Annotated in this window: 51 protein-coding genes (1 of these 51 cut by a window edge); 11 read left to right on the forward strand and 40 right to left on the reverse strand. The window is 70.2% G+C overall.

The window, feature by feature from the left end; genetic code table 11:
- Both ACFQS1_RS27445 and ACFQS1_RS27450 read right to left on the reverse strand, forming a co-directional pair.
- Positions 1 to 135: the start of an ABC transporter ATP-binding protein gene (locus ACFQS1_RS27445; protein ID WP_378973713.1), read on the reverse strand. 741 nt of this gene lie to the left of the window's left edge; 135 of the gene's 876 nt are visible here — the first part of the coding sequence; its start codon is at positions 133 to 135; its stop codon lies beyond the left edge, outside the window.
- Positions 132 to 317, reverse strand: coding sequence for a PLDc N-terminal domain-containing protein (locus ACFQS1_RS27450; protein ID WP_378973715.1), 186 nt, complete (start codon positions 315 to 317; stop codon positions 132 to 134). The genes ACFQS1_RS27445 and ACFQS1_RS27450 overlap by 4 nt, the downstream gene beginning before the upstream one ends.
- 389 nt (positions 318 to 706) lie before the next feature.
- Between ACFQS1_RS27450 and ACFQS1_RS27455 the strand changes: the two genes are divergently transcribed.
- Positions 707 to 1,363 (forward strand): DUF2202 domain-containing protein, encoded by a 657-nt coding sequence (locus ACFQS1_RS27455; protein ID WP_378973718.1) that lies wholly within the window; start codon positions 707 to 709, stop codon positions 1,361 to 1,363.
- A gap of 46 nt (positions 1,364 to 1,409) precedes the next feature.
- Here the strand turns inward: ACFQS1_RS27455 and ACFQS1_RS27460 are convergent, their stop codons facing one another.
- Positions 1,410 to 2,792 carry a HAMP domain-containing sensor histidine kinase gene (locus ACFQS1_RS27460; RefSeq protein ID WP_378973721.1) on the reverse strand — a complete coding sequence of 461 codons (1,383 nt, stop codon included), beginning with the start codon at positions 2,790 to 2,792 and terminating at the stop codon, positions 1,410 to 1,412.
- Positions 2,782 to 3,468 (reverse strand): response regulator transcription factor, encoded by a 687-nt coding sequence (locus ACFQS1_RS27465; protein WP_378973723.1) that lies wholly within the window; start codon positions 3,466 to 3,468, stop codon positions 2,782 to 2,784. The genes ACFQS1_RS27460 and ACFQS1_RS27465 overlap by 11 nt, the downstream gene beginning before the upstream one ends.
- Before the next feature lie 370 nt (positions 3,469 to 3,838).
- Here ACFQS1_RS27465 and ACFQS1_RS27470 point away from each other — a divergent pair, with 370 nt between their 5' ends.
- The 4 genes from ACFQS1_RS27470 (at position 3,839) to ACFQS1_RS27485 (ending at position 9,983) form a co-directional block, all read left to right on the forward strand.
- On the forward strand, positions 3,839 to 4,762 hold the full coding sequence (locus ACFQS1_RS27470; protein WP_378973725.1) for an ABC transporter ATP-binding protein: 924 nt from the start codon (positions 3,839 to 3,841) through the stop codon (positions 4,760 to 4,762).
- Positions 4,759 to 6,426, forward strand: coding sequence for an ABC transporter permease (locus ACFQS1_RS27475; protein WP_378973728.1), 1,668 nt, complete (start codon positions 4,759 to 4,761; stop codon positions 6,424 to 6,426). The genes ACFQS1_RS27470 and ACFQS1_RS27475 overlap by 4 nt, the downstream gene beginning before the upstream one ends.
- Before the next feature lie 255 nt (positions 6,427 to 6,681).
- Positions 6,682 to 8,538, forward strand: a complete 1,857-nt coding sequence (locus ACFQS1_RS27480; protein ID WP_378973729.1) for a lysophospholipid acyltransferase — start codon at positions 6,682 to 6,684, stop codon at positions 8,536 to 8,538.
- Entirely contained in the window at positions 8,535 to 9,983 is a 1,449-nt protein-coding gene (locus ACFQS1_RS27485; protein WP_378973731.1) for an HAD-IB family hydrolase, read from the forward strand. Before ACFQS1_RS27480 ends, ACFQS1_RS27485 begins: the two co-directional genes overlap by 4 nt.
- 85 nt (positions 9,984 to 10,068) lie before the next feature.
- Here the strand turns inward: ACFQS1_RS27485 and ACFQS1_RS27490 are convergent, their stop codons facing one another.
- The 12 genes from ACFQS1_RS27490 to ACFQS1_RS27545 form a co-directional block, all read right to left on the reverse strand.
- On the reverse strand, positions 10,069 to 11,580 hold the full coding sequence (locus ACFQS1_RS27490; protein ID WP_378973734.1) for an alpha/beta fold hydrolase: 1,512 nt from the start codon (positions 11,578 to 11,580) through the stop codon (positions 10,069 to 10,071).
- A 154-nt stretch (positions 11,581 to 11,734) separates the two neighbouring features.
- Positions 11,735 to 12,292, reverse strand: coding sequence for a carboxymuconolactone decarboxylase family protein (locus ACFQS1_RS27495; protein ID WP_378973736.1), 558 nt, complete (start codon positions 12,290 to 12,292; stop codon positions 11,735 to 11,737).
- A gap of 21 nt (positions 12,293 to 12,313) precedes the next feature.
- Entirely contained in the window at positions 12,314 to 13,510 is a 1,197-nt protein-coding gene (locus ACFQS1_RS27500; RefSeq protein ID WP_378973739.1) for a CaiB/BaiF CoA transferase family protein, read from the reverse strand.
- A 129-nt stretch (positions 13,511 to 13,639) separates the two neighbouring features.
- On the reverse strand, positions 13,640 to 14,107 hold the full coding sequence (locus ACFQS1_RS27505; RefSeq protein WP_378973742.1) for a carboxymuconolactone decarboxylase family protein: 468 nt from the start codon (positions 14,105 to 14,107) through the stop codon (positions 13,640 to 13,642).
- Positions 14,104 to 14,793, reverse strand: coding sequence for a DUF2848 family protein (locus tag ACFQS1_RS27510; protein WP_378973744.1), 690 nt, complete (start codon positions 14,791 to 14,793; stop codon positions 14,104 to 14,106). Before ACFQS1_RS27510 ends, ACFQS1_RS27505 begins: the two co-directional genes overlap by 4 nt.
- 19 nt (positions 14,794 to 14,812) lie before the next feature.
- Positions 14,813 to 17,452 (reverse strand): SDR family oxidoreductase, encoded by a 2,640-nt coding sequence (locus tag ACFQS1_RS27515; protein ID WP_378973747.1) that lies wholly within the window; start codon positions 17,450 to 17,452, stop codon positions 14,813 to 14,815.
- Between the two features lie 2 nt (positions 17,453 to 17,454).
- Positions 17,455 to 19,548, reverse strand: coding sequence for a hydantoinase/oxoprolinase family protein (locus ACFQS1_RS27520; RefSeq protein WP_378973749.1), 2,094 nt, complete (start codon positions 19,546 to 19,548; stop codon positions 17,455 to 17,457).
- Entirely contained in the window at positions 19,545 to 20,630 is a 1,086-nt protein-coding gene (locus ACFQS1_RS27525; RefSeq protein WP_378973751.1) for an SDR family NAD(P)-dependent oxidoreductase, read from the reverse strand. The genes ACFQS1_RS27520 and ACFQS1_RS27525 overlap by 4 nt, the downstream gene beginning before the upstream one ends.
- A 50-nt stretch (positions 20,631 to 20,680) precedes the next feature.
- Positions 20,681 to 20,950, reverse strand: coding sequence for a BMC domain-containing protein (locus ACFQS1_RS27530; protein WP_378973831.1), 270 nt, complete (start codon positions 20,948 to 20,950; stop codon positions 20,681 to 20,683).
- A 58-nt stretch (positions 20,951 to 21,008) separates the two neighbouring features.
- Complete coding sequence (locus ACFQS1_RS27535) at positions 21,009 to 21,518, reverse strand: hypothetical protein (protein ID WP_378973753.1); 510 nt, start codon at positions 21,516 to 21,518, stop codon at positions 21,009 to 21,011.
- 15 nt (positions 21,519 to 21,533) lie between these two features.
- Complete coding sequence (locus ACFQS1_RS27540; protein WP_378973755.1) at positions 21,534 to 22,058, reverse strand: BMC domain-containing protein; 525 nt, start codon at positions 22,056 to 22,058, stop codon at positions 21,534 to 21,536.
- 2 nt (positions 22,059 to 22,060) lie between these two features.
- Positions 22,061 to 22,348 (reverse strand): EutN/CcmL family microcompartment protein, encoded by a 288-nt coding sequence (locus ACFQS1_RS27545; RefSeq protein WP_378973757.1) that lies wholly within the window; start codon positions 22,346 to 22,348, stop codon positions 22,061 to 22,063.
- Between the two features lie 237 nt (positions 22,349 to 22,585).
- Here ACFQS1_RS27545 and ACFQS1_RS27550 point away from each other — a divergent pair, with 237 nt between their 5' ends.
- The 3 genes from ACFQS1_RS27550 to ACFQS1_RS27560 are packed head-to-tail and all read left to right on the forward strand — an operon-like array spanning position 22,586 to position 24,543.
- Entirely contained in the window at positions 22,586 to 22,981 is a 396-nt protein-coding gene (locus ACFQS1_RS27550; RefSeq protein WP_378973759.1) for a cupin domain-containing protein, read from the forward strand.
- 3 nt (positions 22,982 to 22,984) lie between these two features.
- Positions 22,985 to 24,022, forward strand: a complete 1,038-nt coding sequence (locus ACFQS1_RS27555; RefSeq protein WP_378973762.1) for a hypothetical protein — start codon at positions 22,985 to 22,987, stop codon at positions 24,020 to 24,022.
- On the forward strand, positions 24,019 to 24,543 hold the full coding sequence (locus ACFQS1_RS27560) for a UGSC family (seleno)protein (RefSeq protein WP_378973764.1): 525 nt from the start codon (positions 24,019 to 24,021) through the stop codon (positions 24,541 to 24,543). The genes ACFQS1_RS27555 and ACFQS1_RS27560 overlap by 4 nt, the downstream gene beginning before the upstream one ends.
- Positions 24,544 to 24,568: 25 nt before the next feature.
- Here the strand turns inward: ACFQS1_RS27560 and ACFQS1_RS27565 are convergent, their stop codons facing one another.
- Positions 24,569 to 25,504 (reverse strand): TIGR03620 family F420-dependent LLM class oxidoreductase, encoded by a 936-nt coding sequence (locus ACFQS1_RS27565; protein WP_378973766.1) that lies wholly within the window; start codon positions 25,502 to 25,504, stop codon positions 24,569 to 24,571.
- 60 nt (positions 25,505 to 25,564) lie between these two features.
- On the opposite strand from ACFQS1_RS27565, the gene ACFQS1_RS27570 reads away from it, so the two are divergent.
- Positions 25,565 to 26,650 (forward strand): 2,5-dihydroxypyridine 5,6-dioxygenase NicX family protein, encoded by a 1,086-nt coding sequence (locus tag ACFQS1_RS27570; protein WP_465263222.1) that lies wholly within the window; start codon positions 25,565 to 25,567, stop codon positions 26,648 to 26,650.
- A gap of 63 nt (positions 26,651 to 26,713) precedes the next feature.
- On the opposite strand, the gene ACFQS1_RS27575 is transcribed toward ACFQS1_RS27570, so the two are convergent.
- The 23 genes from ACFQS1_RS27575 to ACFQS1_RS27685 form a co-directional block, all read right to left on the reverse strand.
- On the reverse strand, positions 26,714 to 28,108 hold the full coding sequence (locus tag ACFQS1_RS27575) for an MmgE/PrpD family protein (protein WP_378973771.1): 1,395 nt from the start codon (positions 28,106 to 28,108) through the stop codon (positions 26,714 to 26,716).
- A gap of 1 nt (position 28,109) precedes the next feature.
- Positions 28,110 to 29,747 (reverse strand): ABC transporter substrate-binding protein, encoded by a 1,638-nt coding sequence (locus ACFQS1_RS27580; protein WP_378973773.1) that lies wholly within the window; start codon positions 29,745 to 29,747, stop codon positions 28,110 to 28,112.
- Positions 29,748 to 29,936: 189 nt separating this feature from the next.
- The gene (locus ACFQS1_RS27585; protein WP_378973776.1) at positions 29,937 to 30,923 is read right to left on the reverse strand and encodes an oligopeptide/dipeptide ABC transporter ATP-binding protein; all 987 of its coding nucleotides are present in this window, start codon (positions 30,921 to 30,923) and stop codon (positions 29,937 to 29,939) included.
- Positions 30,904 to 31,887 (reverse strand): ABC transporter ATP-binding protein, encoded by a 984-nt coding sequence (locus ACFQS1_RS27590; protein ID WP_378973779.1) that lies wholly within the window; start codon positions 31,885 to 31,887, stop codon positions 30,904 to 30,906. The genes ACFQS1_RS27585 and ACFQS1_RS27590 overlap by 20 nt, the downstream gene beginning before the upstream one ends.
- 10 nt (positions 31,888 to 31,897) lie before the next feature.
- On the reverse strand, positions 31,898 to 32,770 hold the full coding sequence (locus ACFQS1_RS27595; protein ID WP_378973781.1) for an ABC transporter permease: 873 nt from the start codon (positions 32,768 to 32,770) through the stop codon (positions 31,898 to 31,900).
- Positions 32,767 to 33,780, reverse strand: a complete 1,014-nt coding sequence (locus ACFQS1_RS27600; RefSeq protein ID WP_378973783.1) for an ABC transporter permease — start codon at positions 33,778 to 33,780, stop codon at positions 32,767 to 32,769. The genes ACFQS1_RS27595 and ACFQS1_RS27600 overlap by 4 nt, the downstream gene beginning before the upstream one ends.
- 152 nt (positions 33,781 to 33,932) lie before the next feature.
- On the reverse strand, positions 33,933 to 34,862 hold the full coding sequence (locus ACFQS1_RS27605; protein ID WP_378973786.1) for a DMT family transporter: 930 nt from the start codon (positions 34,860 to 34,862) through the stop codon (positions 33,933 to 33,935).
- 3 nt (positions 34,863 to 34,865) lie between these two features.
- Complete coding sequence (locus tag ACFQS1_RS27610; RefSeq protein WP_378973788.1) at positions 34,866 to 35,219, reverse strand: cupin domain-containing protein; 354 nt, start codon at positions 35,217 to 35,219, stop codon at positions 34,866 to 34,868.
- The gene (locus ACFQS1_RS27615) at positions 35,219 to 35,962 is read right to left on the reverse strand and encodes a maleate cis-trans isomerase family protein (RefSeq protein WP_378973790.1); all 744 of its coding nucleotides are present in this window, start codon (positions 35,960 to 35,962) and stop codon (positions 35,219 to 35,221) included. Before ACFQS1_RS27615 ends, ACFQS1_RS27610 begins: the two co-directional genes overlap by 1 nt.
- 4 nt (positions 35,963 to 35,966) lie before the next feature.
- Positions 35,967 to 36,599 (reverse strand): isochorismatase family protein, encoded by a 633-nt coding sequence (locus ACFQS1_RS27620; protein ID WP_378973793.1) that lies wholly within the window; start codon positions 36,597 to 36,599, stop codon positions 35,967 to 35,969.
- Positions 36,599 to 37,213 (reverse strand): BMC domain-containing protein, encoded by a 615-nt coding sequence (locus ACFQS1_RS27625; protein ID WP_378973795.1) that lies wholly within the window; start codon positions 37,211 to 37,213, stop codon positions 36,599 to 36,601. The genes ACFQS1_RS27620 and ACFQS1_RS27625 overlap by 1 nt, the downstream gene beginning before the upstream one ends.
- Entirely contained in the window at positions 37,210 to 38,070 is an 861-nt protein-coding gene (gene eutJ / locus ACFQS1_RS27630; RefSeq protein WP_378973798.1) for an ethanolamine utilization protein EutJ, read from the reverse strand. The genes ACFQS1_RS27625 and eutJ overlap by 4 nt, the downstream gene beginning before the upstream one ends.
- Positions 38,067 to 38,981, reverse strand: coding sequence for a hydroxymethylglutaryl-CoA lyase (locus tag ACFQS1_RS27635; RefSeq protein ID WP_378973800.1), 915 nt, complete (start codon positions 38,979 to 38,981; stop codon positions 38,067 to 38,069). The genes eutJ and ACFQS1_RS27635 overlap by 4 nt, the downstream gene beginning before the upstream one ends.
- 132 nt (positions 38,982 to 39,113) lie before the next feature.
- The gene (locus ACFQS1_RS27640) at positions 39,114 to 39,860 is read right to left on the reverse strand and encodes a maleate cis-trans isomerase family protein (protein WP_378973802.1); all 747 of its coding nucleotides are present in this window, start codon (positions 39,858 to 39,860) and stop codon (positions 39,114 to 39,116) included.
- A gap of 60 nt (positions 39,861 to 39,920) precedes the next feature.
- Positions 39,921 to 40,673 (reverse strand): GntR family transcriptional regulator, encoded by a 753-nt coding sequence (locus tag ACFQS1_RS27645; RefSeq protein ID WP_378973805.1) that lies wholly within the window; start codon positions 40,671 to 40,673, stop codon positions 39,921 to 39,923.
- Between the two features lie 219 nt (positions 40,674 to 40,892).
- Positions 40,893 to 42,197 carry an ammonium transporter gene (locus ACFQS1_RS27650; RefSeq protein WP_378973807.1) on the reverse strand — a complete coding sequence of 435 codons (1,305 nt, stop codon included), beginning with the start codon at positions 42,195 to 42,197 and terminating at the stop codon, positions 40,893 to 40,895.
- A 241-nt stretch (positions 42,198 to 42,438) separates the two neighbouring features.
- A complete protein-coding gene (locus tag ACFQS1_RS27655; protein ID WP_378973810.1) occupies positions 42,439 to 43,752 on the reverse strand; it encodes an Nramp family divalent metal transporter in 1,314 nt (437 codons plus the stop codon).
- A 59-nt stretch (positions 43,753 to 43,811) separates the two neighbouring features.
- Positions 43,812 to 49,271: a type I polyketide synthase gene (locus ACFQS1_RS27660; protein ID WP_378973812.1), complete on the reverse strand. Its 5,460-nt coding sequence runs from the start codon at positions 49,269 to 49,271 to the stop codon at positions 43,812 to 43,814.
- On the reverse strand, positions 49,264 to 51,141 hold the full coding sequence (locus tag ACFQS1_RS27665) for a non-ribosomal peptide synthetase (protein WP_378973815.1): 1,878 nt from the start codon (positions 51,139 to 51,141) through the stop codon (positions 49,264 to 49,266). The genes ACFQS1_RS27660 and ACFQS1_RS27665 overlap by 8 nt, the downstream gene beginning before the upstream one ends.
- A complete protein-coding gene (locus ACFQS1_RS27670) occupies positions 51,138 to 52,202 on the reverse strand; it encodes an HAD-IIIC family phosphatase (protein ID WP_378973817.1) in 1,065 nt (354 codons plus the stop codon). The genes ACFQS1_RS27665 and ACFQS1_RS27670 overlap by 4 nt, the downstream gene beginning before the upstream one ends.
- Positions 52,199 to 53,332, reverse strand: coding sequence for an acyl-CoA dehydrogenase family protein (locus ACFQS1_RS27675; RefSeq protein WP_378973819.1), 1,134 nt, complete (start codon positions 53,330 to 53,332; stop codon positions 52,199 to 52,201). Before ACFQS1_RS27675 ends, ACFQS1_RS27670 begins: the two co-directional genes overlap by 4 nt.
- A 26-nt stretch (positions 53,333 to 53,358) precedes the next feature.
- A complete protein-coding gene (locus tag ACFQS1_RS27680) occupies positions 53,359 to 53,613 on the reverse strand; it encodes an acyl carrier protein (protein ID WP_378973821.1) in 255 nt (84 codons plus the stop codon).
- A 22-nt stretch (positions 53,614 to 53,635) separates the two neighbouring features.
- The gene (locus ACFQS1_RS27685; protein WP_378973824.1) at positions 53,636 to 54,484 is read right to left on the reverse strand and encodes a 3-hydroxyacyl-CoA dehydrogenase family protein; all 849 of its coding nucleotides are present in this window, start codon (positions 54,482 to 54,484) and stop codon (positions 53,636 to 53,638) included.
- Positions 54,485 to 54,755: 271 nt separating this feature from the next.
- On the opposite strand from ACFQS1_RS27685, the gene ACFQS1_RS27690 reads away from it, so the two are divergent.
- Entirely contained in the window at positions 54,756 to 55,394 is a 639-nt protein-coding gene (locus ACFQS1_RS27690) for a LysE family translocator (protein WP_378973826.1), read from the forward strand.
- Positions 55,395 to 55,859: 465 nt separating this feature from the next.
- Positions 55,860 to 56,766: RICIN domain-containing protein (locus ACFQS1_RS27695; RefSeq protein ID WP_378973834.1), on the forward strand; the 907-nt coding region annotated here is incomplete at its 3' end.

Consider the following 56,766-nt stretch of genomic DNA (forward strand, 5'->3'; position numbering starts at 1 on the left):
CAGCAGCGTCGTCTTGCCCGCGCCGTTCGGGCCGACCAGCCCGTACACCGATCCGGCCGGGACGGACAGGTCGACGCCGTCGAGAGCGGCGCGCCCGCCGTAGCGTTTGCCGAGTGCGGACGTCTCGACGATCATCGGTGGTCCCGGCCGGCGATCAGGTAGACGATGCCCCCGAGCGGGATCGAGAGGACGCAGATCAGCGCCCAGGCCCACTTGGGGAGGTAGCGCACCTGGTGGCGCGAGAGGTCGTAGAGGCAGTAGCCGACGAAGGCCACGGCAAGCAGAACGAGCGGTAGGAACGCGGCGGTGTCGCTCATGGCGTGTCCGCTCTCGGTCGCTCCACCGGAGCGGGCCCGCCGGATGCCTTTGCCAGACGTGTCGCCATACCTCGAGCATGACGGGGCACCGGCCGCCGCGAACGGGCCGAACGACCCCGTTCGGCGGGCCGGAGGGGCCCGCTGTGCACCCCGGGCACGCCGCGAAGGGCGGCTCATCATGACCGACCCCCGGACCGTCGCCCAACGTCACCGTGACCGCCCACGCGGCGATCACGGCCGCCCTCCATCCGTGCGGTGCCGTCGCACCTCTCCAGGTCGGGACGGGTAACTCAGGCCGGCGCCGTTCTCCACGCGTTCTCCATACCGATTGCACACCGCTGCCATCCCGCCGAGCCACCGTCAAGGTGTCAAAGAGGAAGGGAGGAGTCATGAAGACCATCACCCGCCGCGTGGCCACCATCGCCACGGCCGGTGCGCTCGGACTGGGTGGGCTGGCGATCGCGGCTCCGGCGCTGGCCGGCAACGGCCCGTTCGGTTTCGGCTCGTCCAGCACCGCGAGCGCCGGTCCGAACGGCATGGGGCCCGGATACGGCATGGGGTACGGCGGCGGCGCCTGCCACCGCCTGTCCGTCACCGCGGAGCAGGGCACGCTCAGCGAGGCGCAGAAACCCGCATTGGCTCTCATGGCGCAGAAGGAGAAACTCTCGCACGACCTGTACCAGGCGTTCGCCGCCCGCTACGACGCGGTCGTCTTCGACCACATCGGCGTCGCGGAGACCCAGCACCTGAGCGTGGTGCGCACGCTGCTGCAGCGCTATGGCGTCACCGACCCGACCGCGGACCGGCCGGCCGGCACGTTCACCGACAAGGCGACGCAGGCCACCTACGACAAGTTGCTGGCGCAGGGCAAGCAGAGCCTGACCGCCGCGCTGGCCGCCGCGCAGCAGGTGGAACGCGACGACATCGCCGCCCTGCGGGCAGCTTCCAGCGGGCTGACCGCTCCGGACGTCGAGCAGGTCTACACCACCTTGATCGCTGCCTCTCAGCGGCACCTGACCGCCTTCACCCATTGGTCGACCCGGTAACAGCACCGCCGGCGGCCACCGGCCGCACGCCGGGAGATCGCGGCCATCACGGCCGCTGAGCGGCGGGCGAGCGGAGGCCGGCGCCGGACCGCGGCACTCGTACGGTCACGGTGACGCCGCCCGTGGGTGGCGAGTCGATGCCCACCGTTCCGCTGTGGGCGGTGATCAGTTCACGCACGACGGCCAGGCCGATGCCGGAGCCGGCGGTCCCCGCGGCGCCGCGCCCGCGCCAGAGCCGGTCGAAAACGTGCGGCAGCTCGTCCGGCGCGATACCCGGGCCGGTGTCGGCCAGCCGCAGCACAGCGTCGTCGCCATCGACGCGCACGGCGATATGCACCCGATCGCCGGGCCGGCAGTAACGGGCCGCGTTGGCAAGCAGATTGCTCACGGCCTGATGCAGCCGGTCCGGATCCCCGAACACCGGCGCCGGGTGGCCGAGCTCAGTGCTCACGGTCAAACCGGCCGTGTCCAGCCGAGGGCGCTGTGCCGCCAGCGCGGCCGAGGCGACCCCGGACAGGTCGGTGTCCACCGGGTGCAGCGACAGTGCGGCCGCCTCGGCCGCGGACAGGTCGGCGAGGTCCTGCACGATCCGGCCGAGCCGCAGGGCCTGGTCGTGCAGAGCCGCCAGCCGCGACGCGTCGGCCGGCTGGAGACCGTCGCGCAGCTCCTCCAATCCGGCCTGCAACCCGGCCAGCGGCGTACGGAGCTCATGGGCGATGTCGGCGGACAAGCGGCGGCGGACCGTCTCGGCCCGAGCGACCTCGTCCGCCATGCTGTCGAACGCGTACGCCACCTCACCCAGCTCGCCGGGCGCGCGCAGACGGGCGCGGGCCGTGCGCTCTCCGGCAGCGAACCTGCGCGCCGCCGTGGCCAGGACCACCAACGGCCGGGCCAGCCGGCCCGAGACGAACGCGCTGACCAGCAACGCGGTCGCCAGCGCCGCGCCCGCCGCCCCGGCGACCCAGGACCAGGCGACGGTCCGGCCGCTCGAAGCGCCCGCCGGGAAGGCCACCCGCACGCTGCCCACCCGCCGGCCACCGGCCGTGACGGCGGTCTCGACGACCGGCCCGGCAGTCCCCATGTGCTGCATGTCGCCCATGGCCGGACCCCGTCCGTGGCCGGGCCAGACCATGGCACCGCCGGCATCGAAGACCACCAGGCGCGCGCCGGCGCTGCCGGCAAGGGTCGACGCGGCGGTGAGGTCGGCGCCGCCCCAGCCACCCGCGAGTGCGTACGCGTCCGCAGCGGCCGACGCCACCCGGCCGGCGACCCGCTGCCGATCCTGCTGAGCGGCGGCGGCGAGCCCCCGGTCGGTGGCTACCAGCGCGGCGACCGTGAGCACGGCCACCGACGACAACGCCACCAGAACGAACGCCGCCAGCAGCCGCCGCCCCAGCGGACCGGTCAGCGAGTGGCGCTCAGCGATCACGCGACCACCCCAGCCGGTAGCCGACGCCGAGCACGGTCTCCACGATCCGGGCCGCGTCGGGTCCGAGTTTGCGGCGCAAGTTCTTCACGTGCGAGTCGACGGTGCGCTCATAGCCCGGGAACTCGTACCCCCGCACCTGATTGATCAATTCATAGCGTGAGTACACCCGTCCGGGCGTCGCGGCCAGCGCGGTCAGCAGGCCCCACTCGGTCGGCGTCAGCTCCAGCGGACTGTCGTCCAGCCATGCCTCGTGGCGCGCCTCGTCCAGCCTCAGCCGCCCGCCGCCGAAGGTCATCGACCGGTCCGCGCCGCCGGTGCGGCCACCGGTCCGGTGCAGCACCGCCTCGACCCGCAGCACCAGCTCCGTCGGCGAGAACGGCTTGGTCACGTAGTCGTCGGCCCCGCGACGCAGCCCTTCGATACGGTCGTCGACGCTGCTGCGCGCGGTCAGCACGACCACGGGCACCTCCCGGCCGTCGTCGTGCGCGGCAGCCAGCACCTCACGGCCGTCGATGTCGGGCAGGCCCAGGTCGAGCACGACCAGTCCCACGCCGCCGCCGGACAGCAGCTCGAGCGCCTCGGCGCCCGAGCCGGTGGTCCGCACCGCATGGCCGGCCCGCTCCAGATAGCGGCGGACCAGCCCTCGCAGCTCTCGGTCGTCCTCGACGACCAACACGGCGCCCGGCACACCTCCAGGCTGCACGGTCGCGGGGGTCGCGAACAGGGCCGTCCGGCCCGCTCGCATGTCGTACACGACGAAGGCGGGCCGGCGAGCACCTCGAGGATGCCTTTTTCACCGAGGGCGCCGATCCGGTCGGCCAAGCCGGAGGCGCGGGACCAAAGTCCCTTTCCGGTGGCTCGTCGGGGGCATAGCGTGCTGGTCATGTGTTCGGCGAGCCTCGTCGTCCCCATGGTGCGCGCGATTCACTCGCACGGACAGCCGGCGCGCGACTTCCTCGATCGCACCATCGACAACGCTCGCGGCGTCGTGACATCTCCGGGCCCACTACCTGACCTGTCTTCACGATCGAACGAAGGATTGACGCATGCCTAGCAGTGAGCTGGCCGTCGAGGTCGAGGGCCTGCAGAAGCGTTTCGGCCAGGTCACCGCGTTGCGCGGGCTCGACCTGCGGGTCCCCGTCGGCCAGGTGACCGGCTTCCTCGGGCCCAACGGCTCCGGCAAGACGACAACGATCCGCATCCTGCTCGGCCTGCTGCGCGCCGACGGCGGCAAGGCGACATTGCTCGGCGGTGACCCGTGGATCGACGCGGTGCGGCTGCATCGCTCGATCGCCTATGTCCCCGGCGACGTCACCTTGTGGCCCAATCTCACCGGCGGCGAGGCAATCGACATTCTCTGCCGGCTCTCCGGTCCGTTGGAGGGCGACCGCAAGAAGCTGATGCTCGAGCGCTTCGACCTCGATCCGAGCAAGAAGGCTCGCACGTACTCCAAGGGCAACCGGCAGAAGGTCGCGCTGGTGGCCGCGCTCGCGTCGCGGGCGCCACTGCTGCTGCTCGACGAGCCCACCAGCGGCCTCGACCCGATCATGGAGGCCGCCTTCACCAAGTCGATCCGGGAGGTCAAGGCCGAGGGCCGTTCCGTGCTGCTGTCCAGCCACATCTTCGCCGAGGTGGAAAGGCTCGCCGACCGCGTCGCGATCATTCGCGAGGGTGTCACGGTGGAGTCGGGTTCGATCGCCGAGTTGCGGCACCTGACGCGTACGCAGGTGACGGTCCTCCTCGACGGCGGGGCGGACGGCCTGACCGCTCTGCCGGGCGTCCACGACGTCGCGACCAGCGACGGTCACGTCACCTTCGCGGTCGACGACGATCAGCTGCCGGCGGTCCTGACGGCGGTGGCGAGGCTGAACCCGCGCTCGCTGGTCGCGAACCCGCCGTCGCTGGAGGAGCTGTTCTTGCGGCATTACCGCGACGAGCTCGCCGCTCTCGGCAACGGGGCCGAGAAATGACTGCCGCCCAGGCGCCGGTGCCGCAGGCCGCATCCGCCGTGGCGCCCGTCGCCGTCGACCGTCCTCCGGCGGATGGCCTGGCCGGGCTGGGCACGATGGTTCGCTTGGTCGTGCGTCGCAACCGCGTACGGCTGACCGTGTGGTTCGTCGTCATCGTCGGGCTGTTCGCCTACGTCGGCGACTACTACAAGGGCCTGTTCACCACGCAGCAGGCGCTCGACGATTTCGCGAAGCTGTCCGACACGCCCGGCATCAAGGCACTCACCGGCCTCGCGGCGGCCCCGGCCACCCTGGGCGGAGCGGTGTGGACCAAGATCTGGATGACCTGCGCCCTCACCCTCGCGTTGGGTGTCGTCTTCCTGGTCACCCGGAACGGCCGGGCCGACGAGGAGCTGGGCCGCAGCGAGCTGCTGCGCTCGCGGATGCTCGGCCTGCACGCGTACTCCGTCGCTTCGTGGTTGGTCACCACGGTGCTGTGCGTCGCGATCGGATTGTTCGTGGCGTTGGCGTCGGTCGGGCTGGGCCTCGACCCGGCCGGCGCCGGGACGACCGGTTCCTGGGTGGTGGGCGCCTCGGTGACCGGCATCGGGCTGTTCGGCGTGGGCGTCGGCGCTCTTGCCGGGCAGGTGGCCTCGACCTCCCGCGGGGCCAACTCCCTCGCCTCGATCATCATCGTCGCCTGCTACGTCCTGAGGCTGGTCGGCGACCTCGGCAACGGGACACTCACCTGGGTGTCGCCCATCGGGTGGGGACAACAGATGGCCCCGTGGGGCGGCAACCGGTGGTGGCCCTTCGCGCTTCTCGTCGCGCTCACCGCGGTCCTGCTCGCCGTCGCATGGGTGGCCGAGGCGCGCCGCGACCATGGCGCGGGACTGCTCCCGCAGCCCGCGGGGAAGGCCGACGCACCGCAACGCTATGCGACGCCGCTCGGCTTGGCAGTTCGCCTCCAACGCGGCCCGATCATCGGCTGGACCCTCGCCGTGGTGCTCAGCGCCCTGCTGCTCGGGTCGGTGGTCAAACAGATGACCGACCTGCTCGCCGACGCCGGCGTCAACGTGTCAACCATCATGCACGGCACCGGCGTCGCCGCGCTGCTCGGGCTGATGGCCGGGCTGATCGCACTGATCGTCGCGGTCTTCGCCATCCAGTCCGCCACCCAGCTGCGGGCGGACGAGGCGAGTGGGATCCTCGAGCCGCAGCTGGCGGGCGCGCTGTCGCGGAGCCGGTGGGCACTCGAACGCCTGCTGATCCCCACGGTCGGCGGCGCGGCGCTGCTTGCTCTGGGTGGCGGGCTGCTCGGCATCGGGTACGGGGCCACGATCGGTGACGCCTCGCAGGGCCCGCGCATCGCCGGGGCGGCTCTGACGTATTGGCCTGCCGTCATGGTGCTCACCGGGCTCGCCGTGCTGATGTTCGGCTATCTGCCCCGCGTCGCGATCCCGGTCACCTGGGGCGTCGTCGCGGCCGTCTGGATCGTCATGCTCATCGGCGACGCGCTCCACCTGCCGGGCTGGGTACTCGAAGTGCTGCCGTTCTCCGCCACACCCATCCTCCCCGCCGAACGGATGACCTGGACACCGCTGATCATCATGACTGCCGCAGCGGCGATCCTCACCTGGGCAGGTCTCGCCCGGTTCACCCGGCGAGACGTCCAGCCAGGATGAAGCGGTGTGCCGCTCGACCGCGAAGAGCCTTGGCGGTCGGGACTTCATGTCCTGTGGACGGCTTGTGCGGCGGAGCGACGGTGAACTGAGGCAACTTGTGGTTCGGCCACCACGGGCCTGGAGGCCCGGTTGTCAGGGCCAACGGCCCTGACCCCACCGTCCCGGAGCGCGCGACGCTGAGTGTACGACCCGCATCCATCGCACACATTTTGCGAGACGGCGATGATTCCGAACTTGATCGACCATATTCAGGGCTTGACCGCGCACGACCACGTGGACCTCCGCCGAGCCCTGCGCCGGGCCGGCCGGGCCGACGAACCGCCGGCCCCGGTGCCGGGAGACGCGCCGGAGGTTGCGACGCTGCTGTCCGACGACGACTTCGCGGCCCAACTCGGCGAGCTGGCCGGATCGCTCGGCCGCGACCCGCGGGCGGTACGCGCCGAGACGGCCGGCTACCTGCGCGAGATGGGCGCGACCCACACGAGGCGCGCGACCAGCGACTGGGCCCGGTTCAGTCGCTGGCTGACCCGGGCGCACGAGCTGATCGTCGATCCGGAGCAGGCGCAGCGGCTGCGGGACCTCGACCGCAAGTATTCGTTGTTGTTCCCGTTCTCGCACCGCTCCTACCTGGACGGCGTCACGGTGCCCGCGGCGATCACCCGGAACCGGATCACGCCGCCGTTCGTGCTCGCCGGGGCGAACCTCGACGTCTTCCCGTTCAACCATCTGCTGCGCCGGTCCGGGTTCGTCTACATCCGGCGCTCGACCGCCGGCAACCCGGTCTACCGGTTCGCGCTGCGGTGGTATGTCGCCGAGATGCTCAAGAACCGCCGCAATCTCTGCTGGTCGATCGAGGGCGGGCGCACGCGTACGGGAAAACTGCGGCCCCCGGCCTACGGCCTGCTCCGGTACGTGATCGACGCGCTCGACACGTCGCCCGGCACGGGCGCGGTGATCGTCCCGGTCTCCATCGTGTACGACCAGCTGCACGAGGTCTCGCTGGTCACCAACGAGGCCCGGGGCGTGGGCAAGCGCCCGGAGAATCTGCGGTGGCTGTGGACCTTCGGACGGTCCCAGCGGGAACGGTTCGGGCGGGCGTACGTGGAGTTCGGCGAGCCACTCCCCGTGCGGGACCGGCTCGCCGAGATCCGGGCCGGCGACGCGCCCGCGGCGAGCGAGGTCGAGCGGATCGCCCTGGAGACGTGTCATCGCATCAACCGGGCCACCCCGGTGACCACCACCGCCGTCGTCTGCCTGGCGCTGCTGGCCGCTGACCGGGCGCTGACCCTCGACGAAGTGCTGGCGACGGTGGCCCCGCTCGCCCGCTACCTCACCCAGCGCGGCCGGCCGGTGGCCGGCGCGGCGAACCTCACCGACCGGGCCACCATTCACCGGGCGCTCGACGACCTGACCCGCTCGGGGGTCCTTACCGGCTACGACGGCGGCCCGGAGACGGTCTGGGCAGTCGCGTCCGGCGAGCATCTGGTGGCCGCGTTCTACCGCAACACGGCCGTACACGTGCTGGTCGACCGGGCGATCGGCGAGCTGGGCCTGGTCGCCGCCATGGAGGGCGGCGAGAACGGGCTGGCCACCGCGAACCGGGAGACCCTGCGGCTGCGCGACCTGCTCAAGTTCGACTTCTTCTTCCCCTCCCGGGGCGAGTTCGCCCGGGAGATGGCCGCCGAGCTGGCGATCGTCGATCCCCGGCAGGCCGGCGGGCTGCACGAGTTCGGCGCGGCGGACGCCGAGCGGTGGCTCCGGGAGAGCGAGTTGCTGGTGGCCCACCTGGTGCTGCGGCCGTTCCTGGACGCCTACCGGGTCGTCGCCGAGCGGCTGGCCGACCGGGCGGACGACGAGCCGTTCGACGAGGCCCGCTTCCTCGACGACTGCCTGCGGCTCGGCCGGCAATGGGCGCTGCAGAAGCACTTGGCCAGCGAGGAATCGGTGTCGCTGGAGCTGTTCCGGCCCGCCCTGCGGCTGGCCGGGCACCGCGGCCTCACCGACATCGGCCCCGGGACGGCCGAGCAGCGCCGGGCCTTCCGCGACGAGCTCCGCGAAACCGTACGCCGGGTGAACGTGATCGCCGGCCTGCACCACCGGGACCGGTCGTGAACGTCACCGCCCGCGAGGTCATCGAGGCGGTCGGCGCCGGCCCGGCCGGGCCGCGGATCGGCGCGTTCTTCGACCTCGACGGCACCCTGGTGCGGGGCTACACCGCCGAGAGCATCTATCGCGATCGGATCAGCCGGGCGGACATCGGCCCGGCGGAGCTCGCCCGCGCCGGCGCCGCCGCCCTGGACGGCATCCGGAACGGCGGCGCCGCGCACGCCGTCGCGGAGACCGGTCTCGCGGCCCTGCGCGGACGTACGGTCGCCTCGGCGACCGAGACCGGCGAGCGGCTGTTCGCGCAGCGGATCGCCGGCACGATGCGCCCCGAGGCCCGCGACCTCGTCCGCGCGCACCGGGAGATGGGCCACACTGTCGTGGTTGCATCCTCGGCGACCCGGTTCCAGATCGAGCCGGTGGCCCGGGACCTGGGTATCACCCACATCCTCTGCACCGAAGTGGAGGACGAGGACGGGGTCATGACCGGGCGCAGCACGACCGGCCTGCTCTGGGGTGAGCCGAAGGCCGCGGCGGTGCGGAAGTTCGCCCGGGCGCATCGCATCGATCTCAAGCGCAGCTACGGCTACGCCAACGGTCCGGAGGATGTCGCCTTCCTCGGCGCGGTCGCCCACCCGTACGCGGTGAATCCGCACCCGGGCCTGCGGCGCGCCGCCGACGATCGGGCCTGGCCGGTGCTCACGCTGCGCGAGCCGCGGTCACCCGGCCTGCGCGCCGTGCTGGGGACCATCGGCGGCCTGGCCGGCGTCAACATCGGGCTGACCACCGGTCTGGCCTACGGCTGGCTCACCGGCGACCACCGACTCGGCGTCAACACCGGCATCGGGTTGTCCGCCGATCTGGCGCTGGCCCACGCGGGTGTGAAGCTCGAGGTGGTCGGCGCGGACAAGCTGGAGAAGGCCCGCCCCGCGGTGTTCATCGCCAACCATCAGAGCACCCTCGACGTGGTGGTGCTCGGCGCCCTGCTGCGCCACGACTTCACCGCCGTGGCCAAGAAGGAAGCACGCCACGACCCGCGGATGCTGGCGGTCAGCGCGGTGCTCGACCCGGTGTTCATCGACCGCTCCGACCTGACGAGGGCCAAGCAGAGCATGGACGGTGTGGTGCGCAGACTGCGCGCGGGCACGTCCATCCTGATCTTCCCCGAGGGCACCCGCATGCCGACGCCGGCGCTGGGCCGATTCAAGAAGGGCGCCTTCCACATCGCCCGGCAGGCTGGTGTGCCGATCGTCCCGATCGTGCTGCGCAACACCGGAGAGCTCGCCTGGCGCCGCTCACTGTTCGTCAACCCCGGCACGGTCGACGTCGCTGTGCTCGACCCGATCCCGGCCGGCGACTGGCCGGCGGACGAGCTCGATCAGCGGATCGCCGAGGTACGCGGGCGGTTCGCCGACACGCTCGCGCACTGGCCGAAACCGGTGTGCGCGGCGTGATCGCCCCGGATGTCGCGACCACCGCGATCAGCGCGACCGCCGACGGGGCGTTCACAGCATCAGCCTCCCGTCGGCCGGCCGGACTTCATCGGCGGTAGGTCTCGGCCAGCACGGTGTCGACCATCAGGTGGTTGAACCGGGCCGGCTCCTCGGCGTCCGGGTTGTGGCCCGAGTCGGCGAACACGTACACCCGCTTGATCGGCGCCCGGAGGGTGGCGATCCACTCGTCGGCGAACCGGCTACGGGCGGTCAGCTCGTGCCGGCCCTGCATGAAGTACACCGGCACGTCCAGCCGTGGCACGGTGACCCGGAAGTCCAGTTCCTGCAGCTGCGGGTAGAGCAGGCCGCCCATGTCGGCGAAGCCGCGGACCTCGTTCCAGGTGTCGAGCAGGCTGTACTCGCCGGGGAAGAAGCCGCCGAGACCGCGGGCCCGCTCGAACTCGGCGCCGTGCTGGTAGGGCTCGATCGCGTCGTAGTGCTCCATCACCTTCGCGTAGCCGAGCACGTCGCGGTACGGCGGCGGTCCCAAGGCCCGCAGTTGGTCCCGCAGCCCGGTGTTGCCGCTGTCGTCGGCGTACGCCCGCAGTTGCTCGTAGAGAACCCGGTCGGTCGCGCGCTGGCTGACCATCTGGCCGGTGCCGGCGTACGCGTAGAACAGCTCGGGATTGCGCTGCACCATCAGCACGCCGAGCGTGCTCCCCCAGGAGTTGCCGGTCAGATAGATCTTCGGCTGTCCGAAGCGCGCGGCCAGGTGGCGGGACAGCTCGATGCCGTCGGCGACGATCCGGTCGAGGGTGAGCGTCCCGGCCGGATCCAGCGCCGGATAGGACTTGCCGACGCCGCGCTGTTCCCACACCGCCACCGTGAAGTGCTCCTCCAACGGCTGGTTGAAGGTGCGCACCCAGCCCACGTCGGAGCTGCCCGGCCCGCCGGACAGGTGCAACAGCACGGGGTTGGAGCGGCTGCGACCGCGCAGGGACACCCACTGGTCGACGCCGCCGAGGCGTACCTTCTCCAGCGCGGCGACGCTGCCCGGCACCGGCCGGCCGTCGGCGTCCAGCACGGGTGCGACCCGGCCGGGCCGGACCAGCTGCACCGCCAGCGCGGCGACGCCGATCGCCAGCAGGACTGCTCCGATGTGGACGATTGCCGGCCGCTTGTCGTGGCGGGTGGCCGTCACGCCGACGATCCAGCCCAGCACCATGGGCGGGAGCGCCACGACCGCGTACATCACGTGGACGGCCAGGAACAGCAGCACACCCAAGGTCACGTCGAGGCGCGGGCGGTCCAGCGTCGGGCCGGGAACTTCAAAAACCGTGAACCGGGCCAACTCGTACGCCGTCAGGTGTGCCACGGGCCCGAGCAGACCGGCCCACCGCGACTGCGACAGGACGCCGGCCAGGACGCCGACGATCAGCGTGCCCGCCATCAGCGCGACGACCTCGGTGCCGGTGGTCGGCCCGCGGGGAAGCAATGCGGCAGCCACCAGCCCGGACAGGGCGGCCACGGCCGACACCGCGATCAGGCGTTCACGAATTCCGCCGCCGGCCAGGGCGCGGCGCGGGGCGAGCGGCCGGGTGTGCTCAACGGTGGTCATAGAACCAGCATCAGCGCCGGCGGAGAAAGCGGATAGGGACCAACGACCGGCCCGGGCAGCCGCCCGGCCCGGCCGTCGCCAAGTGCGCTCCGGATCATGCCGACGATCTGAGCCCGGCCCTCCTCCAGCCATGCCCTGCTGCGTCGCGGCAGGTTCACGCCTCCGCCGCAGGTGCCGGGACCGGGCAGGAGCGCTCGATGAAGCCGGCCACCGCGAGCATTCGCCCCATGCCGGTGAGCACCGCCATCACCATCGTCAGCTCGACCAGTTCCGCCTGGTCGAAGTGGGTGGCCAGCGCCGCCTTGTTCTGTTCGGTCAGCAGGTCGTACGGCTCGACGTTCGCCATCCGCGTCGCCGCCTCGAGCGCCGCCCGCTCGGCCGGGGTGAACCCGTCGTCGCGCAGCGCGAAGACCGCGTCGATCTCCTCCTGGGAGATGCCGTGCTTCTTCGCCGATGCGGTGTCGCCCGCCTGGCAGAACGGGCAGCCGTTGAGCCCGGCGAGCCGCAGCCGGACCAGCTCCTTGAGCCGGACCGGCAGCCGGCCAGCGAAGAACACGTCCCGGTAGAAGTGCCCCCAGTAGAACTCCGCGATCTCCGGCGCGTGCGCGGCGAACCGGTGGAAACCGCTGTCGCCGCCCAGCTCGTCGATGGCGCGCACCTTGCTGCGCAGCGGCTCGCCGATCTCGTCGACGGGCACGGGTGTGAAGTACATCATGCGTCCTCCCGCGGCGGGTCAAGCCTGGGCTCGAGCCACCTGTTCATCGGTCATGCCGAGCAGTCCTCTGAGGATTTCGTCGTTGTGGGCACCCAGTTCCGGGCCCACCCAGCGCACCTGGCCGGGTGTGTCGCTCAGGCGAGGAGCCACATTCTGCATGGGCAGCTCGCCGAAGTCCGGGTGCGGCAGGCTGATGATCGATTCACGCGCCGCGAAGTGCGGATCGGCCAGCATCTCCGGCGCCCGGTACATTCGCCCGGCCGGCACGCCCGAATCCTCCATCAGGTCGAGCAGCGGATCGGAGTCGATCGAGGCGGTCCACTCAGTGATGATCTCGTCCAGCAGCTCCGCGTTCTTTCCCCTGGCGGCATGGGTGGCGAAGCGCTCGTCCTTGGCGAGATCGTCGCGCTGCATCGCGGCCGCCAATCGCCGGAAGACGGTGTCCTGGTTGCCGGCGATCAGGACGAGTTGCCCGTCCCGGGTCGGATAGACGTTGGACGGAGCCACGTTGGGCAGCACCGAGCCGGTCCGCTCGCGGATGTAACCGCCGATGACGTACTCCGGGATCATCGACTCCATGTAGGAGAGCACAGCTTCGAAGATGGCCGAGTCGACCACCTGCCCCCGGCCGGTGCGGTGCCGGGCGTTGATCGCCACCAGGCCGCCGAGCGCGCCCATGGTTCCGGCGAGCGCGTCGCCGATGCTGATGCCCATTCGGCTGGGGAAGCCGTCCGGCTGGCCGACGATGTAGCGCAGGCCGCCCATCGCTTCACCGATCGAGCCGAAGCCGGCGCGCTTGGCGTACGGTCCGGTCTGACCGTAACCGGTGACCCGGATGACGATCAGCCGGGGGTTGAGCGCCAGCAGCGCGTCGGGGCTCAGGCCCCAGCCTTCGAGGCGGCCCGGCCGGAAGTTCTCGATCAGGACGTCGGACTTCTCGACCAGGTCCCGGACGGCTTGCTGGCCCGCTTGCCCGCGGAGGTTCAGCTCCACGGACTTCTTGTTGCGGGCCACCACCGGCCACCACAGCGACTTGCCGTACGGACGCTCCCGGCCCCAGTTCCGCATGGGGTCACCCTCGCCGGGCGGCTCGATCTTGATCACCTCGGCGCCGAAGTCGCCCAGGAGCTGGCCGCAGAAGGGTCCGGCGAGGAGTTGCCCCATCTCGACCACACGGAGACCCTTCAGCCCCGCACCCGCTTCCTTCGTCGACATGTGGCCTCCTTCGTGACTGCATACGATTGCGAGCGCGTTTCGCGGCGTGCTTGGACATCCCGGGCGTCATTCAAGAGGATTGTATACAACAATCGGCGAGCGGGAACCCCGCCCATCCGTTGATCTCGATCAGGCGGCGTCGTCGCGCGCCCGGCTCCACGAGCTCCAGGCGCGGAAGCCGCGGTCCTGTCGTTCGGTGCCTCGCCGCTGCACGCTCGCCTCACCCTGACGCATCTTGTGCCACACGTCGGCGGCATACTCCATCGCCGGCGTGCCGGCCGGCAGGTTGGTCAGGGAGATCGCCTCGAGCACCTCACGCTCGGTGGCGCCGTGCTTCATCGCCAGCTGCGAACTCCACTCGATGCCCTCGCGGTCGTTGCGCACGGCCGTGGTGATCCCGACCAGCACCAGGTATCGGGTCTTGAGGTCGAGGGCGAGCGGCCGCTCGTGGAAGATCGTGTAGTTGAGAAACTCCTCGAACATCCGTTTGATGTCCGGATCCACCGTCTTGAGCAGCTCGAACAGCGGGAGGTCGAAGGTGTCCATCTTGTCGCCCGAGCCGCCACCGGCGCCCGATCCGGGCTTCCGCGTGCTCATTTGCTGATCTCCTCGCTCAACACGCTGACCGTGTAGTCGTGCCGGATCGTCTTGCCGGTGACCGGGTCGATCATGCGCAGCGACCATTGACGGCCGAAATCGAGACGCTCGTCCAGCGACACCACCGTGCCGCTGTAGAAGACCTTGGTCCCGGGCACGTCGCCGAGCCGTCCCTCCACGCTGTCCACCATCTCCTGGGGCGTCCAGAACTCGGCGACCGACGCCTTCTGGTACGGCCGGCCGTCGACGTAGCTCTCCAACTGCACCTCATCCCAGTGGTCGCGTACGTCCGCCCAGCGCCACAGGGTCGGAGCCAGCACGTTCGGCGCGGCCTGCTTGGACCACGGGACATCGGTCTGTTCCAGCTTCCGGTCGGTATGGTCGCTGCCGGTGCCGACCAGCAGCCCTTCCGGCGTGACGACGGTGACGATCTCGATCTCGCCGCTGGTGGTGTCGTACTGCACCGGCACGTCGGAGTCCACGATGGTCGCCCAGGAACTGATCGGGAAGATGATCGGCGGGCGCTCGGGCCAGTCGACGTGCACGCCGGTCACCTCATCCAGGTGACGCTGCATCTTCTCCTTGTCGCGGATGGTGAAGCCGAGGTTGTAGACCCGGGCCACCTCCAACTCCTGCTCGGTGAGTCCGTCCGCACCGTCGATCGTGATCCGAAACCGCTGGGTCATCTTCGTGCTCCTCCTTGGGTCACACCGCGAGTCGGCTGCTCAGGCCGCCGTCCACCACGAAACTCTGTCCGGTCACGTACGCCGCGTCGCCGGAAGCGAGGAAGCGCACCACCGCGGCCACGTCCACCGGGTCGCCGGGCCGCCGCAGCGGCACCCGCTCGGCCACCTTGCCGTCATCCACCTCGTCGGAGCCGGCCAGCAGGCCGGGCACCACCGCGTTCACCCGTATCCCGTGCGGTCCCAACTCGTCCGCGAGGCTGCGGACCAGGCCGAGCACCGCGGCGTTGGCAGCCGCCTCCCCGGACCGCCCGGCCTGCCCGAAGGCCGCACCGGTCAGCGACGACGCGAGGCAGACGATGCTGCCGCCGGAACCGAGCCGGCCGGCGGCTCCACGCACGATCCGGAGCATGCCGAGCAGACCGCCGTCGAGCGCACCGGACCAGCCGTCGCCGGACAGGTCGCCGTTCTGGTCGCCCTGATCCGGCGGCACCGCCACCACCACGTCGAGCCGGCCGCAGCGCTCGTGCACCCGGTCCAGGAAGTCGGTGACCCCGTCGGCGCCGGAGAGGTCGGCGTCCACCAACGCGGCGGCGCCGATCGCCCGGGCGACCACGAAAGCCACCTCGGCAGGCTGCCGATCGGCGGGATCGGCGGGCAGCACCACCGTGGCGCCCGCCTCGGCCAGCGCCGCTGCCGCCGCCAGCCCGAGGCCGGTGCCCGCTCCGGTCACCACGGCCACCTTGCCGGCCAGGCCGCCGGTGGCGTGTTCCGAGGTCACCGACCGGGATGCGGCCGGCTCGGCCGGCTCCCCCGGCCCGGCCGGATCCAACGGCGCCGGCAGGCCGGTCTCCGCCAGGCAGGTCTCGCGCAGCTCCGTGATGGCCGGGCCGAGGTCGAACGTGGTCGTCGGGGGCCGGGTACGCCGGATCTTGTCGCGGAGCCGGTCGGTCGCGACGGCGTCCACCGACCCGTCCGCTCCGATCACCACCCCGTAGCGCTGCGCGCCCTCGGCGCTGACCAGTCCCCGAGCCACGTCCACCCACACGTTCTCCGGGTCGCGCTCCAGCGGGTCGCCCCAGCCGCCGCCGCCCCAGGTGATGTACCGCAGCAGGTCGCCGTTGCGCACCTGCACCCGGTCGCACTTGGCGGGCAACACCTCGACGCCGCGGCCGGCCCTCTCCAGCAGCTTGCGGCTGCGCGCCCCGGGCTGTCCCCCGTTGACGCCCCACGGGTAGGTGAACCAGCGGTCGTCGTGGATGGACACCTCGCCGTCCTGCAGGAAGCGGTACGCCACCTCGACGGCGTTGCCACCGCGATGCAGTCCGGCCCCGCCGGAGTCGGCCACCGTCTCGTAGCGCTCGATCCGCAACGGGTAGTACCGCTCCAGATATTCGTTCGGCACGTTGGTGAACGACGGCCACATCGAGTGTCCGTCCGGACCGTCGCCGACCCGACGGCCCGGCACGCCGCCGAAGCCGATCTGGTAGAGCTGGAACCAGTCGCCGTTGTCGTAACGCCCGGAGTACATCAGATGCGGGCTGGAGGAGAACCCGGCGCCGTTGAGGAAATGCGGCTGCTGCTGGCCGAGCAGCCCGCCCAGTACGTCGAAGACCCGTCCCAGCGCATGCGTGCGGCAGGAGAGCGCCGCCGGCCGCTCCGGGGTGAGCAGGCTCCGCTCCGGGTAACGCACGTCGACCAGCGGATAGAACCCGTCGTTCCACAGCACCTGCGGGTCGAAGACCATGATCATGTAGATCCCGAAGTACATCTTCAGGATGTTCTTGTTGAGGTAGTAGTTGATCGGCCCGGTGGCCTGCGGCGACGTGCCGGTCCAGTCGAGGACCACCCGGTCGCCCTCGCGCCACATGGTGCACATCAGCTTGAACGGGCCCCGGCCGAGGCCGTCGTCGTCGACGTAGTCGGCGAACGTCACCGGCTCGGTGGGGATGTGCCGGGTGATCAGCTCCCGCATCGCCCGCAGGTTCCGGTCCAGCAGAGCGTCCAGCGCGCTGAGGTACGTCTCCTCGCCGAACCGGTCGCACAGCTCCAGCACCCGCCGTGCGGCGACCCGGCAGCCCGCGACCACCCCGTTGAGGTCGGCCCGGTTCCACTCCGGGATCCGTACCTGGTTGAGGATCACCTCGAACGCCTCGGCGTTGAACTCGCCCGCCCGGAAGAGCCGGAACGGCGGCACCACCACGCCCTCCTCGTAGATCGAGGTGGCGTCGGTGGGCAGGCTCCCCGGCACCTTTCCGCCGACATCGGTCATGTGACCGAACATCGACGACCAGCCGACCAGCAGCCCGTCCCGGAAGATCGGCAGCAGGATCAGCCAGTCGTTGGCATGGCTGATGGCGCCGCCGCAGTGGTACGGGTCAGAGGTGAAGAACACGTCACCGTCGCGGATCTCGCCGTCGTACGCCTCGAGGAACCCGTGGATGAACGAGCCGAACTGCCCGACCACCATCCGTCCCTGGCGGTCGGTGATGAGCGGAAACTCGTCGTGCTGCTCCCGGATGCCCGGCGACATCGCGGTGCGGAACAGCGTCGCGTCCATCTCCTCGCGGATGTTGCGCAGAGCGTTCTCGATGATGTCCAGCGTCACCGGGTCGACCTCGACGGTCGCCGGAGCGGAGCGGGTCTGCACCACGGAGGCCATGGCTACCTCACCGGCCGGATGAGCAGGTTGCCATGACGGTCGGCCTCGGCCACGTGGCCGGGAAGCACCAGCGTGGTGGAGTCCATCTCGGTCACGATCGCCGGGCCGGGAATCCGGTTGCCCGCCGCCAGCCTCGCCCGGTCGTAGATCCAGGCCGGATGTTCGCTGCCGGCGAACCAGATCCGGGTCTCGCGCACCCGGGCCGCGGCCGGGTCCGGCCCACCGCTCGGCAGCTCGGCCGGCGGCACGGTGTCCGGTACGCCCTGCACGATCGCCCGCACGTTGACGATCTCGCGTTCACTGTCCAGCTTGAACTCGAAGAGCCGGACGTGCTCGGCGTCGAACACCTCACCGATCTTCGCCAGGTCCAGTCCGTTTAGGGCGGTCTCGTCCACCGGCACGGTCAGTTCGAAGCCCTGCCCGTGGTAGCGGACGTCCACCTCCAGCACCACCTGCTGGTCCGATCGTCGCACTTGCAGCTCGTCCAGCGCCGCGGCGGCCTGTTCGCGCAACGCGGTCAGCAGTGTCGCGAGCTCACCCGGCGGGATCTCCGAGAACTGCCGGAGCACGGTCCGGGACGCCTCGTTCCGCAGTTGCGTGGTGACGTCGCCGTAGGCGTTGAGAATCCCCGGCGACGGCGGGATGATCACCGGCCAGCTGCCCAGCAACATCGCCAGCGCGTTGGCGTGCAGCGGTCCCGCCCCGCCGAAACAGATCAGCGCGAAGTCCCGCGGGTCGTACCCCTGCTGCACCGAGACCAGCCGCAGCGCGCCGAACATCGCCTCGTTGACGATCTCGATGATGCCGGCGGCGGCCCGCTCCAACGAGACGCCCATCGCGTCGGCCACCTGTCGCACCGCCGTCCGCGCGGCGTCCCGGTCGAGCGTCATCTCGCCGCCGAGCAGCGCCGCGGGGAGGTAGCCCAGCACCACGTTGGCGTCGGTGACCGTCGCTTCGGTTCCCCCGTGCCCGTACGCCGCGGGTCCGGGATCGGCGCCTGCGCTGCTCGGCCCGACCCGCAGCGCCCGGGTCAGCTCCGGCACGTGAGCGATGGATCCGCCGCCGGCGCCCACGGTCCGCACATCCACCGACGGCGCCCGGACCGACAGGTGACCGACCTCGGTCTCGCGCCGGATCCGGGGCGCGAAGTCCTCGATCAGCGCCACGTCCGTGGAGGTGCCGCCCATGTCGAGGGTGAGCAGGTTGCCATGGCCGGCGAGCCGGGCGGCCCAGAGCGCGCCGGTCACGCCGCCGGCCGGGCCGGAAATCAACAGGTTCACCGGCGCCTCGGCGGCTTGCGTGATCGATGCCAGGCCACCGTCGGACCGCAGGACCAGCAAGTCGCCCTCGGCGCCCCGCTCGCGCAGGTTGGCGGCGAGGTTGGTCAGGTAGCGGCTCACGACCGGGCTGACGTAGGCGTTCACCACCGCGGACATGGTCCGCTCGTACTCGCGGATCTCCGGAAGGACCACGCTGGACAGCGATATCGGCAGGCCGGGCAGGACCTCGCGGACGATCTCCGCCACCCGCCGCTCGTGCGCGTCGTTGGCGTACGCGTTGAGCAAGGCGACGGTGACCGCTTCGATGCCGCGGCCGGCAAGCACCCGCAGGCCGCTGCGCAATGCTTCCTCGTCGAGCGCCGCGACCACCGAGCCGTCGGCGCCGATCCGCTCCCGGACCTCGATGGTGTCCCGCAGGTCGACCAGCGGCTCCGGTTTCGGCCAGACGATCCAGCCGGCGAGCCCGCCGGGCACCAGCGACCGGGCGATCTGCAGCACCTGCCGGTAGCCCGACGTGACCAGCAGCGCCACCCGGGCGCCCTTCCCCTCCAGCACCGCGTTGGTCGCCACGGTGGTGCCGTGCATGACCCTGGTGATGTCCGCGGGCCGGATCCCGGCTGCCGCGCACGCCTTCGCCACTCCGGTCAGGATGGCCTCCGACGGGTCGGCCGGCGTGGACGGCGTCTTCACCCGGTGCGTGCGGCCGGACGACTCGTCAATCAACAAGAGGTCCGTGAACGTCCCTCCCACGTCAACACCCAAGCGATACACAGTGGACGCCCCTTCAACCCGACTTGTCACGCGGCGCCGGCTCACAGCGGCAACGCGATGCTGATCCCGCCGTCGACCACGAGCGATTGTCCGGTGATGTAGCTCGCCTGATCGGAGACAAGGAAGCGGATCGCGTCGGCCACCTCGGCCGCGGCGCCGATCCGGCGCAACGGCACCGCCCCGGCCGCCGCGCGCAGCCCCGCCGCTCCCACGCTGGCGCCCTCGTCCAGCGACTGGGGCGTCTCGATCAGGCCGGGCAGCACCGCGTTCACCCGGATCGCGCGCGGTCCCAGCTCGACTGCCAGGCTGCGGGTCAACCCCAGCATGCCGGCCTTGGCGGCGGCGTAGTGAGCGTGTTCCGCCCAGCCGAAAACGCCGCCGGCGATCGAGGAGACGCAGACCAGCGCTCCCCCGGCGGCCATCCGTGCCGACGCGGCCCGCGCGGTGCGCATGACGCCGCCCAGGTCGACGTCGAGCAGGTCGCGCCATCGCTGGTCGGACAGCGAACCGATCGGGTCACGGCGCAGTACCCCGGCATTGGCCACCGCGATGTCCAGCCGGCCCCACGAGGCGGCCGCCCGTTCGCAGGCGGCGTCGACCTGCTCCGTGCTAGTGACATCGGCCTGGACGACGACGCACTCCCCGCCGTCGCGGCGGATCCGCTCGGCCACCGCGTCGGCCGGATGCGGATCGCCGGCGAAGGTGCCCACCGCCACGCGGGCTCCGGCCGCGGCGAGGGCGACCGCCACCGCCGCTCCGATACCGGACGACGCCCCGGTCACCAGCGCGACCCGGCCGGCGAGGATGGGCCCTACGTCGCTCGCCGCGCCCGGCGGCGCCCATCGGTCCGACCGGCGAGCGCCGACCTCGGCCACGACCTGACGGATGACCTCTTCGAGATCGCCGTCGCCGACCCGGGCGAGCACCTCGCCGAGGGCCTGCCGGACCAGCTCCTCGGTTCTGGCCGCCGGGCCGCCGTCGACCGGGCGAGCGCGGAGCTCGATGCCCAGATCCCGGGCCCGGTCGCGGGCGAGCGGTGACAGGATCTCGCCGGGCGCGACAGCGAGCGAGTCACCGCCGCTGGCTGCTATGCGCTCGACGTCCCCGACGCGGATCAGTCGCCCCATCTCACTCCCCTGTGGTCAGACACGTTTCCTGGCGGGCGGACGGCGCGGTATCAGGACGCGCGCCCGCGCCCTTGCGGGAGGATCGCCTCCACCTCGCTGTGCGGCCGCGCGATCACGTGCACGGAGACCAGGTCGCCGACGGCCTCCGCCGCCGCGCCACCGGCATCGGTCGCCGCCTTGACCGCACCGACGTCGCCCCGCACAAGCACGGTCACGTACCCGCCGCCGATGTACTCCGAGCCGACGAGCAGAACGTTCGCCGCCTTCACCATCGCGTCGGCCGCCTCGATCGCGCCGACCAGTCCACGGGTCTCCACCATGCCCAGGGCACTCTGCTGGCTGTCTGCCACTGTCGTCCTCCTCTATCGTTCTGGCGGGTCAGCGCCAGACCTCGGTCAGCGATCCGTCCTCGTGACCGAGGACCCACTTGTCCATCTCGTCGAGCACCTTCTCCCGGGTCATCCGCGGGTCCACCTTGCGGATCTGCCGGTCGAACTCTTGGTCGAAGCTGTCCCGTACGGCGTCCGACTCGAACTCGTACATCGCCTGGACGTGCCAGGCGTAGTCGCTGCTCGGCGGCGCCACCAGCACTCGGCCGGAGACGTAGCCGGGAAACCGCTGGAGCACCTCGGCGACGTGGGTGCGGTAGAACGCCAGGAACTGATCTCGTTCCGACTCGCGGACCCGCCAGTTGTCGATCAACCAGCACGCCTGCTCGGCACGCGGACGGTCGTCCGGCCGCCCGGCCCGGCCGGGGCGGGACGCCGGCCGCGCCGGGGCGGGACGCCGGGCCGCCCGCGTGTCACCGCTGCCGTTCTGCTCCGGCTGCTGCTTGGCCAGCTCCCGGGTGATCGACCGGACGAGCTGATCGAGTGCGCGTTGATCCACCTGATCTCCTGTCGGTTAGGGCTGACCCGGGGTCTGCGGGCCGTCGTCACCGGCCGGCGGGCCACCCGCCTTGCCACGCCTGCCGCCCGGCGCCTTCCGTGCTGCGGCTCCGCCCGGCGCCCGAGTTCCGCGTCCGTCCGCCGGAGTTTCACTTCCGCCCGCCGGAGTTCCGTTCCGGTCCGGCGGAGTTCCGGTCTCCGGCGCCGGTTCGGCGTACGCCCGGCCCCGGCCGCGGACGACCGGCGCTCCGACCCGGCCCCCGACGCGGACCGTGCGCTCGCGCAGGACCGGGTCCAGATCGGTGGCGACCCGGCCGATCACGCTGTGTGCGGTGACCACGTCGGGCCCGAGGCCGCCGAGCACCGCGTCCACCGCCGCCCGGACCGAGTCCACCGCACCGCGCAAGGTGACGACCACCTGGCCCTCGTGCATGTAGGCGAATCCGGCCACGGTCACCGCGGCGGTGTTCGCGGCGAGGTTGGCCGCGCGGAACGCGGAGGCGAGACCACGCACCTGCAATGTCCCTACCGAGTCGGCCATGCTCAGTTCCCCGCTCCGCCGGCCATGCCCGGCACGTCGATGCGGTCGACGATCGCCACGACCGCCGCGTCGACCTCGTTGTCGGCACCCACGGCGCGCCGGGCGGCACTGCCACGCGTCACCAGCACCACCTCGGAGACACCGGCGCCCACCCGGTCGACCGCCACGTATGCCGGCCCCGATGCGGCGCCGGGCACCTCGACCGGAACGACCACGAGCAGGCTGCGCCCTTCCAGGCCGGCTGTTTTCGTGGTCGCGACAACCGATCCGACCACCTGTGCGAGTTCCATGCGTCCCCTCGGTGTCGAGCGACGTGATCAGGCAAACATGCGGGAGCCACCAGCGCAAGGGTTTGTATACGAAATTTCGTTCCGGCCGCTAGGGGTCGGCCGCCGGCAGCACTACCGACTGCTCTGTAAGCTCCGCTATTTTAGTGCCAACGCTGGCGTAGCCGGACCGTTTCGGAGACTATCGAGCTGCCTGATTGTGTACAGTTCGCGGACGCGAACCAATCCCGGGAGGCATGTATGACCCAGTCCGACACCTACTTCGTCAAGTCGATCGGCGACGGCGCGAAAGTGACGTTCGGTGGCGCCGAGATCGCCGGTCACACCATCAAGGGCCGCGGCAGCGGCGAGCTCCTGGTCCATGGCGCCGGCACGCTGCTGGTGCACCTCAAGGCCGAGGCGGGCTTCGACCAGGACGGCCACATGCACCCGGACCACGAGAGCATCGGATACGTGGTCTCCGGGAAGTTCGAGATGAAGGTGGGCGACGGCCCGGTCCAGATCCTGGAGGCCGGCGACACCTGGTACCACCCGGCGAACACTTGGCACACCTGCAAGGCGTTGGAGGACGCGGTGGCGCTGGAGTTCCACGCGCCGCTCCGGCCGGATCTGCTGAAGCTGTTCGGTCAGGCCTGATCGGTGGACGCGACCGACCTGATCGAGGAGTGCTACCGGCGCGGGTGGACCGACGGCCTGCCCGTCGTGCCGCCCACGCCGGACCGTGTCGAGGCGATGCTGGGCGACGCGGTGGACCGCCGGGACGAGCCGATCGCGTTGCTCGCCCCGGCCGGCGGCGTGGCCACCCGGGAGAAGATCGCGGCGAACGCCGTGATGGCCGGGTGCCGGCCCGGATACCTGCCCATCGTGGAGGCCGCCGTACGGGCCGCCGCCGAGCCGGCGTTCAACCTGGACCGGGTGCTCACCACAGCTTCCAGCCAGAGCCCGGTGCTGCTGGTCAACGGGCCGGCCAGTGGAGCGGTGGAGGCCAGTGGCGACTGGGAGGCACTGGGGTCCAAGGCCCGCGCCAACGCCACCATCGGCCGGGCGTTGCTGCTGGTGCTGCGCAACGTCGGCAGCCACCGCACCGGCGGGCTCGACCACGCCACCCTCGGTCATCCGGGCAAGTACAGCTACTGCTTCACCGAGCACCTGGCGTTGAGCCCGTGGGACAGCTGGCACACCGAGCGCGGCCTCGACCCGGATCGATCCTGGGTCAGCGTCTTCTCCGCCGAGGCGCCGTTGACCATTGTGGACATGGGCCACGACAGTGGCGCCGCCGTGCTCCGGACCATCTGCGAGAGCCTGGCCATCCCGGGCACCTACAACGCCTATTTCCGGCAAGACCTGTGGCTGGTGCTGTCCCCGCAGCACGCGGGGCTGATCGCCCGGGACGGACTCTCCCGCGCCGACGTTGCGCTGCACGTCTTCGAGCACGCCCGGCTCGACCCGGACCGGCTGCGCGGGCGGGGTCTCTACGGATACCTGGATGAGTTGCTCCCGCCCACCTGGCTGGACGACGGCCCGGTGTCCATCGTCGATTCCCCCGACCGGATCCTCGTCGCCGTGGCCGGCGGCGACTTCGGTGGTTACACGGCAGCGCTGTTCGGCTCCGGCAGCACCACCACCGCCGCGGTGGAGGCGGCCGCCCGGCCCGTCACCACGAGGAGTGCCTCATGACCTTGATCGACCCCACCGGGACCAGGCACTACGACCGTCCGCTGTGCCCGCGCTCACTCGGCGCCGAACCGCGGATCGGCCTGGTGGACGGGACGCTGAACAAGGGCAGCCATTGGGGGCAGGGCATGCTCGACGCCGCCGAGGCGAACCTGCGCACGCGGCTGCCCGGCGCGGTCTTCGGCCGGGTGTCGCTCAACCCGCTCGACAACCCGCCCCCCGACCTCTGGGCGGCGTCGATGGCGACCCGGCACGACGCGCTGGTGGTGGTCGGCGGCGACTGTGTCACCTGCATGTCGCGCGGGATCCGGGACGCGATCTGGGCCGAGCTGGCCGGGTTGCCGTCGGCGGTGGTCTGCACCGCCGCGGTCGAGGAGATCGTGCGGCAGGTCTGCGACACGTACGGCATGCCCGCGCTGCATGTGTTCCGGGTGCGGGAGAGCCTGTTCGGTCAGCCGCGGGAGAAGATCGCCGAGCTGGTCACCCCGTACATCGGAGGGCTGGCCGGCGCGCTCACCGACTGAACGCCGGGTGAGCGCGCCGCACCGTTCAGCGGAACAGAACCGTGGCCAGCCGCCGCATGTCGTCCATCGGGAACTCGTCACCGCCCCGCCGCATGTCCTCGTCCTCCAGCGAGGCGTAAGACCAGGCGGAGTAGCCGTGGTTCGGCCCGAGGATCTGGATCGAGACGTGACTGGCGCCGGCCTCCAGGTGCTCCTGCACGCGGTCGCGGATCGCCGCCGGCTCGCCCCAGGCGACCAGAGCGTCGGTCAGCCGGTCGTTGCCGCCGTCGGCGAGGTCGGCCTCGGTCCATCCGGCCCGCAGGAGCGAGTTCCGGTAGTTCTCGAGGCGAAGGTAGTTGGCGAAGTGCTCGCGGGCGATCCGCCGGGCCTTCTCCGCGTCGGTGGTCACCACCACCGCCAGCTCCGGAGCCAGGATCGCGTCCGGGCCGAGCAGCTTACGGGCGCCGGCGGTGTGCACCGGCATGGTGAGGTAGGGGCAGGACCCGTCGGCGTGGTCCCGGGCCAGTTCCAGCATCTTCGGCCCGAGCGCGGCGATCACTCGGGGCACCCGTCCGACCGGACCGTTCCAGCGGAACGGCGCGGAGTCCATCATCTGCAGATACGAGCGCATGGTGGCGATCGGCCGGGAGAAGTCGTGCCCGCGCATGGCGACCGACGGGCGGTGGCCGATGCCCACGCCCAGCAGGAACCGGTCCGGGTAGGCGTCGATCAGCGTGCGGGCGCCGTTGGCCATCGCCATCGGGTCCCGGACCCAGATGTTGGCGATGCATGTGGCGACCGCGATGCCGGTGGTGCCGCCGAGGGTCACCGCCGCGTGGGTGAGCGCCTCCTTGCCGGCCGACTCCGGGAGCCAGACGGTGCCGAAGCCGAGATCGGCTGCCGCCTGCACGGTCTCGTTCGCCGCGCGCGCCGTCATCAGGTTGAGGTGGCCGCTGAAGAGTCCGATCCGACCCAGGTCCATACCGTCGACACCTCCGGTCCGAGTGGGCGCGGCTGGCCCGCGTCGCTTGAGACCCTACCGATGAATTGTATACATTTCAAGAAGTCGCATTCATCGGAGGTCAGATTGAACCAGCTAATTGCCAGAGCAGCTCGAATCGCCCTTGAATATTGCATGCACGTAGGGGCCGACGATCGCGTCCTGATCGTTCACGACGACACCGCCGCACCGGACACCGTCGACGCCTTCGTGGCCGCCACCGGCGGCCTGGGCGCCGAGGTCACGGTGCTGCGCTATGCCCCTCGCACGTTCGTCTCGATGCGCGAGTTCGGCCGGTTCGCCGAGGCCAGCGTATGGGCGGACGACCGGCACGCGCCGGAGACCTTGCTGGCCGCCCTGGGCGCCGCCGACGTCGGCCTCATCCTCAACGCCGACCTGCGGCTGCTCTTCGACCCACGTTTCCTCGCCACCCTGTCCGGGACCCGGATCGGCTGGATCCCGTACCTGGACGCCGACAACATCCAGCGTCTGTTGCCGTCCTCCGCCGACGAGGTCGCCGAGCTGCATCAGGCCTCGACGGTGGTCGGAGAGGCGATGGCCGCCACCACCGAGGTGACCATCGGCGATGCCAACGGCACCGACCTGCGGATGCGCATCGGCGCGCACCGGATCAACTGGTCGACCGGCGTGCACATGCAGGGCCGGGGCATCGGCGGCGTGCAGATCTGGCCCGGCGGACAGATCTCCACCGCTCCGGACATCGGCTCGGTCAGCGGCCGGCTGGTCATCGACCGCAGCGTCAACGCACCGGAGTACAAGGAGCTTCTGGACCCGATCGGTTTCACCGTGGTCGACGGCCTGGTGACCGACATCGACGGCGGAGTCGAGGCGGAGCGGATGAGGCGTTACCTCAGCTCGCTCGACCACCCCGGCGCCTACCACCTCACCGAGCTGGGCATCGGCACCAACGCCCGATGTGTCGCCGCCGGTTACGCCGGTCCGTGCGAGGACACCCACACGTGGGGTGCCTTGAGCATGGCGTTGGGCGCCGACGTCCACCTGGGCGGCGTCACCCGGGCACCGTGTCACGTGGACATGACCGCCCGCTCGGCGACTGTCGCATTCGACGGAAAGACCGTCGTGGACGAGGGACGGCTGGTGGTCTGAGCACCACGAACCACGGAGAGGCCGGGCCGACGACAATGGCGGCCCGGCCTCGACGCCGAACGGCTACCGCTGGATGTCGCGAAGCGCCGTGGTCAACTCGCGAAGGTCGTCCACCTGCTCCAGCCGGCCGACGATCGCGATCACGTCATCGATCGCCGCGTCGGTGAGGATGCCGGCGCTCAGCTTGCGGAACTTCTCCGCCGTCTCGTCGTCGGTCAGCGGGTTGTCCGGGTCGCCCTTCGCCGCCACGACCTGTTCGGAGAGGGTCCGCCCGTCGCGCGTGACGATCACGACGCGGGCCGGCAGATGCTTGGGCGCCATCGCGTCGAGCTCCGGGTCGAGGATCATCTCCACCCGGTCCTGCAGCGCGGCGACGCCCGGCGCGGCGAGTTTCTCGGCGGTGAACTGCGGCAGCGAGACCTGCCGGTCGGTGATCGCCGCCGAAACCAGGTACGGAATGCTCATCGCGGCGTGCACGTGCCGGTCCGGATGCTTCTTCCCGAGCGTTTCGGCGGCCACCTGGTAGGTGTGCACCTCGATCCGGTCGACGTCGTCCGGCCGGAGGTCGTACCGCTCGGTCAGGGCCAGCGTCGCGTCCACGGCGGCGTGCGTCGCCGCCGACGACGAATGCACCTTCTGGCCGGTGAACGGCAGCTCGAACCGCTCACCGAGCCCTTCCATCAGCCGGTCGTAGTCGGCGCCGTCGGTGCAGACCACGTTGCAGTAACCGCCGTACGGGTCCTCCAGCACGGTGTCTCCCGCGGTGTAGCCGGCCTGGGCCAGCAGCGCCGCATAGACGCCGTTCTGCGAGGCGTGACCGGACAGCAGGTACCACGCGTCGTGCCAGAAACAGGCCGAGATCAAGCCGGCCGCCTGATTGCCGGCCAGGCCGAGCACGGCGCAATAGGTGTCCTCGCCGCGCAGCCCGAGCATCTTCGCCGCGGCCACCGCGGCGGCGAAGACGTTGCAGCCACCGCGCGGGTGCCAGCCGGTGTTGAAGGCGTCCAGCCCGACCGCGGCACCGACCCGCCAGGACAGCTCGTAGCCGGCCACGATGGCGACCAGCGCCTCCTGCCCGGAGCTGCCCTGCGCCTCGCCGACCGCCAGGACGGCCGGATGGGTGCCCACGCCGGGATGCCCCAGCGACTCCTTGCACACGTCGTCGAGCTGGGGGGTGGAGGACCCGGCCACGCCGTTCAGGAACGCGGCCCGGTCCATCGCCACCCGCAGGTCGGTCGAGAGCACGGTGGACTGTTCGTTGCCGCCACCGAGCCGCAGCGAGATCTCCCGGGCCTTGACGACGTGCGGCCGGGTGCCGCCGGCGAGTCCGGCGCCCAGGTAGTCCAGGAGCAGCCGCTTGGCCTGACCGATGATCTCGGCCGGCAGGTCGGCATAGGTCAGCGAGTCGATGAATCCGGCGATCCGGCGGGTTGCGTGCGGCTGGATGCTCTCGCCCATGTCAGCCCTTCTTCATGCGGTAGGTGAACAGTTGGCCGGTAGGCGTGTTCTGGTAACCCTGGACATTGGCACCCAGCGCGTGGAGATAGCGCTGCTCGACCAGATAGACCTGCGGCGTGGTCTCGACGATCAGGTCCGAGGCCTGCGCCAGCAAGGCGTCCCGGTCCGGCCCCGGCGCGGTGGTGAGCACCTTCGCCACGAGTTCGTCGTACTGCTTGTTGTTGTAACCGAAGCTGTTCTGGAAGCTGACCGTCGTGTTGTAGAGGTTCAGCGAGTAGAACGGGTCACCCACCGCGGGTGGCTCCAGGTAGATGACGCCCTGGTAGTTGCCTTTGAAGTAGGTGTCGCTGAACTCGGTGGCGCCCGGGATCACCTTGACCGAGGCGGTGACCCCGACGTTCTTGAGCATGTTCTGGATCTGCACCGCCAGCGATTGCGCGTAGGCGCCCGGGCGGGTCGGCGAGGCCAGGATCTCGAAGCTGAGGTTGCCGACCCCGGCCTGCTGCAGCAGGGTCTTGGCCTGCTCCGGATCGAACTCGAACTTCTTGGCGTCCGGGCCCGGAGTCCAGTACACCTCGCTCAGACCGGTGGTAGCCGGCTTGAACAGGCCCTTGTACACGCCGGTGACCAGCGCCTGCCGGTCGATGGCCATGGAGATCGCCTTACGGACGTTCGGGTCGGTGAACGGACCGGACTTCTGGTTCAGCATCAGCGTGTCGCGGTTGGGCGAGACGCAGTTGATGAGCTGGGCACGGTCGCTCTTGTCCACCTGCGTGTACTGGTCGAAGGACAGCCTCTCGGCGTAGTCGGCCTGGCCGGTCTCGACCAGCTGGAGGCGGGTCGAGGCGTCCGGCACGCTACGGATGACCAGCTTGCCGAGGTTGCCGCGGTTGGCCTTGTCCCAGAAGTTCGGGTTGGGCGACAGGTCGATCTGGCTGCTCGGCTGGAGCTGGTCGAGCTTCCACGGGCCGAAGTTCGGCATCGCGGTCGCCAGGTAGGTCTCCGCCCACTCCTCACCGTTGGCGTTCTTCTTGGCCTCGGTCGAATCGATGACGCCGAGCATCGGATACGTGAAGATCGCGACGTCCAGCGAGGTCGGCTGGGTCAGGTTGACGGCGACGGTCCGGTCGTCCTTGGCCTCGAACGGCTTGGTCTTGTCGAACTTCGCCACGTCGAACATGAGGAAGCGAGCGACGTTGCTCAGCTTGTTGGCCCGGTCCAGGGTCCAGACCACGTCCTGCGCCGTCATGGCGTTGCCGGCCGGGCTCTGCACGCCCTGCCGCAGGGTGAAGAGGAGTTGCTTGCGGTCGGGGCTGTAGTCCCATTTCTCGGCCAGCCGCGGGCTCAGGTTGGACGCGTCGGCGAGCCGGTCGCAACCGCCGCCGGCCACCTTGTTCGCGTCGAACTCGACCAGCGTCGAGGCCCATTCGTACATCACGAGCCGGCTCGCGTCACCTTCGTAGTGCTTCCAGACGTCCAGACCGGCCGGCACGCCGGCGGCGGCGTACACGAAGGTGGGGTTGGTGGTGCCGCCCTGGCTGGTGGAGGAGTCGGCGGAGCAAGCGGCGGTGCCGGCGGCCAACGCCGCGGTGAGCACGACGCCGAGCCAGCGGAGACGGCGAAATTTTCTAGGAGACATCAGGGTCCCCTTTCTCGTCGCAGAGATGTCAGGTGACCGACCGGTCGAACTCGACCGCCGTCCGCGCGCACACGGGCGACCAACGCACGGGAAAGTTGTATACATGTTGAACCTTCCAGGTCAAGGTTCGTTACAAACTCGCTTGTAAATCTCAACCATCTAGCTCGCCACGCCTGGCTTTGCATGCAACTATCGAGCGACCTCATGGACAGGCATCGGCTCGGACAGGGGTGCGCGGACGCACCGGACGACATGCCCGGGATCGATGCCACGCAGCGGTACCGGTGGCACGGCGCACCGGTCCAGCCGGATGGGACACCGCCCGTAGAGGAAGCACCCGGCCGGCAGGCTGGTCGGGCTGGGGATCTCGCCGCGCAAGGCGAACTCGTAGTCCCGGCCCACCTGCGGGTCCGGGCTCAGGTAAGCGCTCAACAGCGCGCGGGTGTAGGGGTCCTGCGGGTCGTCGACCACCCTGGCCACCGGACCCATCTCGCGCACCTGGCCCAGATACAGCACCGCCACCCGGTGCGCGACATAGTTCACTGTGGACAGATCGTGGGAGATGTAGAGGTAGGACATGCCCAGCTGCTCCTGGAGCCGGTGCAGCAGCTTGAGGATCTGAGCCTGCACGGACAGATCCAACGACGAGGTCGGCTCGTCCAGCACCAGCAGCTTCGGCCGGGTCACGATCGCCCGGGCGATGCCCACCCGCTGCTGCTGGCCGCCGCTCATGGCGCGCGGGAGACGATCGGCATAGGAACTCTCGAGGCCGACCTCGCGCATGGTCTCGAACACTCGCTCCTGGCGCTCGGCACGGCTCAGTTGCGGTTCGTGGATGGCCAACGGCTCGGCGATGATGTCGCCGACCCGCATCCGCGGGTTCAACGACTCGTACGGCTCCTGGAAGACCACCTGCATGGTGGAGCGCATCCGGCGCAGCGGCTCCCGGCCGAGCGAGCGGACGTCCTGCCCGTCGATCTCGATCGTGCCCGCGTCCGGCTCGATCAGGCGCAGCAGCAGCCGGCCGATCGTCGACTTGCCCGATCCGCTCTCACCGATCAGCGCCAGGGTCTCGCCCTCGCCGATCGCGAACGAGACGTCGTTGACCGCGTGGACAGGCTCGCCGTTCGCCCGATGGAACGCCTTGGACAGTCCCTCAACCCGCACGAGCGACACGAACGCTCACCTCTTCCTCGGCCCGGTGACAGGCGACCGTCCGGCCGCCATCGAACGCCGTCCGCTGCTCCGGCACCACCGATCGGCACTGCTCCAGCACGAAGCTGCAGCGGTCGGCGAACGGACAACCCGGTGGATAGTCGACGAGATCGGCGACACGGCCGCGCAGCGTGTGCACCTCCGCGCCTCGGCGGGGCACCGAGTTGAGCAGGCCGAGGGTGTAGGGGTGCGCCGGCCGGACGAAGACCTCGTCGACCCGGCCGCGTTCGACGACCTTGCCGGCGTACATGACCACCACCTGGTCGCAGTACTGGGCGACCACCCCGAGGTCGTGGGTGACCAGCAACATGGAGCGGCCGCTGGTGAGGACCAGATCGCGCATCAGGTCGAGGATCTGGCGCTGGATCGTGACGTCGAGCGCGGTGGTCGGCTCGTCGGCCACGATCAGCCGCGGATCGAGCACCAGCGCCATGCCGATCACCACCCGCTGCGCCATACCGCCGCTCAACTCGTGCGCATAGCCGTCGACCACCCGTTCCGGACCGGGGATGCCGACCGCCTTCAGGGTGTCGAGGGTGATGGCCCGGGTCTTCGCGTGCGGCATCCGCCCCCGGTGCGTGGTGATGACGTTGTGGAACTGGTCGCGAATCCGCAGGATCGGGTTCAGGGCGCCGAACGGGTTCTGCGCCACGAAGCCGATCTCGTTGCCCCGCACCTGCCGCAGCTTGCGCTTCGACATCCGCAACAGGTCCGCGCCCTCGAAGATCGCCTCGCCGGAGACCGTGTGCCCGGGAGGCCGGATCAGCCCGAGCACCGAGCGGATAGTCGCCGATTTACCGCAACCGCTCTCGCCGACCAGCCCCACGATCTGCCCTGACGGCACCTCGAGCGAAACGTCGTTGACCGCTCGCACCAGTCCACGGCGGGTGTCGAAATGCGTCGTGATGCCGTTCACCGTCAGCATGTGACCACCCCTAGTCCGACTCCGAGGCCAGCTGCAGGCCGTCTGCGATGAGGTTGAAGCAGATGACGGTGAGCAGCACCGCGAGGCCCGGGAACGCCACGACCCACCACTGGCCGATGGTCATCTGGCGAGCGCCCTCCTGGATCATCAGGCCCCAGCTCGGATTGGGCGGCGAGACGCCGACGCCGAGGAAGCTCAGTGCGGCGATCACGATGATCGCCTGAGCCGCGGCCAGCGACGACTGCGCGAGCGTCACCCCGGCGACGTTCGGCAGGATGTGTTTGACCAGAACGCGATATCGCGTCGCGCCGGCGGCCCAGGCCGCCTCGATGAACCGGCTCTCCCGCATCGCCAGCGCCTCGCTGCGGATCAGCCGCATGAATCGGGGCACGTTGATGATCATGACGGCGAGAATCACGTTCTGGAGCTTGTTGCCGGTCAGCGTCACGATCGCGATCGCGATGATCACCAGCGGGAACGCCTGGAAGACGTCCAGCCCGCGCATGACCCGCTCCGGCCACCGCCCCTTCGTGCTGACCAGCAGGCCGAGCGGGACCCCGACCAAGAGCGAGACCAGCGTGCCGATCACCGCCAGCGGCAGATCCCGGCCGGCCGAGGCGATGGTGCGGGAGAACACGTCGAAGCCGTCGCCGTCGGTGCCGAACCAGTGGGCGGCACTCGGCGGCAGGGAGGTGGCCGACGGGTCGGGCGCCGTCGGACTGTAGGGCAGCGGCAACCAGAAGCCGGCCGCGAGGAGCGCCAGGATGACGCCCACCCCGACCAGAATCGCCGGCCGCGAGGTGGCCTTGGTGAGGATCTGACGCCGCCGGGCCGCCCCGGGCGCGATGTTCGCCGCCGCGGCGGCCTCCATTGTCTCACTCATTCGTACCTGACCCGGGGATCGAGAAGCATGATCATGACGTCCAGCAGCAGATAGAGGACGATGGTGATGACGCCGGTGGCCAGCACGAAGCCCTGGATCGCCGGCATGTCCACGGCCAGGATCGAGTCCAGTGCCCACTGGCCGGCGCCCTGCCAGGAGAAGATCGTTTCCACGATCGCCGCGCCGCCGACCAGCGAGCCGAAGAGGATCGCGCCGTAGGTGATGATCGGCGCCCGGGCCTGGAGGTAGGCGTACCGGACGACCTGCCATTCGGAGAGCCCGCATGCCCGGGCGAACTCGACCTGGGGTGAGTTCAGCGCCGGGACCATTGTGGAGCGCGTCATCTTCGCGAAGAACGCCGCGTAGACCACACCGAGCGCGATCACCGGCAACATCAGGTGCCACAGCGCCTGGCCGAACAGGTCGGGCCGGCCGGCCAGCAGGGTGTCGATCAGGAGGAACCGGGTGACCGTCGGTACCGCCTCGGCGCCGAGGCCGATCCGGCCGACCGGCGGCGGCGCCACCCCGGCCAGGTAGAACAGCACGAAGATGAGACCGAGCGCGAGGACGAAGTCGGGCACCGACTGAAGCAGCGAGACGACCGCACGGGAGAACCGGTCGTACCAGCTGCGGCGAAGGTAGGCGCTGATCGTGCCGAGCAGCAGACCGAACACGGCCGCGAAGGCCAGCGCGAGCGCCACCAGCTCGATCGTGGCCGGGAGCCGGTTGCCCAACTCGGTGAGTATCGGCTGGCCGGTGAAGAACGACGTGCCGAGGTCACCCTGGATCGCGTGCCACAGATAGTCGACGTAGCGGACCCCGATCGACCGGTCCAGCCCGAGCCGGTGCTCGGTCGCGGCGATCTCCGCCGGCGAGGCGAAGTTGCCGGCGACCGTCACGGCCGGGTTGCCGGGCATCAGCTCCACCAGGCCGAAGGACAGCGTGATCAGGACGAACAGCGACACCGGCAGGAGGAGCAGCCGTCGGCCGATCAGCTTCAGTACGGTCATATCCACGCCTCCGCGACCCTGGTATGCATCTGGGTCCCCGAACTCGTAGTTGTGGTTATCTATTGCCTGGTCGGTGCACTCATAACCAATCGAGACACCTCGCTAACGTATACAATCTGGCGGCTGTGGCGCCAGACACACACGATTTCATTTCAGCCTGTCGGCTCCGGCTCAGCGGACCGCCCGCCGGAGCGCAGGACCAGCACCACGCCCAGCAGGATGGCCACCGCACCGACCAGCTCGACGGCCCGGATCCGTTCGCCGAGAAAGGCGAAGCCGGCCAGGAAGGCGAAGACGGGAATGAGGAACGCCGAGAGGCTGGCGTGCAGCGCCGTCCCGTGCCGCACCACGATGAGCTGGAGCAGGAAGCTCACCCCTTTCGCCATCGCGCCGCTGTAGATCACCGCCGCCACGAAGATCAGCGTCCAGTTCGCCGCGAGGCCGTGCACCAGATAACTCGCCAGGAGCAGCACCGGCACACCGAGAGCCATCTGCATGGCGAGGAAGGAGGTGACCGGGACCTGCCCCTGCACCGACTTCATCGCCAGCAGCCCGACCGACCAGCCGAACGACCCGAGGAGCATGAACAGGACGCCCAGCACCTCGCCCTGGCCGGTGCCCCAGGCGATGCCGGCGACTCCCGCCAGCCCCAGGAACGCTCCCACCGGGCCGTGCCAGGTGTGCCGATGTCGCAGCACCACCAAGTCCAGGACCAGCGTGATGATCGGCGTGGTCGCCATCAGCAGCGCGGCCACCCCGGCGCTGACCCGCTGAACGCCCAGGCCGACCCCCAGCGACGAGCCCACCGTCATGCCCATCGACACGCCGATCACCCCGGGCAGGGTGTGCCGGGGCAGCCGCAGCGGCTTCCGGCCGGCCCGGGCGGCGATCACCAGCGTCATCAAGCCCACCACGGTGGCCAGCGCCTGGATGGTGAGGGGGTCGGACTCGCGCAGCGCGAACTTCAGCGCCACCATGTTGCATCCGAGGATGGCGGCGATGCCCACCACCAGCGCCAGGACGGTGAGCCGTCCGTGTGGCCCGGCCTCCTCGGCGGGTTCGCCGACCGGCTGGTCCGCCATCCGTTACCAGGTGCGCCGTGGCGGCGACTTGATCTCCAGCCACACCGCTCCCTCGTCCAGAGCCAGCATCTCGTGCGGGACGTCAGGCGGGTGCAGGAAGCCGTCCCCGGCCGACAGCTCGCTCGTCACGCCGCCGATGACCGCGCGCACCCGGCCCCGGACCACGTAGCCGACGCTCTCGTGGTCGTGCACATGCCGGGGCGAGCCCGCGCCCGGCGGCATGGTCACCTCGACCATCAGCATCCGGTCGTGCTCGGCGAGCACCCGTATCTCGGCCGGGGCACTCAACGGCCGCCCCTCGACCCGGTCGATCCGGATCAGCTCCGCGTCCGTGGAGCGGGTCACGCTGCCGGTCATCACAGCTCCCTCAGCAGAGTTCCGAACCCGATCAGCCGGTCGTTGACGCCGTTGGACCGCAGGGCGTGCCACATCGTCGTGGCGTTGATGGCCAGCACGGGTTTGCCCAGCCAGCGCTCCGCCTCATCGGCGAGGGTGAGCATCGACAGGTTCGTGCCGACCTGGATGAAGCCCTCCACGTCGGGCCCGTCCAGGTCGACCAGGGCCTTGCGGAGCCGCTCCTCGGGCACCTCGGAGATCGCGGTGGCGGAGGGGCACTTCAGCCCCTCCAGCCGCACCACGTCCAGCCCGATTTCACCGAAGAACGTCCGCACCTGCGCGTCACCGACCTCCTGGTACGGCGTGACCACCGCGACCCGGCGGATGCCCAGCGCCGCGCAGGCGCGGCCGCAGGCATCGGCGCCGGTCGCCACATCCAGCCCGGACAGCGCCCGCACCTTCTCGGTGAACGCGTCGTTGCCCGCCTTGCCGCCCCAGAACGTCTCCGCCGACATCCCCATGACGAGATAGTCCGGCTTGACGGTGAGCACGTCCCGGACCGCCGTCGCGGTGGTCGCCCGGATCTGCTGGATCAGCTGCTCGAACGCGTCGTCGTCGTCCGCGGTCGGCTGCTCGATATACATGCGTCCGTAGTGGAAAGTGACGCCCGGCGGCCGCATCAGGCTGTAGTCATGCTCGACGACGCTGTTGGTGGACGGGATGATCACGCCCATCTGAGCGCGATATCCCACCGTGTTGGTCATCCGGTCACTCCTTCGGCAGCGTGCTGAGGTAATCCACCACCCGGTGCGATTGCCAGACATCGGCGTACTTGGCGGCGAGGTCGAAGAGGTTCGCGTGGTGCGGGTCGGGGTGCCGATCGCCCACCGCGTCGCGGACCACCAGCGGGATGAAACCGAACTGCAGGGCGTCCACCGCGGAGGCGCGCACGCACCCGCTGGTGCTGTAGCCCATGACGATGACGGTGTCGATCCGGAGCGCCGTGAGTGTCGAGGACAGCGAGGTGCCGAAGAACGCGCTGGCATACTGCTTCACCACGATCGTGTCCCCCGGCTCGGGGGCGACCTCCGGGGCGATCCGGCCCAGGTCGTGGTCGCCGGCGAAGACTGCCAGCGCCGGCACCTTGCGGAAGAAGATGCCGCCGTCTCGGCCGTCCTCGGCGTACCTGACCTGTGTGTAGACCACCGGGATGCCGGCCGCCCTGGCGGCGGCGAGCACGGCGGCGGCCGGAGCCAGCGTGCTCTCCACGGCCGCGTAGAGCGGCGACTCCGGCTCCAGGTACGCCCGCACCATGTCGACGAGCAGCAGCGCGGGCCGGGTGCCGGGATCCAGGGCGGCGTGGAAGCCGGCGGCGGCGTAGTTCGCGTCCAGCTCGGACATCAGCGCTCCCCCGGCCGGCGCCGGAGCGCGGCTACTGCTGCCGCCTGCGCCGCCTCGACGTCACTCTCCCGGCCGCTCACCCAGAGCCGGCCGTACCGGCCGACCGAGGCACAGTTGACCAGCGTCACCGACGCCGCCTTCTCCGCCTCGTTCGCCGCCAGGTTCACGTACGCCGCCGGTGCGCACTCGATCACGGCGAGCGAGTCGCCGGGCACCACCATCGAGCCGCGCCGCGACCGGTTCAACAACTGCGCCTGGTACGCGTGCACGTTGCTGATCCGCTCGGTGGACGTGATCTCCGGAGCCTGGGCGTCGGCCGGGCTCTTGCCGAGGTGGCCCAGGATCGTCTCGCCGGCCATCCGTACCGCGCTCGGATCGAAGCTGTGCACCTCGATCGTGCCGAACTCGCGCTCGACGATCTGCGCTCCGAGGCGCACGTCGGATGACTTCAGCGCGACGTCCACCAGGCGGAAGACCTCGTTGCCCGGGGCGACCTCGACGTACAGCGCGGACATGCCCTTGGTCAACAGATCACCGGAGGTGACCGTGCCGATGTACGCCGCGAATTGCGGCTGGGCCTGGTCGATGAACACGTAGGCACGGATATCGGTCATTGCCGGTCCTCCGTCGCGATGGTGACCGGAGCCCGGTCGTGATATGCCAAGCCGAGCCCGGTGACGAAGAGCGGGTCGCTCGGCACGGTGGTGCGGATACCCGTCGTCTCCGCAACCACCCGGTCGATGCCGGGGAACCGGCAGGTGCCGCCGACCAGGTGGACGGTCTCCACCTCGAACGGCGCGACCACGTCCCGCACGATCACGCCGATCTTCTCGAACACCGGCCGGACGATCGGGAACAGCTCGGCGGCCCGGGCCGGGTCGCGCTTGAGCTCCTCGGCCTCGTCGAACGGCACGCCCAGCGCGCCGGCCAGCACCAGCGACACGTGCGTGCCGCCGGTCGGCTCGTCGGCGACAGTGCACAGTTCGCCGTTCCGGAAGACCGCGATACCGGTGGTGCCGCCACCGACGTCCACGACGGCGCCGTCGGTCACGCCCAGCACCGCGTTCGCCGCGTTCGGCTCGTCCACCAGGCCGGAGCAGGTGAGCCCGGCGCCCTCCAGCACATGCTCCACCGCGCGTACCGAACCGCGTGCGACGCCCGGCGGGAAGCCGCTCGCGGCTTGGGTCAGCGGCCGCCCCAGCCGCTCCTCCACATCGGACTTCAGCGCGCTGAGCAGCCGGACGGCGCCGTGGAAATTCACCACCACGCCGTCCCGCACGACCTTGGCGAACCGGTACGCCCCGGCGACCGGCCAGCCGCGCTCGTCGGTCACCACCACCACCGTGTAGGCGGTGCCGAGGTCCACCCCGACGCGCAGCTCACCGTCGCCGGGCCGGGTCACCGCACCGGCCATCACCTGCCCGGTGCGGGCAAGCAGCTCGTCCAGCGTGCCCGCGGCCGGCGGCCTCACGCCGGCCCCACGGCAACCGATGGAAAAAGACCGGCGCGCGACAGCATCCCCGGCAACGGTTTGCCCAGTCGCTCACTCAGCCACGGGACATGGTCGACCGCGCGCGACAGGTCGATGCCGGTGTGCACGCCCATCCGCTCGAGCATGTACGCGAGGTCCTCGGTCGGCACGTTGCCGGTGGCGGCCGGCGCGAACGGGCAGCCACCGATCCCGCCGAGCGAGGCGTCGAGGGCGCGTACCCCCGCCTCGACGGCGGCGTATGCGTTGGCCAGCCCGGTGTTGCGGGTGTTGTGCAGGTGACAGCGCAGCGGCACGCCCGGCGCCTCACGGGCGGCGGCGGACAGCTTGGCCGTCACGCCGACCGGATCGCCCACCCCGATGGTGTCGGCCAGAGCGAGCTCGTCCACCCCGATCTCGGCGATGCGGGCGGTCAGCCGGGCCACGGTGTCGACGGCCACCTCACCCTCGAACGGGCAGCCCATCGCGGCGCCGATGGTCACCGACCGGCGCATCCCCGCATCCTTCGCCCGACCGGCGATCGCCGCCCACCGCTCCAGTGTCCCCGCCACACCGGTGCCCTGGTTGCGATTGCTGAACGTCTCGGTGGCCACCACGACGAAGTTGATCTCGTCGACGCCGGCGGTCACCGCACGGTCGAAGCCGCGCTCGTTCACCACCAGACCAGCGAACGCCACCCCGGGACGGCGCTGCACGCCCGCCATCACCGCCTCGGCGCCGGCCATCTGCGGGACGTGCCGGGGGCTGACGAAGCTGACCGCCTCGATCCGGCGGGCGCCGACCTCCATCAGCCGATGGATGAGCGCGATCCTCGTCTCGACGTCGAGAACGGTGGACTCGTTCTGGAGCCCATCCCGTGGTGCGACCTCCACGATGTCGACGGTCTCCGGCATCAACCCCTCCTTGCCTCGGTCACACTGTATGCAATCTGAGCCACCGATAGCAATCTTCCCGGCAAAGTGCCTGCGAAGGACCTGCGCGGGGCTTCGCCGCCAATCATTCTGCATACATTAAGCAGAACGCGATCAGCACTCGCGGAGCAGCGACCCCGCGCCGTGGACGCGGTCGGTGACGCCGTGGGACCGCAGCGCGTGCCAAAGCGTGGTCGCGTTGATCGCCAGCACCGGCTTGCCCAGCCAGCGCTCGGCCTCGTCGGCCAGCGCCACCATCGACATGTTGGTTCCCACCTGCACGATCGCGTCGACGTCCGGCCCGTCCAGGTCGCGTAACACCCGGATCAGCCGGTCCGGCGGCACCGCGGCGATGTCCAGCGCCGTCGGGCACCGCAACCCGGCGAACCCCACCACGTCGAACCCGGCTTCGGTGAAGAACCGGGTCACGTTGACGTCGGCGATCGGCTGATAGGGCGACAACACCGCGATCCGGCGCGCACCCAATGCGGTGAGGCCGTCCCGGCAGGAGGTGGCGCCGGTGGACACGCCCAGACCGCCGGACATCCCGGTGACCCGCTGCTCGAAGGCGCGATTGCCCTCGACACCGCCCCAGAAGGTCTCCGCCGACATCCCCATCACCAGGCGGTCCGGCGCGCAGGTCAGCACATCGCGGATCGCCACCGTGAGGGAGGCGCGGATCTGGACGAGCAGAGCCTCGAACTGCTCGTCGTCGGCGATCTGCGGCTGCTCGATATACATCCGGCCGGCATGGAAGGTCACCCCCGGCGGGCGCATCACATTCATGTCGTGCTCGACCACCGTGTTGGTGGACGGCACGATCACCGCCATCTTGGCTCGGTACCCGGTGATGTCGGGCATACGCGCCCCCACTGGAATCCATGGCGGCCGATCCGCCCCGGTGCGCGCGGACAGCGATGCTCAGGGCATGCCGTGCGCATAGTCCAGCGAAGTGTATACAGAATCCGGCGCGTCGCTACCGGCCGTTTCGACCAGAGCAGCGTCGAAGATGTGCCGGGCCGCAAGGATATGTGAGCGCATGACCGACTCGGCCCAGACGCCGTCCTTGACCCGGAACGCCTCGATCAGCTCCCGGTGATGTGCGAAGCTGCGCTCCAGGCCTCGCCGCGAATAGCGCTGGAAGGTGCGGTGCACCAGGGGCACCTGGACTGTCGCCGTGGTCAGCGTACGCAGCAGCGGGCTGCCGGCGGCAACCATGATGAGCTGGTGAAACTGGTTGTTCAGCTCGGCTATCCGGGCGTACGTCTCGTCGGCCGGCAGCGATTCGAGGCACTCGTCCATCGAGTTCGCCAAGGTGGCCATCTCGTCGATGGAGGTCGCCGGCATCCGGGTCGACGCCCGCTTGGCCGCATAGCATTCCAGCAGCGCCCGCATCTCGAAGATGTCGGTGAGCTCGGAGTCGGACCAGGAGGCCACGTGGGCTCCGCGGTTCGGCACGTTCACCACGACGCCTTCGGCGTCCAGCCGGCGCAACGCCTCGCGGATCGGGGTCCGGCTGACCCCGATGGCGCTGCTCAGCTCCTCCTCACGCAGGCGGAGCCCCGCGTGGTACTCACCCGAGGAGATCCGCCGGCGGATCTCCTCGTAGGCGCGATGCGAGGCGGTCGACATCCGGTCCTCCAGCTTCCGGACCCGCTGAACCGCGGATCGCATACAATTTTATGCCAACGTGTCTACGGGGAGACTCCGCAGACACTAGCAATTTCGGTCCCGTCCCGCGCATGGTGGTGGATCAGCCGGGTGCGCCCGGAACTCACGAACCGAACCAGGCGGGCCAAGACGGGTGTCCGCTCGCCGGCTTTGGTCGCCGGTTACCACCGACGACGGCGAGGAGATCCTCGCCGACATCTCGTTCCGTGCGGTCAAAGCGCCTCAGCCCTGAACCGGGGTTCGCTGCGGGCTGGTAGCGGGCGCCCCGAAGTGCACCCCTCCGCCGGACGTCGATGGCCCGAGGTCGTACGCGGTCTCGCCGTGCACGACGAGGTCGAGACCGCCGCGCTCGTCGGCAGGCGCCGCACGGAAGCCGATGGTCTTCTGGAGCAGGGTGGCGAGCAGCCAGGTCACCGTGAACGAGAACATGGCCACCGTCACCGCCGCGAGGGCCTGGCGTCCGAGCAGCGACGGGCCGCCCCCGAACAGCAGCCCGCGCGGGCCGCCGGTGACGGTGGCGGTGGCCAGCAGGCCGATCAGCACGGTGCCGCACAGGCCGCCTACGCCGTGTACGCCGGCCACGTCGAGCGAGTCGTCGTACCCGAGCTTCTGTTTGAGCGTCACCGCGTAGCCGCACGCCACGCCGGCAATGGCGCCGATCGCGAGCGCCCCCATCGGGTTCACCGACCCGCACGACGGGGTGATGCCGACCAAGCCGGCCACCGCGCCCGAGGCAGCCCCGAGTGTGGTGGCCTTGCCGTCGCGCAGGCGCTCGACCACCAGCCAGCCGGCGACGCCGGCCGCGGCCGCCGCCTGGGTGTTGAAGAACGCGATCCCGGCGGACGCGTTGGCGGCCAGCGCCGAACCGGCGTTGAAGCCGAACCAGCCGAACCACAGCAGGCCGGCGCCCAGCACCACCAGCGGCATGTTGTGCGGACGCATCGGCTCGGACCGGAAGCCGAGCCGCGGGCCGAGCACGAGCGCCAGGGCCAGACCGGACGCACCGGAGTTGATCTCGACGACCGTGCCGCCGGCGAGGTCGAGGATGCGCAGGTGCGCCGCGATCCATCCGTCCGGCGTGAACACCCAGTGGGCGACCGGCGCGTAGACCAGGGTGACCCAGGCGGCCACGAACACGATCCAGGTGCCGAACCGGGCCCGATCGGCGATCGCGCCGCTCAGCAGTGCGGCCGTGATGATCGCGAACATCAGCTGGAATCCCGCGAACACGAACGTCGGCGTAGAGCCGGACGCCGACCCCGGGACGATGTTGCCCATGCCGGCGTAGTGCAGGCCGCCGATCAAGCCGGCGCCGGCGTCCGGGCCGAACGCGAGCGAGTATCCGTAGGCGATCCACACCACGGTGACCACGGCCAGGCAGACGAAGCTCATCATCAGCATGTTCAGGCTGCTCATAACGCGCACCATGCCGCCGTAGAAGAGGGCCAGGCCGGGCACCATCAGCAGCACGAGCGCAGCGCTGATCAGCAGCCAGGCGGTGTCTCCGGAGTCGATCGACGCGGGCATGCGGCCTCCACGGCTCGAACAAGTGGACTGTCCGGCCACGCTGCCGCCCACAGAGCCTCACGGCCGTTGATTTCACCTGTGCGGCCCGCAGATTTCGGGGTTGTTACGCCCGACACGATTGCGGTACGCCTCCGACATGTCACGGCGAGGCCGGCGGCGAAGGCGGTTGAAGCCGGAGACCCGTCCATGGGTGAGCGGGTCGGTCACGTCGAGTGCCGGCTGCGCATCGGGTCGGCTGTACCTACCACAATTGGACGATGCTGATCACCATGAGGACCAGGTACAGGAACGTCGCAACGGCGATGGCGCCGAGGTAGACCCGCGACGGCTGGTGTTCCTCGGCGGTGGACCGGATGAGGCTGTAGAGCACCAGCGTTCCCAGCACCGGCATGGAGACGGCCGAGACCAAGCCGGAGATGATGACCAGCGTGACCGGTTGCTCCACCGCCAACAACAGCAACAGCGGGATCAGGGAGAGTACCGCGAGCGACAGCGCGCGGGGGAGGGTCCGTCCGCGGTCCGCGACCACCTCGGCCTCGACCCCCCGCAACCTGGAGACCAGGCGGTGCCCGGTCACATAGGTGCCGTCCAGGACGCCGGCGAACGTGCTGAGGAACGCCGCGATCGCCCCGGTGATGAAGATGACGAATGCCCATTGACCGTACGATCCGGTGAGGATCGTCGACAGCGTGGGGATCACGTCGGCGTTGGTGAGCGTCAGGTGCCGCGGCGCCAGCAGCGCGCCGCCGGCGATCATGAAGCCGCTCGCCACGAAACCGGTGACGACGTAGCCGCTCGCCAGATCGATGCGACCGATCCGGAGGATCCGCGGAGCCTGCCGGGTTCGCTCGAGCATCGTGGTGCTCGTCGAGGTTGCCGGCGCGGTGGTCGGCAGATGCTCCTCCCAATCGGTGCGGCCCTTCTCCAGCACCCAGGTGCTGTACGGAAGGATCAGGTCGGGTCCGGAACCCGCTCCCCACCCCATCAGTGACAGCAGCAGCAGTCCGGCCGAGACGGATGTCGGCAGCGACGAGTCACGCACCAGGTCGAGGGGCGCGGGCCGCGCCAGTATCACGCTGCCGATGACTCCGATCACCAGCAGCAGACACATGATCAGCATGATCTTTTCGAAGCCCTGGTACCGCTGGAAATAGATGAACGCCGCCACCGCGGCCGCCACGATGACCGCCCACACCGACGTGCCGATGACGGAGAACGCCTCATGGAGGCTGGCGGCGGTCAGTCCGAGCAGCCCGGACAGCCCGGTTATGGTCAGCAGAAAGAACACCAACCAGTAACAACTGATCAGGCGGCCCAGCCGGAGATCGTGCCAGAGGTCCACCACCGACCTGCCGGAACGCACCGTCAGATCGAGTACACCGCGATGGATCGCCCACTTGAGGAGCAGGCCCAACCACAGTGCCCACAGGAACGAGTACCCGTGCTCGGCGCCGACCTTCGTCCCGATGACCACCTCCCCGGAGCCGATGGCCGCAGCCGCCCACACCAGACCGGGGCCGCTCAACCGGACCGCGTCGCGAAGCCTTCCGAACATTGCCAACCTCCCCGGTACGACGTGGCGCGACGGCGGTCGCCCGCTCGTCCGCTCCTACGTCATCGGCCGCATTTCGCTTTCATAATTCGTTGCGCAAGTTGTGCCACCGTGGCGGCCGCAAGCACCTCCGGCAAAGGAAGGTCGACCTGGTGGGTCTCCCGGATCAGGCCCGCGAGTCGCACCGCGAACAGGGAATGGCCCCCCAGCTCGGCGAAGTTGTCGTGCACCCCGACCCGGGCGACGCCGAGCAGGTCCTGCCACTGCCGGGCAAGTTGCTCCTCCAAGTCGTCGCGCGGCGCCGCGTACTCGTTCGTCAACGTCGGCCGCGGATGCGGCTCGGTGTCCCGCGGACCGTCGGCCGCCTCTCCCAGCGCCGCGCCCGCGGGCAGGTCGCCCATCGAGCGGCCGAGCTCGGCGGTCACCGCCTCGATCGGTCGAGGGGCCACGATCACCTGCGGGGCGAGGCCGCGATGCAGGATCCGGGCGAAAGCGGCACACCCCTGTTCGGGGGTAAGTCCCTGCCGCGACGTGCCGATCAGGGCCGCCGGGGGCCGGAGCCGGTCGTCGCCCCGGTCCGGTGTGTAAGTGGCGGCGTCCGTCGCGGTGCCGTCGGCGAGGGACGCGAGCCTGGCGGCGAGGCCGGCGGGCCGCTTCATGGTCAAGCCGTCGATCTCCATGAGCACGGCGCCGTCATCACCGGCGAGGATCAGGTCGTACGTCGCGAGGTCCGCTTGCGCCGAGTCGTCCCGCGCTCGGATGTAGCTGGTGAAGGCGGCCGGCAACGGACCGGCAACGGTGATGCGGGCGTACGCCAACGGCATCCGGAACACTGGGCTGAGGTACATGTTCGCGAAACCGGTCGCGATGTCCAGCAGGGTGGGGTGGACATACAGCTGATCGAGGTCCGCGCCGTAGGACGACGGTAGCTGGATCTGCGCGGCCATCCACTCACCGCCGGCCCGGACCTCGCCGAGACACTGTGCGCGAGGCCCCAGCGTCATCGGGCCGGTGTGGCCCGGCACGGCGACGGGCGCCCCGCCGTCGGCGCGAGGTGGCGTCGACGGCCGGTGGTCGCCGGCAACACGGGCGTGCCCGGTGACGTGCTGGATCCAGGTGGCGGTGCCCGGGCGAGGGCTCCGGCTGACGAGGCTCAATCGGTGCCCGTCACCGTCGGGTTCCAGAATCAGGTAAAGCCGCCGCTGGGAGCCCGGGGGGATGACACACGGCGCCAAAAAGGTGATGTCTCGCAACTCGATCGGCCAGCGGTACCCGAGGTCGCGCAACGCGCCGATCACCATCTCCAAGTAGACGGTGCCGGCTACCACCGGATGGCCGTGCATCCGATGCTCGCCCAAAAGCCAATGCCGCTCCGGTGTGAGCTCGGCGCGGTAGACCGTCCGCCCACCGGCGCCGATCTGGCGGGCGTCGAGCAGCGGATGGCCGGCAACCCGCTCCAGCGGGTACCTCGCGTCGGTGAGCGTCTCGGCCAGCGCCGACGCATCGGCCACCATGCCGACGTGCTGCCAGCTGTCCCAGTCGACCGAGACCGTGAGCCTGTCGTCCTGCGGTCCGCGGCGCTGCGCGTAGGCGTCGAGGAAGGCGTTGGCCGCGCAGTAGTCGAGCTGACCCATTCCACCGAAGACGCCAACGGTCGAGGAACACAACACGACAAAATCGACCCGTCGGTCGCGCAGCAGCGTGTCGAGCATCACGGTGCCCTCGACCTTGGTGGCCAGCGTGTCGGCGGCCGAGGCCGAGTCCTTGAGCTGCGCCAAGCCCTCGGCGAGGATGCCCGCGGCGTGGATCACTCCGTCCACCGGACCGAACCGCTCTTCGGCTTGCTCGAGAGCGGCGCGCAGCCGGGGCAGGCTCGTCATGTCCGCGCATACCGGCAGCACCTGCCCGCCGCGGGCCTCGAGGTCGCGGATCACCCGGATCCGTCGGCTCACCCGGTCCTCCGCGTCGTGCGCGACGAGCCAGTCATCCCAGTCGGCGGCGGGCGGAAGCGGGGTCCGACCGACGAGTACGAGGCGCGCACCCACCCGATCCGCCAGGAAGCCGGCCAGCGTCGTTCCGATGCCGCCGAATCCGCCGAGGATCAGGTAATGACCCTGGGGCCGCAGCCCCGCGATCCGGTCGCCGGGCGGGTCCAGTCGCACGGGCCGCAGTTCCGGTAGCCAGCGGCGACGCCCCCGGTACGCCACCACCTGCGGACCCGGCGCGCCGATCAGCTCGCGGACGAGGATGTCCGCCGTCTCCTCCGGATCGTCTTCCCCGGCGCCCAGGTCGATGCAGCGTGTCGTCCATTGCGGATGCTCCTGGGGCAGCACGCGGCACGGTCCGAGGACAGTCGCGTTGGCCGGGATGACGTTCTCGGTCCCGGTGACCGCGAACGCGCCGGCGGTCACGACCGCGAGGTGCAGCGGGCGCACGGCGGCGTGCTCGGCCAGGCACCGCGCGAGCCGGAGCAGGTGGAAGAAGCCGCGCTCCAGGAACGCGCCGGTATCGCCGAGCTCCACGGCGGCGTCGGAGGTGGGCAGCGTGTTCAGGTGCACGACGGTGTCCGGCAGCCGGCCGGAATCTGCCAGATCGGCGAGGACGGCAGCCGGATCCTGCCGCGCGTGGATGGCAACCACATCCTGGCCGAGGTCCGTGAGTCGGCCGGCCAGTGCCCTGCCGACGCCTCGGTTGTCCAGAACGACCAGCCAGGTCGCGCCGGCCGGAGGCCTGGTCTTCGGCGGCGGTACGGCCGTCACCCAGCTCGGCACGGAGAACCAGGTGGAGGGATCGGAACGGCTCGTGACGTCGAGCGGGACGGCCGCGGGCTGCTCCTCGACCCAGTGCCGCCGGCGTTGGAAGGGATATGTGGGTAGCGGGACGCGACGCGCCGACCGGCCACCGCGGACCGCGGACCAGGCGATCGGCACTCCGGCCAGCCACAGCTTGGCCGCCGCGGTCAGCACGGTGGCCATCTCGGGCTGTGCGCCGTACGCCGCCATCGACGCGACCGCGAACCGATCTCCACCGCCGTCCGCCAGGGCCTGCAATGCCGCGCTGGTCAGCGCCTGCCCAGGCCCGACTTCGAGCAGCACGCGGCCCGGTGCCTGCCAGAGCCGGTCGAGGCCCTGCCGGAACCGCACTGGCCAGCACATCTGCCGGCTCCAGTAGTCCTCGTCCAGCGCCTCGTCGTCGGTGATCCAGTCGCCGCTCACATTGGACAGGAACGGCACCCGCGGGCGCGACCGGGCGATGCCGGCCACCAGCGACCGCAGCTCCTCGGCTATCCCGTCCAGAAGCGGGGAGTGGAATGCGTGCCTGGTGCGCAGCGGCCGGGTGGGCACCCCCTCGCCGTGCAGGCGGCGCGCGAGCGCCCCGACCGCGTCCGCCGCACCCGAGACGACGCACAAGGAGGGCCCCTCGTCGACCGCGAGCCAGACTTCGCCGTCCATTCGTTGCTCGACCAACCCGGCGGGCAACGGCACTGCCAGCATTCTCCCGGCCGGGGTTCGCTCGATCAGCCGGGCCCGTTCGGTGACCATCGCCAGGGCGTCTTCCAGCCGGAAGACGCCGGCCAGGCAGGCGGCGGTGATCTCACCGATGCTGTAGCCGAGCATGGCGCTGGGCTCGACACCCCACGCGAACCACATTCGGGCGAGCGCATATTCGAAGGCGAACGTGGCCGGCTGGGCGGTGAGGGTCCGGGTCAACGGGTCTTCGACGGGTTCCGCGGCGCGGCGGCCCAGCAGCGCCGCCAGGTCGAGGCCGGCCGGCTCGGCCGCGGCTCCCATCAGTTCCTTGCGCAGGTCGATGCCGATCAGCGGCCGCAGCAGCTCGGCGCAGGCGTCGAAGTGCTCCCGGAAGACCGGCTGCTCGGCGTAGAGCTCCCGTCCCATGCCCGCGCTCAGATCGCCGACGCCGGGCAGCAGGAGCGCCAGATCCCGGTCCGGCCGGGCCGGCTGGTCCCGGCGCATCCGGCCCGGCGCCCGGCCGACCAGCGCCTCCGCCGCCTCGTTGCGGGCGCGGCCGACCACGGCCGTGCGGTACTCGAACGCCCGGCGGCCGTCCTGGAGGGTGTGTGCGACGTCCGCCAGGGGCACCGACCCGGCCGGCGCGCCGAGAAGGCCGCCGAGCTCGTTCTCCTGCTCCGTCCGGGCTTGGAGGCTGCGGGCCGACAGCGTGATGACCTCCCACCGGGGCGCCGACACGGCTGGTGCCGGCGGCGGGGCCTCCTCCAGTACGACGTGTGCGTTGGTGCCGCCCAGTCCGAAGGAGCTGACGCCGGCCCGCAGCGGCGCCGGCGCCGACCACTCCGTGAGCCGGGTGTTGACCCGGAACGGGGACGAGGCGAAGTCGATCCGCGGGTTGGCCTGCGTGAAGTGCAGGCTCGCGGGAATCTGGCGGTGCCGCAGGGCCAGCACGGTCTTGATCAGGCCGGCGGCACCGGCGGCCACATGGGTATGTCCGATGTTGCCCTTGACCGAACCCAGGGCGCAGAAGCCGGTGGCGTCGGTTGTCATCCGGAACGCGTCGGTGAGCGCGGACACCTCGATCGGGTCGCCGAGGCGGGTCCCGCTGCCGTGCGCCTCGACGTAGGTGATCGTCTCCGCCGGAATCCCAGCCGCCAGCAGGGCGGCTCGGATCGCCCGCACCTGGCCCCAGACGCCGGGGGCGGTGTATCCGACGCGGCGGGCCCCGTCGTTGGTGACTCCCGTTCCGAGAATCACCGCGTGGATCGTGTCGCCGGAGGCCAGAGCGTCGTCGAGCCGGCGCAGCGCGACCACACCGCCACCGCTGCTGCCGACCGCGCCCGCCGCGGCCGCGTCGAAGGGCCGGCAGTGCCCGTCCGGTGAGAAGATGCCACCCGGCTCGTACAAGTAACCCGATCGTTGCGCGGCATGCACCGTGACGCCGCCCGCCAGCGCAAGGTCGCATTCGCCGGCCAGCAGTCCCTGCACCGCGACGTGGGTGGCGACCAGGGAGGTTGAGCAGGCGGTCTGCACCGATAACGACGGACCGCCTAGCCCGAGCTTGTACGAGGCGCGGGTTGCGACGTAGTCCTTCTCGATCCCGAGTTTCGTGGCGAACGGACCGAGCTTTCCCGACGCCGCCGAGCCGGAGCGCAGCCGGGCCCCGTACGTGCTCTCGTGGGTGCCCGCATACACGCCCACTGCGCCGTCGAAGTTCTCCGGGGTGTGTCCGCTGTGCTCCAGCGCCGTCCAGGCCAGCTCCAGGAACACCCGGTGCTGCGGATCCATGGCGGCGGCCTCGGTGGGCGGGATATCGAAGAACGCCGCGTCGAAGCTCTCCGCGTCGGGCAGCATCCCGCGTGCCTTCACGTAGTCGGCCCGGCGAAGCAGGTCCCGGTTCACCCCGGCCGCGCGCAGCTCCGCGTCGGTGAAGAAGGTGATCGACTCCGTTCCGTCGCGCAGGAGCCGCCAATAGGCGTCCAGGTCGGGGGCTCCGGGAAAGCGGCATGCCATGCCGACGATCGCAATCTCGAAGCCGGTCCGCTCAGCCATTGCCGCCTCCCCTCCCCCGGCGCCGCGCCAGCCGTGCCAGCCCGGCTCGTACCGCCGCGCCGTCCGGATCCGCCGATCCCGCCGCACCGTCCGGGGCCGGGGTGTGCGTCCGTCCGGTGTCGACAAGCTCCGCCTGCGACGCCACGGTAGGGAAGGCGAAGATGTCGACGACGTTGACGGGCACCCCGGTGTGCCTGGTGATGGCTTCGGCCAACGGCACGGCCCGCAACGAGTCACCGCCGAGGTCGAAGAAGTTGTCGTGCACGCCGATCCGTTCCCGGCCCAGGAGGTCCTGCCAGATCGCCACAAGGGTCCGCTGCACTTGCGTTCTCGGCGGGGCGAACCCCACCGGCGGCAGCGGCAGCCGCGTATGCAACTCCCGCCGCTGAACTTTGCCGTGCGCGCCGTGCGGGATCTGGCCGACCAGGACGACCCGGCTGGGGATCAACGCCGGCGAGAGGTGTTGCGCGGCGTAGGCGCGGATCTCCCGCTCGGTCGGCTGGGCATCCTCGGCAGGTACGACGGCTACGCCGATGTCCTCGCCGAGGGTGGGATGCGGCAGCGGGAACACGACCGCCTGGGCGACGGCCGGATGGGACTGGAGAACCTGCTCGATCTCGAACGGGGACACCGTGAGCCCGCCGCGGTTGATGGTCTCCTTCGTGCGACCCGCCAGGTACAGGTAACCGTCCTCGTCGAACCGGCCGAGGTCGCCCGTGTGGAACCACCCGTCCACGAACGCCGTCGCGGTTGCCTCGCGGTCATGGTCGTACCCGTCGGCGACGGCGGGGCCGCGTACGACGATCTCTCCCACCTGTCCGACCGGTGCCGGATGGCCGTTGCCGTCCAGGACAGCGACTTCGCAGCCGGCTGGAAGCCCGACCGATCCGGGTTTGCGCGCCCTCGGCGGCAACGGGTTGCTCGCCACCACGGAGGTCGTCTCGGTCATTCCGTACGATTCGATGACCGGCGCCCGGAACGTCTCCGCCAACCTGTCGCGGACGTGCGCGGGAAGTGGGGCGGAGGCCGACCGTACGAAGCGCAGAGTGGTCGCCCCGATCACCTCCCGTTGTCCGCCGGCCCGGGCGAGGATCTCCTGATGGATGGTCGGGACGGCCGAGTACCAGGTGGGCTTGCAGCGGGACATGGCCGCGAAGAACCCGTCCGCGTCGAACCCGGGCAGACAGTCGACCTGTCCGCCCGCGCTGAGCGTCGCGAGTAGCGGCGTGAGCAGGCCATGCGCGTGCGACAGCGGCATGACGTTCAGGCAGCGGTCGTCCTCGGTGAGCTCCAGCCCCGACGCGATGTTCCGCGCGGACAAGCACAGCCGGGCGTGCGAGATGGCGACGAACTTCGGCTCGCCCGTGGTGCCGGAGGTGCGCAGCAGCAGCGCTGCATCGGCGGCCCGCGGCGGCTCGTGCGCGTGTTCCCGGGGATTCCCTCCTTGCAGTCCGGCGCGCGGCGCGGGACCCGTCGGTAGTACCTCGATCACCGGAAGTCCCAGGGTTTCGGCCGCTCGGGCCGCGGCGTTTCCCGCCGTATCCCTGACCACCAGCGCGGTCGCACGCGATCCCCGCAGGTGGCGCACGAGCTCGGCCGGTGGGCCGTCAAGATCGACGGGTACCGCGGTGGCGACGCCCATGACCGAGAGCAGGGTCACCGCGAGGTCCATCCCGTTCGGCAGCGCCACCGCCATCCGATCGGTGCGGGTGAACCCGAGCCCGGCCCAGGCGAGCCTGGCTGCCGCGACGGTCCGCTCCAACTCGCCGTAGGTCACGGACGCCCGGCCGGGAGCGGTCAGCGCCGGTCGGCGCGGCCGGCTGCCCGCTTGGCGGCCGAGAAGGTCGGCGATCGTCTCCGACGCCGTCATGACAACTCCAAGCGCAGGTACGGCGGATCGGTGCGGGGGGCGGCATACCGCGCCGGCAGGGCGAGCACGGCGTGATCCCCGTTGCGGGACACTTCCTCGAACCCCAGGAACTTGTATGTCACGTACATCATGCGGTTACGCCCGTTGTCGACGAACTCGCCGTACAAGGTCGCGCCCGCGCGGTGCGCCAGGCGGATGACGTGGTTGAGCATCACCGTGCCGACACCCCGCGACACGACCCGGCACGACATCAGAAGCAGCCGCAGGCGCCACTCGCGCGGTTGGCATTCGACCAGTGCAAGGCCTATCGTCCCGTAACTGCCGAAGCGGTCGTCCAATGACGACATCAGCAGCATGTGATCGTCTCGCGCGCGCAGCTCCTGCAGCTCCTCATAGGAGTACGTCCGCCCCGTCGAGTTCAGTTGGTGGGTGCGGACCGTCAAGTCCTCGGCACGGCGCACGTCCTCGCCCCGGGCCGGCCAGATCCGGAAGCTCATGTTCAGGGTGGCGAGGAACTCCTCGCTGGTGCCGACGAACTCCGCCTCCTCGGCCTTGCGTGCCGCATCCGCCAGGTAGAGCTGTCGGCGCCGACGGGACTCATCGGTGATGAACCGTGGTAGGAACTCCGGCCGGGTGGCGACCGCGGCGTGAACGTCCTGGACCGGGATGGTGAGCACCTCGGGATGGGCGAAGGCCACCTCGGCCAGCTCGAACGGCTGGTCGTCGACGAACGCGAGACTGTCGAGCCCGAGGTTCAGAGAACGCGCTACCTGTGCCACCGACTCCGACTTGGGCCCCCAGCTGATCTGGGGGTAGAGGAACTGCGTCCCCAATCCGGCGTCCGCGATCCGGCTCATGGCGGTGTCGTGGTCGTTGCGGCTGGCGACGGAGTTGAGGATGCCGCGCTCGTCGAGGGTGTGCAGGGTCTGCAGAACCCGCTCGTCGACCACCACCTTGGGGTCTTCGAGCAGGACACCGCGCCACAGCGTGTCGTCCAGGTCCCACACCACGCACTTGATCCGCCCGCGCTCGGGCGACGGGCCTTCCTGGTCGCCGGTCACGACGAGCTCCGTCCCCGGTAGGCGGCAGCGGCGATCACCAGCTGCTGGATCTCCGAGCTACCCTCGATGATCTCCATGACCTTGGCGTCCCGGAAATATCGGGCCACGTCGCTGCCGTCGGAGCACCCACTCGCGCCGTGGATCTGCACGGCTTCGGTGGCTGCCCGCATCGCGGCGGTGGAGGCGAAATATTTGGCCATGAAGACCGCCGTGGTGCCCTCGGGATCGCCGGCGTCCTTCAGCGTTGCCGCCCGCTCGCACAGCAGGCGGGCCGCGACCGTCTCGGTCGCCATGTCGGCTATCTTGCGCCGGACGAGCTGGTGATCGCTCAGCGCGACGCCGTCCGGCCGGCGTCGGGCGGAGTGATCCAGCGACGCGTCGAGACAGGCCTGCAGAAGGCCCACGCAACCGGACGCGACGCTCAGCCGACCGATGTCCAGCGCACCGGCGATGACGGTGGGCAGCGCGAAGCCGTCCGGCCCGACCAACGCGTCGGCCGGCAGGGCACACCCGTCGAGGTCGACCTGGGCGACCATGCTCGCCCGGGTGCCCAACAGGCCGGTGACCGGAGTGACGCACAGCCCGGGCACGTCGCGGGGCACGAGGAACGCCGACACCCCACGGTCGGTACGGCATATGACCAGGAACAGACCGGCGACCTGGCCGCCGGTGACCCACCTCTTCTGGCCGTGCAGAACCCAGCCGTCGTCGCGACGGGTGGCCGTCGCGGCGACCGACGCCGCGTCGCTGCCTGCCATCGGCTCGGTGAGGCAGAAGGAGGCCAGTATCTCGCCCCGGCCCAGCAGACCGAGCCACCGGTCCCGCACGTCCGGTTCGGCCCACCGCAGGACCGACCAGCTGACCATGCTGTGCACGGTCAACAGGCTCCGAACCGACGAGCAGGCCCGACCGACCTCCTCGTGCAACACCGACATCGCCCGCAGGTCGCAGCCGAGGCCGCCCGAGGTCGTCGGCACGACGGCACCCAAGACACCGGACTGCGCGAGCCGCTCAAGCGTGCGAGGCGGAGTCCGCTGCTCCGCGTCGAACTCGGCCGCGTACGGCGTCAGCTCGGCATCGACGAACGCGCGAGCGCCGGCTCGGTGGCCGAGTGAGTCGAGGGTCACCACGATCGGACCCGTTCCTTGTCCACCGCTCACCGTCCCGCCCCGCCGGCCGGCAACTGCCGTTCGACGAGGCCGGTCATGGCCTTGACCGTCCGAAAATTGTCGATCCTCAGCTCGTCGTTGGGTATCGCGATGGCGAAGTGGCGCTCGATGAAGACCACCAGCTCCATCGCGAACAACGAGTTGACATAGCCCAGCGCGAAGATGTCGTCGTTGTCGCCGATGTCAGCCGTGGGATATCTGGCCGCTATGAAGTTTCGGATGTCGCCATCGACAGACGTCACCACTTACCTCGTTTCCGTTGCGCTAGGCATAGGAGAAGAAACCTTGACCACTCTTCCTCCCGTGCAGGCCCGCATCAACCATTCTTCGCAACAACGGACACGGTCGGTACTTGCTGTCGCCAAAATTCTCATACAGGACCTCGATACTGTAGAGAATCGTGTCCACGCCGATCAGGTCAGCCGTGGCCAGTGGGCCCATCGGATGACCGAAACAGGACACGAACACCCGGTCCACGGTCGCGGCATCGGCGACGTTCTCGTAAACGAGGCAGGCCGCCTCGTTGATGGTCAACATCAGGACCCGATTGGAGACGAAGCCCGGGCTGTCGCCGACGCTTATCGCCTCCTTGCCGATGGAAGCCAGCAGCTCGCGGGTCTCCCGTACGGTCTCCTCCGACGTGTGGAAGCCCGGGATCAACTCGACGGTGCCCTTCGCCGGGACCGGATTCATGAAGTGGATGCCGATGACCTTCCCGGGTCGCCGGGTGACCGCCGCGATGCGCGTTATCGGGATCGCCGAGGTGTTCGCCGCGAGGATGCACTCGTCCCCGCAGACGTCGTCCAACTGCCGGTACACCTGCTCTTTCACGTCCCACTTCTCGGTTACGTTCTCGATGACGTACCCGGCCTTGCCAAGCTCGGTGCAGTCGGCGGAGAAGCGCACGGCGCCCATGACCTGATCCGGCTGGGCCGACACGTCCGATCCGCCGTACAGGCGTTGTAAGCGAACGTTCTGCGCGAGTTGCCGTCGCGCCCGCTCGATCACTCGATCATCGAGATCGACCACGATGACCTCGTGGTCGTGCTCGGCGAGAACCTGGGCAACGCCGATGCCCATAACGCCGGCACCCACAACTCCGACAAGACCCACGTGCCGTTCCCTTCATAGGTCAGGCTTCAGGTGCGACAGATCATTCAGACGTGTGTCAAAGGCAATTTCGGATCAGCGGCGAGCATAACAGAGACATTGACGGACGTGAGGGTCTCTGCCCAATATCCGGGACGGGGCTCCCGGCCCGGTTCGCGGCCGTTCGGAGATCGTCGGGCACCGGCCGAATTGATCAATGAGACCGAGGTGCCAGGCGCCGGGCGCCGCCGGCCGCGCCATTTGCGCACTCACCCGCTGCGCTAGAGTCCTCCCCATGCGCTCCGTTCCGGAATTCCTGCTCGTCGCCATCATCGTGACCATCACGCCCGGTCCAGGAACAGTCGCGATCATGCGGGTAGCGGTGCGCGACGGTCGCCGATCCGCCTTCAGCGCGGTCGTGGGTAACAGCATCGGACTGTTCACCTGGGCGCTCCTGTCGGCCCTCGGCATCTCCTCATTGATCATCGCCTCCGAGGTGGCGCACACCGTGTTACGCATCGGCGGCGCCATCTTCCTCGTCGCCCTCGGCGTGCGATCGCTGCTGCTGCTCGGCGGGGCGAAGGCCGACGACCTGCTCGAGCCGGCCGCCCGCCCCGCCCGCTCCGGACGCTCCGGACGCTCCGGACGAGCGGGATGGCAGATTGGCCTGGCGACCAGCCTGTCGAACCCGAAGCTGGCGCTGTTCTTCATAGCCTTGTTCCCGCAGTTCCTCACCCCGGGCACCGCCGTGCTGCCGGCGAGCGCGCTGATGGCCGTTGTCGTCGTCACGCTCGACCTGCTCTGGTTCGGGGCCATCATCCTCGCGGTCGAGCGGGCGACCAGGGTGCTGCGGCCGCGAGTCAGGCACGTCATGGAGCGCGTGGCCGGTGGGGTCCTGGTGGGCGTGGGGGTCGCCCTTGCCGTCGAGGCTTAGTACGGCTTCGGCGGATCGTGTGGTGACGGCTGCGCAGAGCGTCGCCGCGGCTGGAGTCCGGCCGGGCATGCCGGCGACGTGACCGCGGACGCGCAGGTATGTGCACGTTCACATCGCGGCTCTCGCGTGAGAGGTGTTCGACTGATTCAGGGCCACCGAAGAGCGGGCTGAAAAGCTGTTATGCCGGGCTCTCCAGAATGGTCAGAGATACTCATTAGCTACGCCCCAGCCTGCGCCTATTCGGTCAGAAGTCCTCTCTTGATTTACCCGAAACAGTCTGGAAATGTAGACGTCCACGAATGCACGGACACCAGCACCCGATGCGTCCAGCTGATCTGTGAACGTTAACTACCGCTCCTGGCCATCAGGACACAGGCGCCGGGCGGGATCGGGTCAACCCCAACCGAAGGAGTGGCTGTGGAAGACCTCGGCGGCTCGCCCCCGACTGACGTCCGGCGCCGATGGATGGCGATATTGGCGGCCGGAGCCACCATGCTGGCCGCCGGGGTGCTCGCGGTGATGACCGCGTCGTCGGCCTCGGCCGCGACGGTCGACACCGGCGCCTGGTACACGCTGATCAACCGGAACAGCGGCAAAGCCCTCGACGTGTGCGGCGTGTCCACGTCGGACGGCGCATGTGTGCAGCAGTACACCAGCTCGGGCGGAGCCAACCAGCAGTTCCAGTTCGTGGACTCGGGCAACGGCTACTACCGGCTCCGGGCGAAACACTCCGGCAAGGTGCTCGACGACTACAACTTCTCGACCGCCAACGGCGCCGCCGTCGTGCAGTGGACCGACGGAAACGGCACCAACCAGCAATGGCGCCTGGCCGACTCCGCCGGCGGGTACATCCGCCTGATCAACCGCAACAGCAACAAGGCCCTCGAGGTACAGAACGCCGCGACCACCGACGGCGCCCCGGTGGTCCAGTACGACGACTGGGGCGGAACCAACCAGCAGTGGCAACTCGTCCCGGTCGGCACCTCGACACCCACCACCCCGCCCACCGGCGGGACGTCGACCTTCAGCAATCCGGTGGTGTGGCAGGACTTCGCCGACGGCGACATCATCCGGGTCGGCGACGTCTACTACTACTCGGCGTCGACGATGCATTACTCGCCGGGAGCGCCGATCCTGCGTTCCTACGATCTGGTGAACTGGGAGTACGCCGGGCACTCGGTGCCCCGGCTGGACTTCGACTCCGCCGCCTACGACCTCAGCGGCGGCCGCGCGTACGTCAAAGGTATCTGGGCGTCGGCGTTCAACTACCGGCCGAGCAACAGCACCTATTACTGGCTGGGCTGCACCGAGTTCAACCGCACCTACGTGTACACGTCGGCGTCGGTCAGCGGCGGCTGGGCGAAGAAGGCCC

Source organism: Paractinoplanes rhizophilus (assembly GCF_042664765.1).
Taxonomy (GTDB): Bacteria; Actinomycetota; Actinomycetes; order Mycobacteriales; family Micromonosporaceae; genus Actinoplanes; species Actinoplanes rhizophilus.

Excerpts from the sequence above, each read along its gene's own strand:
- ACFQS1_RS27450 (WP_378973715.1), bottom strand. The coding sequence starts at position 317 with ATGAGCGACACCGCCGCGTTCCTACCGCTCGTTCTGCTTGCCGTGGCC.
- ACFQS1_RS27455 (WP_378973718.1), top strand. The coding sequence starts at position 707 with ATGAAGACCATCACCCGCCGCGTGGCCACCATCGCCACGGCCGGTGCG.
- ACFQS1_RS27470 (WP_378973725.1), top strand. The coding sequence starts at position 3,839 with ATGCCTAGCAGTGAGCTGGCCGTCGAGGTCGAGGGCCTGCAGAAGCGT.
- ACFQS1_RS27475 (WP_378973728.1), top strand. The coding sequence starts at position 4,759 with ATGACTGCCGCCCAGGCGCCGGTGCCGCAGGCCGCATCCGCCGTGGCG.
- ACFQS1_RS27490 (WP_378973734.1), bottom strand. The coding sequence starts at position 11,580 with ATGACCACCGTTGAGCACACCCGGCCGCTCGCCCCGCGCCGCGCCCTG.
- ACFQS1_RS27495 (WP_378973736.1), bottom strand. The coding sequence starts at position 12,292 with ATGTACTTCACACCCGTGCCCGTCGACGAGATCGGCGAGCCGCTGCGC.
- ACFQS1_RS27500 (WP_378973739.1), bottom strand. The coding sequence starts at position 13,510 with ATGTCGACGAAGGAAGCGGGTGCGGGGCTGAAGGGTCTCCGTGTGGTC.
- ACFQS1_RS27505 (WP_378973742.1), bottom strand. The coding sequence starts at position 14,107 with ATGAGCACGCGGAAGCCCGGATCGGGCGCCGGTGGCGGCTCGGGCGAC.
- ACFQS1_RS27510 (WP_378973744.1), bottom strand. The coding sequence starts at position 14,793 with ATGACCCAGCGGTTTCGGATCACGATCGACGGTGCGGACGGACTCACC.
- ACFQS1_RS27515 (WP_378973747.1), bottom strand. The coding sequence starts at position 17,452 with ATGGCCTCCGTGGTGCAGACCCGCTCCGCTCCGGCGACCGTCGAGGTC.
- ACFQS1_RS27525 (WP_378973751.1), bottom strand. The coding sequence starts at position 20,630 with ATGGGGCGACTGATCCGCGTCGGGGACGTCGAGCGCATAGCAGCCAGC.
- ACFQS1_RS27530 (WP_378973831.1), bottom strand. The coding sequence starts at position 20,950 with ATGGTGGAGACCCGTGGACTGGTCGGCGCGATCGAGGCGGCCGACGCG.
- ACFQS1_RS27540 (WP_378973755.1), bottom strand. The coding sequence starts at position 22,058 with ATGGCCGACTCGGTAGGGACATTGCAGGTGCGTGGTCTCGCCTCCGCG.
- ACFQS1_RS27545 (WP_378973757.1), bottom strand. The coding sequence starts at position 22,348 with ATGGAACTCGCACAGGTGGTCGGATCGGTTGTCGCGACCACGAAAACA.
- ACFQS1_RS27550 (WP_378973759.1), top strand. The coding sequence starts at position 22,586 with ATGACCCAGTCCGACACCTACTTCGTCAAGTCGATCGGCGACGGCGCG.
- ACFQS1_RS27560 (WP_378973764.1), top strand. The coding sequence starts at position 24,019 with ATGACCTTGATCGACCCCACCGGGACCAGGCACTACGACCGTCCGCTG.
- ACFQS1_RS27565 (WP_378973766.1), bottom strand. The coding sequence starts at position 25,504 with ATGGACCTGGGTCGGATCGGACTCTTCAGCGGCCACCTCAACCTGATG.
- ACFQS1_RS27570 (WP_465263222.1), top strand. The coding sequence starts at position 25,565 with ATGAATTGTATACATTTCAAGAAGTCGCATTCATCGGAGGTCAGATTG.
- ACFQS1_RS27575 (WP_378973771.1), bottom strand. The coding sequence starts at position 28,108 with ATGGGCGAGAGCATCCAGCCGCACGCAACCCGCCGGATCGCCGGATTC.
- ACFQS1_RS27580 (WP_378973773.1), bottom strand. The coding sequence starts at position 29,747 with ATGTCTCCTAGAAAATTTCGCCGTCTCCGCTGGCTCGGCGTCGTGCTC.
- ACFQS1_RS27590 (WP_378973779.1), bottom strand. The coding sequence starts at position 31,887 with ATGCTGACGGTGAACGGCATCACGACGCATTTCGACACCCGCCGTGGA.
- ACFQS1_RS27595 (WP_378973781.1), bottom strand. The coding sequence starts at position 32,770 with ATGAGTGAGACAATGGAGGCCGCCGCGGCGGCGAACATCGCGCCCGGG.
- ACFQS1_RS27600 (WP_378973783.1), bottom strand. The coding sequence starts at position 33,780 with ATGACCGTACTGAAGCTGATCGGCCGACGGCTGCTCCTCCTGCCGGTG.
- ACFQS1_RS27605 (WP_378973786.1), bottom strand. The coding sequence starts at position 34,862 with ATGGCGGACCAGCCGGTCGGCGAACCCGCCGAGGAGGCCGGGCCACAC.
- ACFQS1_RS27610 (WP_378973788.1), bottom strand. The coding sequence starts at position 35,219 with ATGACCGGCAGCGTGACCCGCTCCACGGACGCGGAGCTGATCCGGATC.
- ACFQS1_RS27615 (WP_378973790.1), bottom strand. The coding sequence starts at position 35,962 with ATGACCAACACGGTGGGATATCGCGCTCAGATGGGCGTGATCATCCCG.
- ACFQS1_RS27620 (WP_378973793.1), bottom strand. The coding sequence starts at position 36,599 with ATGTCCGAGCTGGACGCGAACTACGCCGCCGCCGGCTTCCACGCCGCC.
- ACFQS1_RS27625 (WP_378973795.1), bottom strand. The coding sequence starts at position 37,213 with ATGACCGATATCCGTGCCTACGTGTTCATCGACCAGGCCCAGCCGCAA.
- ACFQS1_RS27635 (WP_378973800.1), bottom strand. The coding sequence starts at position 38,981 with ATGCCGGAGACCGTCGACATCGTGGAGGTCGCACCACGGGATGGGCTC.
- ACFQS1_RS27640 (WP_378973802.1), bottom strand. The coding sequence starts at position 39,860 with ATGCCCGACATCACCGGGTACCGAGCCAAGATGGCGGTGATCGTGCCG.
- ACFQS1_RS27645 (WP_378973805.1), bottom strand. The coding sequence starts at position 40,673 with ATGCGATCCGCGGTTCAGCGGGTCCGGAAGCTGGAGGACCGGATGTCG.
- ACFQS1_RS27650 (WP_378973807.1), bottom strand. The coding sequence starts at position 42,197 with ATGCCCGCGTCGATCGACTCCGGAGACACCGCCTGGCTGCTGATCAGC.
- ACFQS1_RS27655 (WP_378973810.1), bottom strand. The coding sequence starts at position 43,752 with ATGTTCGGAAGGCTTCGCGACGCGGTCCGGTTGAGCGGCCCCGGTCTG.
- ACFQS1_RS27660 (WP_378973812.1), bottom strand. The coding sequence starts at position 49,271 with ATGGCTGAGCGGACCGGCTTCGAGATTGCGATCGTCGGCATGGCATGC.
- ACFQS1_RS27665 (WP_378973815.1), bottom strand. The coding sequence starts at position 51,141 with ATGACGGCGTCGGAGACGATCGCCGACCTTCTCGGCCGCCAAGCGGGC.
- ACFQS1_RS27690 (WP_378973826.1), top strand. The coding sequence starts at position 54,756 with ATGCGCTCCGTTCCGGAATTCCTGCTCGTCGCCATCATCGTGACCATC.